Source organism: Candidatus Margulisiibacteriota bacterium, assembly GCA_041661965.1.
In the GTDB taxonomy this organism is placed as follows: domain Bacteria; phylum Margulisbacteria; class WOR-1; order O2-12-FULL-45-9; family XYB2-FULL-48-7; genus XYB2-FULL-45-9.
This window is the reverse complement of record JBAZTH010000001.1, coordinates 115,343-170,585: the sequence shown is the minus strand read 5'-3', so window position 1 is coordinate 170,585 and position 55,243 is coordinate 115,343. Positions and strand designations below refer to the sequence as shown.

Here is a 55,243-nt window from a genome sequence, read left to right as displayed (position 1 = left end):
CAAGCCTCCCCCTGATTAAGATCGACGAAGACAAGATTCACGAAGTTTTTATTAATCTCCTTTCCAACGCGATCAAGTTTTCCGACAAAGGGGGAAAGATTTTTATCTCCATCAGCCTGGTCGCGCTGGAGATGAATGTCGCCGTTCGGGACGAAGGCCTGGGGATCGAACAAAAAGACCTCACGCATATTTTCGATAAGTTCTATCGGGCGAGCAAAGAATCGGCCGAACGGAAAGGGACCGGACTGGGACTTGCCCTCTGCAAATCAATAGTCGAAGCGCACGGCGGCCGGATCTGGGTCGTTTCCGGCGGTCACGGCCAAGGGGCTGTTTTTAATTTTGCCCTTCCCATGCAGACTTGATATAATAAGTTCATGCAAATTGATGTCGAACACGTAGCAAAACTGGCCCGCTTAGGTTTAGCGGAAGAAGAAAAAAAACTCTTTGGCCCGCAGCTCTCGGCAATCCTTGGTTACGCGGAAAACCTCAATAAACTGGACACCAATAATATCCCGCCGACTTCCCACGCCATTCCGGTAAAAAACATTCTGCGTGACGATAAAGTCGTCCCCTGCTCGAACGTCGACGACATTCTGGCCAACGCGCCAGACGTTGCCGACCACATGTTCCGGGTCCCAAGGATCGTCGAATGAACAAAAAAACCGCGCATGAGCTTCACGCCCTGCTCTCCGGCAAACAAGTCAGCTCGCTGGAACTGACCGAAGCGGTTTTTGAACGGATCAATCGGGTCGAAGACAAAGTCAAAGCTTACGTTACGCTGACTAAAGAAGAAGCGATCCGGCAGGCCCGGACGGCGGACGCCCGCTTAAAATCAGGCGAGAATATCACGCCGCTGACCGGGATCCCGGTCGCGGTCAAAGATAATATGTGCACCCAAGGGGTCCTGACCACCTGCGGCTCCAAGATCCTCGGCAATTACCTCCCCCCCTACGACGCGACTATCGTCTCCCGGCTGAAAGCGGCGGGAGCGGTAATCATCGGCAAAGCGAACATGGACGAATTCGCCATGGGCTCCTCGACGGAAAACTCCGCTATTTATCCGACCCGCAACCCTTGGGATCTGGACACGGTCCCGGGCGGCTCTTCGGGCGGTTCCGCCGCCGCGGTCGCCGCTGATGAAGCGGTCCTCGCCCTCGGTTCCGACACCGGCGGTTCGATCCGCCAGCCCGCTTCTTTTTGCGGCGTGGTCGGCCTGAAGCCGACTTACGGTCGGGTTTCCCGTTACGGCCTGGTCGCCTTTGCTTCCTCGCTCGACCAAATCGGCCCGCTAACCAAAGACGTGACCGACAGCGCCCTCTTACTTAACGTCATCGCTGGCCGGGACGAAAAAGACGCGACCTCGGTTGACCGGCCGGTCCCCGACTACCGGCAAGCGCTGGTTGACGACGTCAAAGGGGTCAAGATCGGCCTGATCACCAATTTGCTCGGCGCGGGGATCGCGCCGGAAGTAAAACAAGCGGTCAAAGCGGCCGCCGACACTTTTGCTAACCTGGGGGCGGAGATCGTTGAAGTCGAGCTCCCCTCATTTGAATACGCGGTCTCAACTTATTACCTGTTAGCGCCGGCTGAAGCCAGCTCCAACCTTGCCCGTTTCGACGGGGTCAAATACGGCCAACGGGCCGCCGCCAAAGATCTCCTCTCGATGTATTGCGAGACCCGCCGCGCCGGGTTCGGTCCGGAGGTCAAACGCCGGATCATGATCGGCACTTACGCCCTCTCGGCCGGTTACTATGACGCTTATTACTTAAAAGCGCTAAAAGTCAGGACCTTGATCAAACAGGATTTTGACCGGGCGCTCGGCCAGTGCGACGTCCTGATCTCCCCGACCTCCCCGACCGTCGCCTTCAAAGTCGGGGAAAAGACCGCCGATCCGCTGGCCATGTACCTGTCGGACATCGCCACCATCCCGGTCAATTTGGCGGGACTCCCCGCCTTATCGCTCCCCTGCGGAATGAGCGGGAACCTGCCGATCGGCCTGCAGATCATTGGCCAGCCTTTCGCCGAAGAAACAATTTTAAGAGTCGCGTTCACCTACGAGCAAAACACCAAATGGCACACTCAAAAAGCAAAACTTTAATGGAAATCTGGAAACCGCGACGTTTAGTCGCAGGTTTCCTATTAGTACTGGCCCTTCTGACGGGAGCAGTTCTGGCCGCCCCGAGCGCAGAAGACATTAAGAAATTCCCGGCGATCTCCGGGGATGTTTCCGGCGTGGCGATCCCGGGATTAAAATCGATCTTTATCAACGACAAACAAATAAAAGTCCAACCGGACAATACTTTCGCCACCCGGGTCAATCTCAAAGCCGGCGAAAAATACCTGATCCTCAAGATCAACTACACCGGTTTGCGGGTGATCAAAAAATATCTTGTCCTCCGCTCGGAAAAGAGCAAACAATTCAAGGTTTTCGTTCCTAAAACCGAGATCGAGACCCCGCTTAAGGTCGCCAAGGCGATCAACAAACCGGGCAAGAAGAAACGGGTCAAGACCAGGGAAGAGATCGAACGGCTGAAGGCGGAGATCAAAGCAAAGGAACTGGCCGAAAAACTGGCCAAAGAAAAGAAGACGTATGACTTCTCCAAGGACGAGTTCGAACAGGGAACAGAAACTCTAAGAGCCCTATCGACCGCCATCGTCAACGACCAATATGGGATGAAACTAAAATCTCCCATCGGGACCCTAACCTATCTTAAAGAAATACTTCGAACCCCTAATTTCTACGACTATTGGAAAAAACGCTGGGGAGACAAGCCGGTCAGCGCCGAGATCTTGCATTTGGTGAACCTGACCCGGAACTACCGGAACAAACCGTTCGCCCAGCTGACCCCGGAACAACAGCTTAACATCCTGAAGCTCAATCGCTTGCTGTTGGAGCTGACCTATCCCGGACTTTGCCCGATCAGCGAACTTAAGCGGCTGGTCATAGACGAATCGTGGATGAGCGAAGTCCCGTTAAAGAACAACGGCTACATCTACGTCTGGGAGTTCAGCCACGGCAAACTTCTGGTCCTGAAAGTGGTCAGCCAGAAATTCTCGGCCGACATTTATATCCCGGCGACCGAAGAGTGGTTCAGCCTGCAGGACCTCTCCTACCAAGAGCTGAAAGAACTTATCGCTAAACCGATTTGGGAACTCGACGGTTTTTACACCGAGGATAAAAAATGAAGTATGAAATGGTCGCCGGGCTGGAGATCCACGCCCAAGCGCTGACTGAAAGTAAAATGTTTTGTTCCTGCTCGATCAAGTTCGGCTCGGAGCCGAACACCAACATCTGCCCAATCTGCACCGGCCAGCCCGGTTCCCTTCCGGTCGCGAATATTAAGGCGGTCGAGCTGGGGATCAAAGCGGCCCTCGCTTTGAACTGCAAGATCGAACCAAGCAGTATCTTTGCCCGGAAGAACTACTTCTACCCTGACCTGCCAAAAGGTTACCAGATCTCCCAATATGATAAACCGCTGGCGACCGGCGGTTACGTCGATATCGACGTCGACGGGGTCAAAAAGCGGATCGGGATCACCCGTCTCCACCTGGAAGAGGACGCCGGCAAACTGGTCCACGTCGGCGCCGCTCGGATCATGGGAGCCGAAGAATCGCTCGTCGATTACAACCGGGGCGGCACCCCGTTGATGGAGATCGTCAGCGAACCGGATTTCCGCTCGGCCAGAGAAGCGGCCGTTTACGTCGAGACCCTGGCCAACCTGCTTCGTTACATCGGAGTTTGCGACGCCAAGATGGAAGAAGGCTCGCTCCGCTGTGACGCTAACGTCTCGCTCCGGCCGGTCGGCCAAAAAGAGTTCGGGACCAAGACCGAGGTCAAGAACATGAACTCCTTCAAAGCGGTCGAAAAAGCGCTCCTCTCGGAGATCAAGCGCCACGAAGAGGTCTTAAGCGAAGGCGGGAAGATCGTGCAGGAGACCCGCTTCTACTCGGAAGAAACCAACACCACTTCCGGCATGCGGAACAAGGAAGAAGCTCATGATTACCGCTACTTCCCGGAACCGGACCTGCCGCCGATCGAACCGTCAGCCGAATGGATCGAAAAAATCAGGGAATCGCTAGGGGAACTCCCGCAGCAGCGCCATCAACGGCTGATCGATCAATTCGGCCTCAATGCTGAAACGGCCGCGATCCTGGTTTATGACAAACCGCTGGCCAACTTCTTTGAAGAAACGACTAAGCTCTACAAAAAAGGAACGGTCGTTGCCAACTGGCTGACCGGCGAAGTCACCGCCTACCTTAAAGAAAAAAAGCAGACGATCGAAGAGCTAAACTTCAAACCGCCGCAACTGGCGGAGCTGCTAAAATTGATCGACGAAGGGACCTTGAGCGGAAAACTAGCCAAAGGAGTGCTGGTCAAAGTTATTGAGACCGGTAAGCAAGTTAAAGATATCGTCGCCGAATCAGGGGCGCAGATCAGCGATCAGGGGGAATTGAGCAAGATCATCACCGACGTTATCGCGGGAAACGCGAAAGTGGTCGCCGACTACAAAGGCGGCAAAGAAACCGCCCTCACCTTCCTGGTCGGCCAGGTCATGAAGCTCTCCAAAGGGCGGGCCAACCCGGCCCTGGCGAATAAGCTCCTCAAAGAAGCCCTCAAGTAAATTTAAAGCTGATCGAATTTATCCAACAGTTCTTTATACCGACGAATATAGTTCTGCCAGGCGGAAACGGTCGTCACGCTGTCTTCTTTTCGGGTCTCATAAAAGAAGCCCAGCTGCAAAATATAGGAGGCGCCCTTCTTTAACTTCGCTCCTTTATCTTCGCGGGTCAGCGTCGGATCAGATAATTTGGGGAGCGCTTCCCGCAGTTTGTCGACTCGCCCCTTACATCTCGTCAGCCACGGTTCACGCATCTCATCCCGCAAAAAAGTCTTAAGGAAACCGTCAAGCTTAACTTCAATAAGGCCAAGCCAGCGGGCGTTGGTCAAGGCTCTTTTATCGGCCAGGTTATTAACGATTGAAACGGCAAAAGCCATCAAATGATCGATTATCTTTTTCTCCGCTTCCCGCTTAAGCTCCCCGATCCGTTTCGCCTGCTTCACTAAAACTTCCTGTCGTAAAGCGAGCGTCTCCTCCGCAACCCCCAGGAGATCCTGCGCTAACCGGACCGCTTGATCGGACCCGACCAGCGTGACATGCAGCGCCGCTTCCAACTCAACGCAAGCTTTGTCTTTATGCCAGGCAAAGAACGAAGTGAAGCGCTCATGGAGTTCCAACAATTCCGACCATTGACCGAGCGGATCGGACGCGATCATTCTGATCTTTTCCAAATAGGCTTTATTATCCTCTAGTTCCTGAGAGATCTTTTTTTGCTCATGGTCAATCATGCTCAATAGTTTAGCGGTCGAAACCAAGTGCGGGATCGATTCCCGGCGTAAAACACCGCTCGGGGTCAGCCGATAGCCGACCTGGTTGATGATCCAATTGCCTTTGTTTTCACCCTTTTCGATCAGCGAGAGCTTCCAATTTTGGGCCGGGCGGGTGGAACGTAAGCGCTTGACCATTAGTTCATCAAGTTGCTTGACCAAGCGACTGGTTAAATACTGCAAACTGGTATCGGCGGCGACATTGTTCCCTTTCTGCAAACAATCGACCGCTTTTTGCAGGCTTTCTTTGTCCCGCTCGACGCCAAACGGGAACTTGCCGATAAAATATGAGAGGACCTGGTGGATTTCTTGAAAAGGATCAGCCGCCGGCGGCCGCCCCTGCTTCTTACCGGCCGAACGTTCTTCCCCTACCTTATACAGTTCTACCCTGAACCGCAGGATCGCTTTGTAAAGGAACAAGGAGGCGTATTCCGGGTCGCGGGCGAAAGCCTTTTTCTCTTTTTCAAAGGAAGTTATCAAGTCCGCCAGCGGCTGGGGTTTGTAAGGAAGGACTTTTACGGTCCCGTTTTGGGCCGCTTCTTTCCCTAGACGAGCCACTCCTTCTTTAAACGAGAAAGCCAAAGCAGGCCCGGCTAAGCCAGATGGAACAACGATCTTTTCGATCCGTTCACCGCTTTTGCGCAATCCCTCGATCGCCTTTTCGATCTCCTGGGGATGTAATTGGGCCAGGTTTTCGAGATTCGCCCGCGACCGATCGGTAATTTTGGCGGTAGTCCATCGGACCAGGTTTCCGACCGCGGTCCAAGATTTAGGTTCCGCCATTCGTCTGTTTTCGATCCGCCGCAATTGAAAGTATCTCGTTCTTAAGGTCTCCAAGAGTTGTGTTTTCATGTTTATCTTTCGCCAGCTAAGCCGGGAAATTTCAGCTATGTTATAATTCTGTCATGCAGACAATCGCTTATCCGGTAGGGGAAAATCTCTATCTGAACATCACCAACCGCTGCACCAACGAGTGCGGCTTTTGCATCCGCAACAAAGCCAGGAAGTTCAACCAGGAGTATTCCCTCTGGCTCGACCGTGAACCGACCGCCGATGAAGTCATGGCGGCGATCGGCGACCCGAAAAAATACCCGCAGATCGTTTTTTGCGGGTATGGCGAACCGCTGGTCCGTCTCGACGTGGTCAAAGAGATCGCTAAAAAGATTAAAGCGGGCGGACCGACCCCCACTATCCGAATCGATACCAATGGGACCGGCAACCTCTTCTGGGGTAAAAATATCCTGCCGGAATTAAAGGGGCTTATCGACGCCATGTCGATCAGCCTTAACGCCCAGAACGCCGAGCTCTACAACCAAATCTGCCAACCAGCTTTGGGAGAAAAAAGTTACCAGGCGGTCCTTGATTTCATCAAAGAGGCCAAAACCTATATCCCGGAGATTGAAGTCTCGGTCCTCAACCTCCCCACCGTCGATGTTGAGGCCTGCCGGAAGATCGCGGCCGACCTGGGAGTAAAATTCCGGGTCCGCCCCTATTACGAGGAGAAATATGTCAAATAACTACGATTTGGTGGTTTTAGGCGGTGGTCCCGGCGGTTATGCCGCCGCGATCCGGGCCGCCCAGCTCGGGGCCAAAGTCGCCCTGATCGAACAAGACCAGGTCGGCGGGACCTGTCTAAACCGGGGGTGTATCCCGACCAAGTCGCTTATCGCCTGCACCAACTTTTACGAGAAAATGCAGAAGGCCGAGAGCCTCGGTCTCTCCGCTCAAAACATCGCCATTGATTTTGCCAAGGTCATTGCCCGCAAGAACGAAGTCGTCGCCAAATTGGTAAAAGGGCTGGCCAGGCTGATCGAAAAGAACGGGATTGAGCTGATCAAAGGGAAAGGGGAAGTCCAATCCGCAGGTTGGATCAAGGTCGGCAACCGCGACGTTCAGTCGCGGGCCATGATCCTCGCCACCGGCTCCCTCTCCGCTAATCTGCCGGGGGTCACCCATGACGGCAAGAAGGTCATCTGCAGTGACGAAGCTTTGGAACTAACTTCTCCTCCCCCCCGACTCGATATCGTCGGCGGCGGCGTCATCGGCCTTCACTTTGCCATGATCTACAGCGCGCTCGGGACCACGGTCACGATCTACGAAGCCCAGCCGGAAATTCTACCCGGGGTTGACGATGAAATCGTCGCGCTGGTCGGACGGCTCCTTAAACGGAGGAAAGTCGAAGTGAAAACCGGGACATTTTTTGACCCGCAAAAAACCGGCGGCGTTTCGCTGGTCTGCGTCGGCCGGGTGCCGAACCTGGTGGGGCTTGAAGGATTAAACTTGAAGCTGGACGGCAAACGGGTCTGGGTCAATGAAAAAATGGAAACCAGCCTCCCCGGGGTTTACGCCGTCGGCGACCTGGTCAGCTTGAAACAATTTGCTCACGTCGCTTACGAACAAGGGGTGATCGCCGCCGAGAATGCCCTGGGAAACAGCCGAACTTATAATTATGACTGCGTCCCCTATGGCATCTACACCCAACCGGAGATCGCCGGGGTCGGCCTTACCGAAAAAGAGGCTCGGGCGAAAAACCCCGATATCTTGACCGGTAAATTTCAGTTCGGGGCGCTCGGGATCGCCCGGGCGATGGGAGAGATCGAAGGCTTCATTAAGTTCGTCGCCGACGAAAAAGGGAAGATCCTCGGGGTCCACATCATCGGTCCGGAAGCAACCGCCCTGATCGGCATGGCGACGCTGGCAATCAAGAACAGCTTAACGATCGAGCAGTTTGGTTCAACTTTTCAAGCCCACCCCTCTTATCCCGAAGGGATGCAGGAAGCGGCCGAAGCGGTCCTCAAGCGGGCGCTGCATATTTAAGCCTAGTCCGTTGCCCCCTATGATTGTTTATTCATGTTGGCCATGTTAATATTTAGACATGAAGAAGTCAAAAAACAGAGAAATCATTGAAAATATCGCCTGGTTTAAAAAGTTTAATTTGGTTAAAAGGCTAACCTTATCTTTTTCTCAACAGGAAGCGGTCAAAATTTTACGAGGATTAAAAATTGAAGGATTTAAAAAATCTACCTGAACCGCTCCAATTTATCAAAGCCATTCACGATAAAGGAGTAAAATATCTTTTGATCGGCCGACAAGCGGTTATCGCTTACGGCGGTCCGGTTCAAAGTATGGATTACGATATTTACATTGACGGCTCGGAAGAAAACACCAGTTTATTGCTTAAAATCGCCGAGAGTTTCGGCTTATATCCAAACTTACCGGAAAAAGAGCTCAAAAAGACTTTCAAATTCAAGCTGGAAAACGATATAGCCGTCGATGTCTTTCGGGCTAAAGCCTTGTCTTCGGCTAAGACCGGAAAAATAATTTTCCAGGAGATCTACGATAGAAAAGTTGTCGCCAAAGACCCCGGCGGGTTAAAAATTAATCTCCCTTGCATTGACGATTTAATCCTCTTAAAAAAACTCCGTTCCGCACCAAAGGATCTACTCGATATTCAGTACCTCAAAGCACTCAAAAACAAATAAAGCTGGCGCTGCATATTTAAAAATCTTCATTCGTGAGGTATAATGTCTATATGTACAGACCAGAAATTAAGGTTCTCGACTGCACGATCCGCGACGGCGGGCTGATCAACGAACATCTTTTTGAAGACAAGTTCGTCCGCGCGACCTACAAAGCGCTGGCCGCTTCCGGCGTCGACTATATTGAGATCGGTTATAAAGCTTCCACTAAATACTTTTCGCCGGACAAGTACGGCAAGGCCAAGTTTTGCTCTGAAGATTTTCTCCGCCAGATAATCGAAGGAGTAGAGACCAAAGCCAAGATCTCGACGATGGTCGACATCGGCCGGGTCGAGCCGGTCGACATCCTCCCTAAAAAAGATAGCGTTATCGACATGATGCGGGTCGCCTGCTACGCCAAAGACGTTGACAAAGCGATCGACCTGGTCAAGCATTGCGCCGACAAAGGGTATGAGACTACGGTCAACATCATGGCGGTCTCCACCGCCCTTCTGCCCGACCTGGAAGAGGCGCTCGGCCAGCTTTCGGCCACTCCGGTCAAGGCGGTCTACTGCGTCGATAGCTACGGCTCCCTCTTTTCCGAACAGATCCATTTTTTCATCGAAAAATATGCCGCCTACCTGAAACCGAAAGGGATCGAGGTCGGCATCCACTGCCACAATAACCAACAGCTGGCGTTCGCCAATACTATAGAAGCGATCCGCAAAGGGGCGAATTTCCTCGACGCCACGATCTTCGGCATCGGCCGGGCGGCCGGTAATTGCCCGCTCGAGCTCCTGCTTGCTTTCCTTAAGAACCCTAAATTCCGGCTCGATCCGATCCTCGACGTGATCGAACAGGAATTTATCCCTCTGCGGGAAAAGCTCGAATGGGGCTACCTGATCCCCGATATGATCACCGGCGTCCTGAACCAGCACCCGCGCGCCGCCATCGAATATCGGGCTGGCAAGATCAAAAAGAGCTTCGGCGAGTTTTACCGCGCCCTGCAAAACGACGCCGTCATTAGTTAAATGATCCTCGGCATCATTCGCGGCGCCACCACCGATAACATCCTCCCCGTCATTGAAGCGGCTATGGCTGGCGGCATTAAAGAGCTGGAAATCACTCTCAATTCCCCAAACTCCCTGGAACAGATCGCCATGGCTACCAAACGTTTTCCGGTCGGAGCCGGCACCGTCCTCAATGTTAGGGACGCGAAAGCGGCGGTCGCCGCCGGAGCCAGCTTTATCGTCTCCCCCATTACCGACCCGGACACGATCGCCTTCTGCCGGAAAAAAGGGATCCCCGTCTATCCAGGTGCGCTAACGCCAAACGAAGTCTACTGCGCCTGGGAGTTGGGAGCGACCATGGTCAAAGTTTTCCCGATCAAAGCGGTTGGCGACCCCGATTACATCAAAGAACTCAAGGGGCCGTTTAACGATATTAAATTACTCGCCTGCGGCGGCGTGACTCCACAAAACATCAAACAATTTTTTGCCGCGGGGGCGGCGGCAGTGGCAATTGGGGCTTCAGTTTTTAACCACGAGCTGATGAATAACGGAAAATTCTCCGAAATTGAGAAGAAGATCAAAGAATTAATGGCCGCGCTCTAGTCTAACAGGCTTTTCGCCGTCATCACTTTGGGGATCGGCAGTCCCATCAGGTCGAGGACGGTGACGCCAACGTCGGGGATGATCCCCTGCTCTTTCAACTTCACTTCTTTCCCTAAGACCCAGCAAGGGACCGGATTGAGCGAATGCTGGGTGCTAACAACCTCTTTCCCTTTATTATCTATTTTCATCTCATCAGCATTGCCGTGATCGGCGGTAATGATAAAGATCCCGCCTTTCGCCAGCCAGGCGGGAACAAGTTTCTCCAGGCATTTAGAGAGGTCGGCAATCGCTTCGGTCGCCGCCGCCAAGTTGCCGGTATGGCCGACCATGTCGCAATTCTGGAAGTTGTGAACGATCAGCGAATAATTCTGCTCGGCGATCGCTTTGAGGGAGTAATCAGTCTCCAGGAAAGCGGTCATCTCCGGCACCCAGTCATAATGTTTCCCTTCTTCGGTCCGGGCCTTCAGGGTCATATCCTGGGCAAGATAGCGCTCTTCGCCAGGGAAAGGGTCGCTCCGGCGGCCGGAAAACCAGCCGGTCACATGAGCAAACTTTTCGGGACCGGCCAGACGGAGCTGGGTTAACCCGGCTTTGGAAACAACTTCCCCGACCGTTTCGGGAATCTCTTTTTCCGGAAAAGCGGTCAAAGCGTTAACCCCATGATAATACTCGGTCATGGCAACAAAGACCGACTGTTTCAGTTTAGCGCGCAAGGCCTGGATCTGGGCATAAGTCTCATCGTCGATCAGTTTGGTCCCCTTTTTGTAATTGAAAAACTTCTTATCGCTTTCGCAGAAACCGACCGTCAGTTGGATCGTCCGGTCCTGGCGAAAGTTGAAATAAATGATCGAATCGACCGGTCCCATCCCGGTATAGCCGCTAATTACCGTCGGCCGAATAAATTCGTCGGTTTCGCCTCGCGAGTAGGAGGAATCAATCGCTTCCCTAGCGGTCACCGCTTTAAACTCCCCAACCCCGTTCACCAGGCATTTCATCGCCAGCAAGGTCTTGTCCCAGGCGGTATCCCGGTCCATTGCCAGTTCACGCCCCATCACGGTCGCGATCTTAGCTACGGAGGTCAGCCCAAGCTCGGCGATCTTGTCTTCCAACATTTTGAGGTAGATCTCCCCGGCCGCTTTCGGGTTGGTATCGCGACCGTCAGTAAAGAGATGAATGTAGACCGTCCGCAGGGCTTCTTTTTTAGCTAGTTCCAAAAGGGCAAAGAGGTGTTTGATGCTGGCGTGGACCGTCCCGCTATGACCCTGCAGTAACCCCATCAAATGAAGGGCCCCGCCTTGTTGTTTAGCGTTAGTGACGGCCGCCATTAGTGCATCGTTGGTAAAAAAGGAACCGTCCTGGATCGCCACGTTGATCCGCTCGATCGACTGGTAAACTATCCGCCCCGCCCCCATGTTGAGGTGGTTAACTTCGGAGTTCCCCATCGTCCCGACCGGGAGGCCAACAGCCAGACCGGAACATTCCAATTTGGCATAAGGGTGTTTTTCGAACAGCTCTTTAATGAAAGGGGCCTTCCCCTGCTCAATAGCGTCGTAAATCGCGTTCTTGGCGCTTTTCTCGCCAAGGGCGAAGCCATCGAGGATGCATAAATAGACCGGGGTATTTTCCATGTTTTTAATTATATCATAATGTTTAACCGGCGAATTAATTCGCCGGTTAAACGGCTGTTTTGAATTTTATCACTTGATATGTTAAAATAGACTTGCTCAAACGGGCGGGAGTAGCTCAGTTGGTAGAGCACGACCTTGCCAAGGTCGGGGTCGCGAGTTCGAGCCTCGTCTCCCGCTCCATTTTTTTGCCAAATTTTATTCAGAAGGAGTTTATATCATGGTCAGACTAGCGGAAGAGTATTTTTTCATCGGTGAAAGAGCAAGTTCCAAAGCCAAGATCGAAAAGATCGTCGGACGGCAGATCATGGATTCCCGCGGGAACCCAACGGTCGAAGTCGACGTTATCCTCAAGGACGGAACCCTCGGCCGGGCGGCCGTCCCCTCCGGCGCTTCGACCGGCTCCAATGAAGCGCTCGAGCTCCGCGACAAAGACGACAAACGCTACGGCGGCAAAGGGGTCTACACCGCCGTCAAAAACGTCAACGAAAAGATCGCTCCGAAACTGCTCGGAATGCCGGTCCACCAACAGCTAAAGATCGATAACCTGATGCTCGAGCTCGACGGGACCGAATTCAAGAGCAACCTCGGCGCCAACGCCCTGCTCGGCGTCTCACTGGCGGTCGCCAGAGCCGCCGCCGCCTCTTACGGCGTGCCGCTCTTCCAATATATCGGCGGCGATAAAGCAACCATTCTCCCCGTTCCCAACATGAACGTCATGAACGGCGGCGCCCATGCCGGTTGGAACATTGAACTCCAGGAATTCATGATCTCCCCGGCCGGGGTCAGCTCGTTCTCCGATGCCCTCCGGGTCGGAGCTGAAGTTTACCAGAGCTTAAAGAAAGTCCTGAAAGATCGCGGCCTGGCGACGACCGTCGGCGACGAAGGGGGCTTTGCACCGAAACTGACCAAGAACGAAGAAGCCCTTCAAGTGATCATGGAAGCGATCGAAAAAGCCGGTTATGTCGCGGGTAAAGACGTTTATCTCTCGCTCGACCCCGCCTCCACCGAATTCTTTAAGGATGGCAAGTACCAGCTCAAGAGCGAAGGGCGCGCCCTCTCCTCCGAAGAGATGGTCAATATGTACGTTGAATGGTGCAACAAGTACCCGATCATCTCGATCGAAGACGGCTGTGCCGAAGCCGATTGGGACGGTTGGAAGCTCCTCACCGAAAAGCTCGGCGGCAAGATCCAACTGGTCGGCGACGATCTCTTCGTCACCAACCCGACCTTCCTCAAAAAAGGGATCAAGGCCAAAACCGCTAACTCGATCCTGATCAAGCTCAACCAGATCGGGACCCTCTCCGAGACTCTTTATACCATGGAGATCGCCAAGAACGCCGGTTACACCTACATGACCTCCCACCGGAGCGGCGAAACCGAAGATTCAACGATCGCCGACCTGGCAGTCGCGACTAACTCCGGTCAAATCAAGACCGGCGCCCCGGCCCGTTCTGAACGGGTCGCCAAGTACAATCAGTTGCTAAGGATTGAAGAAATTCTTGGAGATAAAGCGAAATTTATCGGGTTGGCGGGATTCAATCCAAAAAGATAGGGAAAGCTTTAAGCTTACAGCTTAAAGCTCTAAGATAAAAAAAAGAGGAAGGCTGGTTTGGCCAGCTTCCTCTTCTCTTATCTGATTATCTCTACTTGCTTACAGCTTTAAGCTGTAACTGTAAGCTATTCCTGTATCAGGTCGTACTTAACAATGCCGCGTTCGAGGATCTTCTTGGTGACGTTATTTTCGGGAATCTCGTAAACGATAACGGTTTCATCCTGGTAGAGGTTCATCGTCTTGCATTTCGGGCATTTGATCTCAACCCGGCTTCCATCCCCTACTTTGGCCAATAACCGATGGCAGAATTTACAACGAAAATCTTTTAACATAGCTCTTTCCTCCTCATAAAGGGTTTGTTTGGCTCCAAATGGTTATCGGGGGGCTTTCCTTGAAATTTCAGGGAATTTGCCTTGTTTTCTTTTCCCCGCCATTATATAATTCCTTCAGAAAGAAACAGGCGGTGTTATAGATGAGAAAAATAGCCGTTCTAATTATTAGCATTACTGTACTTTTTATTGGTTGCGCCCTAGCGGATCCTGGTCATTTTAGCCTCGAAACAAGTTACGGGATCATTAATAATTTTAAATATTGGAATAGCGCGTCCTCCGAATCAGGGACCGTTCTGAAAGTTAGTTACCAATACGATTTCACCGATTATTATACCGCCGCGCTGGAATTCGGTTTTATCGCCGATCAAAATGTTTTCAAAGAAGTGTTGGTCTCCACTCTAGTACAAACCGGCGCCTTTTTTAATGTGAGCCATCTTTTTTATCGTGATTATTTCGGGCCGGTCAAGCCCTATCTGCTTATCGGCACCGGCCTTTATGGTTCAAATTGTTTCTGGAAAAAAGGGACAACTTATTTCCAATTTGGGGGAAGCGATGTTTCAGCCGACTTAAACGCCGGTCTGGGAATGGATTTTAAGGTCCGTAATTTAAATTTAAATCTTGAGCTCACCATGCCGGCCTTGATCCACACCGCTTACTTGGGACATAATCCGGCCTACATTATCAGTTTGGGTGGCCAATTAAACTTTTAACCTTGCGCCCAGCCCCCTCCCCCCATATAATAAAGAGATGACAACCAAGCACATCATCCTAATCGATGGCAACTCCCTCGCCTACCGGGCTTTTTACGCCCTCCCTGACACGATGAGAACAGGGAGCGGGATCACGACCAACGCCATTTACGGTTTTACCACCATGCTGATCAAGGTTCTCGACGGTCAGCCCGATTTCGTCGCCATCGCTTTTGACCGGCCGGAACCGACCTTCCGGCACACTGAATATAAGGAATATAAAGCGACCCGCCAAAAAGCCCCGCCGACCCTGCATGAACAAATGCCCTACGTTAAAGAGGTCGCCGCGGCTTTCGGGATCCCCATTTACGAACTGGCCGGTTACGAAGGGGACGACATTATCGGGACCCTGGCGGTTGAAGCCGGCAAGGAAGGTTATGACGTCACGATCCTGACCGGGGACCTTGATCCTCTCCAATTGGTCAATGACAAGATCAAAGTCCTCGCTACTAGGAAAGGGATCACCGACACCCTCCTCTACGGACCAAAAGAGGTAGGCGAACGATATGACGGTTTAAAACCGGAACAGCTGATCGACTACAAAGCATTGAAAGGCGATACCTCGGACAATATCCCCGGCGTCCCCAAGGTTGGAGAAAAAACAGCCATCGAGTTATTAAAAGAATACGGAACTTTGGAAGGAGTTTACGAGAATCTCGAGAAGATAAAAAAGCCGGCCCTCAAAGAGAACCTCAAGAACAACCGCCACCTGGCCGACCTTAGCCGCCGATTGGGAACGATCGTCACTAACGCTCCGATCCAGATCGATTTCGAGCATAGCCGCCGCGCCCCGATCGATTGGACGAAGATCCTCCCGGTCTTCAAAAAGTTTGAATTTGGCAGTCTCTATAAAAAGTACAGCCAGGGCCTGATCGAATACCAGGAAAAGGCGATCGAACAAAAACGGGAAGAGATCGCCAAACTGAATTTCACCTGTGTCAAAGACGAGGCCGCGCTTGACCAAATGATCGGGGTTTTAGGCCGGGCCGAAGCTTTTGCTTTTGACGTCGAAACGACCAGTCTGGACACTTTTGAGGCGGAGCTGGTCGGAATCTCCTTCTCTTGCGAAAGCAAAAGCGCTTACTATGTCCCTCTCCAACACAAAAACCAAACCCAACTGCCGCTGCAGCCGACCCTGGAAAAGCTGAAAACACTTTTTTCGTCAGCGGCCTTAAAGATCGGCCATAATTTGAAATACGACATTGAGGTCATGAACAACCACGGAGTCGAAGTCGCCAATCCCCTCTTTGACACAATGGTCGCCGCTTATCTGATCGATCCGACCAGCGGCAAGTACGGGCTGAAAGCTTTGGCCAAACAGTTCCTCGGCCGGGAAATGATCGAACTACTGGAATTGATCGGCAAGGACGCCGGAAGCTTCAACGACGTGCCGATCGACCTGGCGACCGATTACGCCGCCAGCGATGCGGAAGCGACTTTCGGCCTCTACGAGATCTTTAAGCTCGCCCTTAAGGGACAACTGGAAAGCCTCTTTAATGAGGTGGAAATGCCCCTCCTCGCCATCCTGATCGAAATGGAAGAGACCGGGGTTAAAGTCGACACCAAACTTTTAGCCGAACAAGGCAAGGAAATCGATCTTGAGTTAAAAGATTTGGAACGTAATATTCACGCGATCGCCGGAGAAGTTTTTAACATAAACTCCACCAAACAGCTGGCCCAGATCCTCTTCACCAAGTTGCTGCTCCCGGTAATCAAGAAAGGGAAAACAGGGCCCTCAACCGACTTCGAAGTTTTAGAAGAGCTGGCCGCCCGCAAGTGCGAGATCGCCGAGAAACTGATCGACTTCCGCCAACTGACCAAATTGAAGAACACCTACATCGACGTTCTGCCAACCCTGATCAATGCCAAGACCGGCCGGATCCACAGCTCATTCAACCAGACGATCACCGCCACCGGACGGCTCTCCAGCTCTGAACCAAATCTCCAGAACATCCCGGCCCGCGGCGACTGGGGAAAAAGGCTCCGCTCCGTCTTCGTCCCGGAAAAAGCCGACCAGCTGATCCTGGCGGCCGACTATTCCCAGATCGAGCTTCGGGTCCTCGCCCACTTAAGCTCGGACCCGGTCCTGCTTGAAGCCTTCAACCAAGAGACCGATATCCACCAGCGGACGGCCGACGAGCTCGGCATCTCCCGCTCCGACGCCAAAACGGTCAACTTCGGCATTATTTACGGGATCTCCGATTTCGGCCTGGCCAAACAATTGAAGATTAAACGGACCGAAGCGGCGGCCATTATTGAACGTTACTTCGCTAAACACCAAGGGGTCAAAGCCTTTATCGATAAAACGATCAAAGAAGCCAGGGAGAACGGTTACGTCACCACCATGCTGGGGCGCAAGCGACCGGTCCAAGACATCAACAGCCCCAACGCCGGGCTCCGTTCGGCCACGGAACGGATGGCGATCAACACCCCGGTTCAGGGGAGCGCGGCTGATATGATCAAGCTGGCAATGGTCAAAGTAAATGAAAAATTAAAAATGCAAAATGTAAAATGCCGCATGATCATGCAAGTTCACGACGAATTGGTTTTTGAATGCGCCAAAGATGAAGTAGAACAAGCCGCCCGGATCGTGACCCGGGAAATGGAAAGCGCGGTTAAATTAGCAGTGCCGGTGAAGGTCGATGTCGGCAGCGGCAGGAATTGGGCGGAAGCTAAAAGTTAAACATTTCTCAAGGCCGTTTCAAGCTCTTCAATTTCCAACTCCCCCAACTGCACAAAACTAGTTATCCCGTCGGTAAAGCGAAGAATGGCCGCGATTTGCATCGTTTGGACTTTGCCGGCGTCGCCGCCGACCCCTTTCACGACTAAAGTAACGACCCCCATTTCTTGGCCGTTAATGATCTCTGTCCGGGAAAAACTGCAGGAAATATTCATTCCAAGAGAAAAAAGTTTACCGGTTATTTTCCCGATCAAACCGGGTTCATCCCGGCCGATGAGCTTGAAGCCGATCGGATCAAGCTTGGAAGAGTGGTCCCGGATCAAGGTCTGATACTCTGCCACAAAGTCGGCTAAAACTAAACCGCTGGTTTCGATCTCTCCCGAACCGACCCGGCGTAAATATTCCCGCCAGGAATGATAGCCGTTCCTGGCCAAGAAAACCCCGAAATAACTGGAAGAAACAAAGGCCTTGACCGGCAAGAAATAAGATTTAAGTTTCTCATGCAAATATTCCAGCGCTAAGCCCATCTTTTCCCTATCATTCAGCGCTTGGAAGTAACTCTTTATGCCCGCTTTGGCCGCCGGTGTTCTGACAAATTCCAGCCAGTTCAGGTTGGGACGCGCTTCCGGACTGGTTTCAATATAAACTCTGTCCCCGTCTTTTAACGAATCGGACAACGGCCGCTCTTTATGACCGTTGATCTCGGCGCTGACGGCCCGAAGCGCCCCCTCCGGCCTGAATTGCCAGGCAAAATCCACGGCGGTCGCCCCCTTGGGAAATTCGAATGGACGTCCCCGGTTCGGGGTGTAAACGGTGATCGGCGCGCTTTCGGCGGCAATAATCTTATATAGATCAGCTTCGTTTAAGCTGAATTCACGCCCCAGATGCTTCCGTAGCGCTTCCAGCCAGCGCCGGTTCAAACTGTGCCAGTCCCGGTCTTTCCGTACGCTCGCCAAGACCCCGCCGCGATATTCCCGGTACATCGTTCTCTCCCTGACTTGGATCAATAGCTGGCCTCCGGGAACTTGAACATAAGTGTGAAGAAAGCGATGTCCATTGGGACAAGCCTCGTAAACATGGTCCTCGATCTTTTGATTCTGCGCCGGACGATAATGCTGGTGGACCATTCCCTCCGCCAAATAACAATTGGAAAGTCCGGCTAACAGCGGCTCATCAGGCACAATAACGCAGACCCGCCAGATATCGTCGGCGGCGATATCGGTCAATTTCTTGCCGCGCAGGCCGAATCTTTGATAAAGTTCAAAAATCCCCCTGACCTCCCGTTTGATCCGTCCTTGGACCGGGGCCAGCTTCTCTTCCAAGTCAGCCAGTATACCGTTGATCTTAGCTTCACTTTCTTTGATGATCATGTCCCGGTGCTCTTTGATCGTTTGGTGAATTTTCGGCTCCAGATATTTAAAGGCCAAATCCTCAAAGTTCCGTTTCAAGGTCCACATCCCCAAAATATCGGCGATCCGGCTGTAAACATAAAGGGTCTCGGCCGCTTTTTTTCTGGCCGATTCGTTCTTTGTGTAAGCCAGCGTCCGCATGTTGTGCAGTCGATCGGCAAATTTGATGATCAAAACCGCCAGGTCAAGGGAAGCGGCATCAAGCAATTTACGCATGATATATTCCTTGGACGGTTTCTTACCGACATAGTCCGGCTCCTTCCCCAGTTCAGTAATGCCATCGACTAAATGAGCAACCCGCTCGCCTAAAAGACCGGCGACATATTCTTTATTGATTTTCCGGCCGTTTAACCAGCCGTCTTCGATCACGTCATGGCAAAGCGCCGCCGCAACCTCTTCCGCCCCCAACCCCCACCGCCGGACAATCTTGGCAGTTTCCATACCGTGGATAATATACGGCTCTCCGCTTTTACGGAATTGTCCGTAATGGGCCCGCCAAGCGAGATCAAAGGCCCGGTCGATCAAGGCCCTTTCGGTCTCCGTGCACTTTTCCTTCAATGATGAAGTGAGTTGGCTCCGGCAATGAGCGTAACATCGGTTCATTACCGCGAAGTCTTTTCCATCCAGGGTCGCAGTTAGCAGTTTAAACCAGTTCGGTAATTTCGCCGGCTTAACTGGCAGGCGTATAACCGGACCGTCACTTGACCCTTCGATCAAGCGCGGCCGAAAATAAGGGAGTATTAATTGGCTTGCCCTGACTGTTTTCATAATTAAGGGAATAAACCCCCTATTTCATCGCCGGGGGGAGGAAGAAATTTCAGGTTTGATATTTTTTGACCGCTTTTTCAATCTCATTGATCGGCAGTGCCAAGTTGGCAAAGATCAGCGCCGCTTTATTTCCGGCATTGTTCCTGATCAAATCAGACGAACGCCCCTCATTTTGGCGAAAATAAGTTTTGGCCGTTCCATAGCCCGACAAAAAGCCATGAAGGATAACGTCGTTTAACGTGAAAAAGCGCCCCTCTCTCTTAAATGAGTCGGGGGTAAAACGAGAAAACGCGTTCCAAAAACCGGCGAACCCCCGGTCAAACACCCGCTGGTCAAGCGAGGAAGAAAGATCGATATTTTGGCAAACGACCCTTTGTCCGTTCCTAACTTCGGCCGCCGTCGCCGATTCCAGCGTCGTAAAGTCAAACCTTATCCCGCCGAACCGATCTCTGGCGCCAATGATGTAAGCGTGCGCCAGCGCGATCCCGACGCCGAAAAATATTTTTTCGCGCAGCTCCGGTTGCTTTTCAATTTCGCCCAGCAAACCGTTTTCTTTGGCCGAAGCCAGATCAATGCCCGGCAGATAGCCGAAATATTCGTATTCTCTCCCTCTGGTCATGGAGTCGTAACTCGGCGCGCCGAGGGCCGACATTAACAGGGAGCCGGAGATTTCGTTGGCCGGATGGAGCGGCACCGGCCCTTCATCCTGCCAGAGGATGAACTGCTCGGGCGCGACTTTTTTAGCGACCAATAATTTCCCGGTTTGGTCGGCGATCAGATGCGGCGGATTGACGCGGAATTCTTCCTGCGCGAATTCTTTAGTATAGCGGGAGACGAGCGCTCCGGCCCGATCTCTTAAAACCCGGACCGCGCCGCTTGTGTCACGGGTGACAAATTCGGCAAATCTATTCGCTTCCGATCCCGCGAGATGTTTGATCGGGTCGGAAACGCAGCGGAGCGCCGCGCGAATGGCCTTAGGGTCCGGCGTTTTCGGCCGCAAAGCAGCGTTGATGATCCGCAAGCCCATTTTGTGCGATTCGATAATGCTCATCTCTTATCTTTATCGATAAAAACCGGCAATTATTTCACTAAAGTTTTCCAGGTAAGCTATAATAATTTATATGTATGAGATCGTAACCATTACCGCTTTTGACGAAAAAGGGAAAGGGCTCGGCCGGCGGGAAAATAAAACCTCGCTTCTGACCGTCCCGTTCGCTTATCCCGGCGACCGGCTGGCGGTCAACGTCACCAATCGAAGCAAAAAGCTGGCCGAGATCATCGAAGTCCTCGAACCCTCACCCGACCGGATCGAGCCCCCCTGTCCTTACGCCGGCTATTGCGGCGGCTGTCCCTGGCAGGGTTTGAGCTATCCCGCCCAGCTCAAGCACAAGGAAGCGTTGATCAAACAGCTTTTTGGGGAGAGCGAACCGATAATCCCCTCACCAAAACAGTTTTATTTCCGCAACCGGATGGATTTTGCCTTTGGCCCTAATTTCACCCTCGGCCTCCGTCGGGGAAAAAGCGAGGTCCTCGATCTCAAGGAGTGCCTTCTCCTCTCTGAAAAATGTAATCGGCTGATCGGCAAAATAAAAGAATTCACGGCCAAACACAAGCTACTGACCCACCCGGAGGGGCCGATGCGCCACGTCATTATCCGGGAAGGGAAAAAAGTCCCCAATACGATCTTGAACTTCCTGACCAATGAGAGCGGCCCTTTCCCGTTGGACAAGCTCTGGCCGGAATTGCAGGCTGAAGTTCAGGGGATCACCTGGAGCCTGAACCGCTCCCCGGCCGATCTTTCCGTCGGCGAGATCCAGGCGACGCGCGGCCAGGACCATTATTTCGACGAATTGAACGGCCTCCGCTTCAAGATCCCGGTCCAGTCGTTTTTTCAAACCAACCCGGAACAGGCGGAAAAGCTGATCTTGACCGTGGCGGAGTTCCTTGATTTACGAGGCGGGGAAACGCTGCTCGATCTATATTCGGGGACCGGCAGCATTGGGCTCTCTCTCGCTAAACAAGCCAAAACAGTGATCGGCTTTGAGGAAGACGCCGCCGCGACCGCCCTTTCGCTCGAGAACGCCCGCTTGAACGGGATCGGCAATTACTCGGCGACCGCCGGACGGGCGGAAGAGGTTCTCCCCTCTTTTGAAGGGCGAGTTGAAGCCGTGGTCGTTGATCCGCCAAGGCCGGGGCTGCACAAAAAGGTGATTAGGAAATTAGGTGAATTGAAACCGGAAAAATTGGTCTATGTTTCCTGCAACCCGCGGACGCAGAAAATCGACGTTGAGGCTTTCAAGGAGTTTGGTTATCGGATCAAACGCTGTCAGCCGCTCGATATGTTCCCCCACACCCCCCACCTGGAAAATATCCTGCTCCTTACGCCTTAGCCAGGTAACGCTCGCCGATGATCACCGCGGCAAAGTCATCGACCGGGACCGGCGGGAAACGCAAACTGACCGGGACCAGACGCCAGAAGCCGCGCGGCGGATTTTCCAGCCAGTATCGGGCCCTGGCTTCCCGGGTCGTGTTTTTTTCCGGGACCGCCGTCGTCACGATCCCCTTAAGGGTCAGCTCTTTTTGGAGGGCTTTGCCATTAGCGCTTTTCCCGATCACGACGGCGAAGGGAGCATCCTTCCGGTAAGCGGCAATAACCGCCTCAACGATCTCGCCCCGCGGCACCACCCGGCGTTCTTTAACCGCGCCGTCGTTGGCCATGACCGCCAGGCCGCATTTGTCTTTGCCCGGATCGATCGCCACGATCATTTGCCACCCGCCTTAATCTCGATCTCCAGCGGACCGATGGTATAAATATCTTTTTTCGCGACCACTTTCAGGACGACGTTCTTTTTGCCAACTTTGATCTTTTTCGCCAGCTCGAAGATCTGCGAATACGGGATACTGCCGATCGAACCGTTAGCGTCCGGCATGATCCCGGCGCTCCGGGCCGCGACATGGACAGTTTTCAGGAGGATCATGATCTCCTGCTGGGTCTGTTCATCGGTCAGATTGGCCGGGATCTCCCGCTGGCCGATCTCTTCGCCGGCGGAGTAAATCTTCCTGTTCAGTTCAAAATCAAAACCGGCCGGGACTTTCTCGCCCCAAAGAACATTCCGGCCGGCGATCAGTTTCACGATATAAAAATCAGTCTTACCGGCCAATTCGTCAACGGCGGCATCAAAATCATCGGACGCGACCGAGACTACTCCACCCGACGTTTTGATCCCCATCGCCCGCAGGCTTAGATCGGCGGAGGCAACAATCCGCTGCAATCCTTCAGTCAGCTTCTGCCGGTCGGAACCAGCCTGGATCAACGACAAACTGATGACATCCCCGTTCTTGAACAAGACCTGCCCCTGCCGCGTCGTCTTGATCTCCTTAGCCAGCTTCTCCCGCGCCAACTGCAAAGAAGCGGTCTCGTTCCTCGCCTTGGTCAGCTTCTCCTCCAGCACTTTCTGCTGTTCTTGCTTTTCTGCCAACTCTTTATTGAGCTGGACCAGCGCCTGGTTGGCGGTCTTGACCTCAACGTTTTTTTGATCGACCTGGGCTTTAAGCTTTTCCAGCCCCAGGATAGCGGTCCGGGCATCCTGGGAAATGGTGATCACGATCAGAAAAGTGACCAGCGCGATCAAGCTCCCGGAAACGACGGTGATCGCCATGGCGGTGTGGCGGGGACGGAGGTTGAAGATCGTCAAGCGGCGCTTGCCGATCGACTTGCCAACCAAGTTCCCGATGTAAGCGACCACCCCGCCGACTAAAACCAGCAAAATGATGATCTGCGCGATAAAGCTCATTATTTCTCCGAAGCTTTTTTCAGGATATACCAGGCGGCGCCGCCGGTCACGACGTTCGGCGCCCAGGCGGCAACCAGCGGCGTAAAGAGCTTCATCTCACCCAGCGACATGGAGAGAAAGGTCGCGATGTAGTAGAAAAAGATAACAATGATCGACAAGCCGAGACCGACCGAGCCGGAGGCCCGTCGGGGAGAGATGCCGAGCGGCGCGCCAAGCAAAGCGAAGACCAGCGAGGCAAAAGGGATCGACATCTTCATGTAAAGCTGGATCGTCAAGCTGGTGACGTCGGTCCCCATTTTCTGTTTCAAGCCGATATAATCCCTCATCTGGGCCATGGTCATGTCATCGGGGTTCCGCTCTTCGGTAAAAAAGTCGGCCGGCGTATATTTGATCGAGATCAGCTGTTCGTCGAACTTGATCAAATGCTTGTACTCTCCCCCTTCGAGCAGATAGACGGTCCCTTTTTTGAACAGCCACTGGCTTTTAGCCGCCTGCCACATTGCCTGGTCGGCATTGATCAGCTGGACCAGCTTGCCGCCGGAAAACTCCTGGACGATCACCCCCGCCATTGCCCCCCCCTGGATCGATTCGGCGTAGAAAATGCGGCGTAGTTCCCCCTTTTCCAATTCGGGGACAAAGACGTTCTTTTGGAACTTCGGCTTGGTCTGAACGGCGGTCGAAAGGACCAGGTTCTTGGCCGCTTTGTTCGCCTCCGGGACCACGATCTCGGAAAAAGCGATGTTGGTAAAAGCGACCAATAGCCCGAGCGCGGCGACCGGCACGATCAACCGGTAAAGAGAAACGCCCGACGCCCGGAAAGCGATGACTTCGGAATCGTGCGACAACCGGGAAAAAGCCAGGATCGCGCCGAGCAAGGTCGCCATCGGAAAAATGATGATAATGATGGCGGGCAATTTAAAAGCAAAAAGCTGAAGCGCGACGATCAGCGGCATTCCCTTCAGAACAACCGCTCTGACCAGATCGAAAAGAATCATGGAGGCCGAGAGGATCGCGGTAAAAGCGCCGAGCCCAAAAAAGAACGGCTCGAATAATTCCTTGAAAATATAACGGTCGATGATTTTGATCATGGGCCCTACAGTTTAAACTCGTCGCCGAGGTATAATTTTTTCGCCTCGGGATTGGCCGCTACCGCTTTGGAATTGCCGGAAACGAGGACTTCTCCTTTGTGGACGATATAGGCCCGGTCGGTGATCGCCAGGGTCTCGCGGACATTATGGTCGGTGATCAGAATCCCGATCCCTTTTTGTTTCAGCTTGTTGATGATCTCTTGTAAGTCGGTGATCGTTTTCGGGTCGATCCCAGTAAACGGCTCGTCGAGGAGTAAGAACTGCGGATTGGTCGAAAGGGCCCGGGCAATTTCCGCCCGGCGCTGCTCGCCGCCGGAAAGAGAATAGGCTTTCTGTTTGCGCAGGTGAGTGATCCCCAGTTCGTCCAAGAGCTGGACCAAGCGGGGTTCATATTCTTTCTTCGGGATCTCCGGCATCAGCTCCCAGAGGATAAAGATATTTTCTTCCACGGTTAGCTTGCGGAAAATCGACTGCTCCTGGGGCAAATAGCCGATCCCCATCTTGGAGCGCTGGTGCATCGGGTAATAGGTGATGTCGTGATCGCCAAGAAAGACCCGCCCATCGTTGGGCCGGACCAGCCCGACAACCATGTAAAAAGTGGTCGTTTTCCCTGCGCCGTTCGGCCCGAGCAGACCGACAACCTCGCCCTGATTGACTTCGATCGAGATCTGGTTGACCGCGATTTTCGCGCCGTATTTTTTGACTAGTTTTTCGGTTTTGAGGTGCATCTGCCACTCCATTACAACCGCGACAATATCGTCGCGGTTTCCTATCTGGTAAAATGAATTAACTGTTCCAACTTTTGTCTGGCCGCTCCGGAAGCGAGCGACTCGGCCGCTTTTTTACAACCCTCTTTCAGGTCTTTGGCCAGACCGCCGACGTAAATCGCCGCCCCGGCATTCAAAAGGACAACGTCTCGTTTCGCCCCTTTTTCTTCGTTGTTCAGGAGCCTGATAGCGATCTCGGCATTGGCCGCCGGGTCGCCGCCCCGCAGTTCTTCGCTCCCAACCCGCAGTATACCAAAATCTTCCGGCTTAATATAATAAGTTTTAAGCTCCCCGGCGTTGAGTTCGGTCACTCTGGTCTTTTCGCAGATCGAGATCTCGTCCAGGCCGTCATTACCATAGACGACCAGGGCGCGTTTGACGCCAAGGTTTTTTAGGACCGCCGCCATGATCTCGGTCAGCTCCTCGTGAAATACTCCCAGGAGCTGGGCTTGGGCGTTCGCCGGATTAGAGAGCGGGCCAAGGATATTAAAAACGGTGCTGATGCCGATCTCTTTGCGGGTCGGCGCGGCAAACCGCATCGCTTTGTGGAAATTGGGGGCAAAAATAAAACCGATGCCGACCTGGTTCACGCATTCTTCAACTTTTTTCGGGTCGAGATCAACCTTAACGCCAAGCGCTTCCAGCAGATCGGCCGAACCGCAGCGGCTGGTGATCGAGCGATTGCCGTGCTTGGCGATCGCCACCCCGGCCCCGGCCGCGATCAGGGCGGAAATGGTTGAAATGTTAAAGGTCCCGGCATGGTCGCCGCCGGTCCCGCAGGTATCGACTAAATTATGGGCGTGAGGAAAAATCTTCAGAGAATGCTCTCTCATCTTTTCGGCGAAACCGGTGATCTCGTCAATACTTTCTTTTTTGGTGTGGAGAGCGGTGATAAAAGCGGCGATCTGGGACGGGGTCGCGTCGCCCCTCATTATAGTGTCCATCGCTACCCCCGCTTCTTCGCGGGTCAGGTTATGGCCGGCAACAACTTTTTTGATCGCGTCGATCATTAGTGACACCCGCAACCGGAGGAACAACTGCCGGTCCCGCAGCTGCCGCAGGAACTGCCGTTCCCGGTCGCTAAAGCCGGCGCGCTGAAGACCCGCTCGGCCAGCCCTTTGCAATCCGGACAACGCGGGATGGACGCGTCGTTCATCCCTTTCTGGACCTCGAATTTTTTCCCGCAATTACCGCATTTGTAATCATAAAAAGGCATGTTATAATTGTATCGTGAAACAGCTCACTTTTCAAGAAATTATCGAAAATCTCAATAAATATTGGGCCGACCAGGGTTGTGTTATCCGCCAGCCGTACGATCTGGAAAAAGGGGCCGCGACCATGTCCCCCGCCACTTTTTTCGGCGTCCTGGGACCAAAAGAGTGGAAAGTCGCTTACATTGACCCGGTCCGCCGCCCGACCGACGGCCGTTACGGCGAAAACCCCAATCGTCTTTTCCATTACTTCCAATACCAGGTGATCATGAAACCGTCACCGCTTAATATCCAGGACCTGTACCTCGATTCTTTACGGGCGATCGGGGTCGAACCGGCCAAACACGATGTCCGCTTCGTCGAAGACAACTGGGAATCGCCGACCCTCGGCGCCTGGGGGACCGGCTGGGAAGTCTGGGCGGAAGGGATGGAAGTCTCCCAGTTCACCTATTTTCAGGAATGCGGCGGCTTCCCCTGCAAACCGGTCGCCAGCGAGATCACTTACGGGCTGGAACGGCTCGCCATGTTCATCCAAAAAGTGAACAGCGTTTACGACATCAAATGGAACGACACGGTTAAATACGGCGACATTTACCTCCCCCAGGAGAAACAGCAATCAAAATACAACTTCGAGGTCGCCAATATCGATGGTCTTCTGCAGTTGTTCCAGCTTTACGAAAAAGAAGCCTGGGCGATGATCGACCAGAAACTCTACATCCCGGCTTATGATTACGTCTTGAAATGTTCCCACGCCTTCAACCTGCTCGACGCCCGGGGAGCGATCTCGGTCAGCGAGCGAATGGGTTATATCCTGAAGATCAGGAAGATGGCGCGCAACTGCGCGAGGTTATATGTCGAAAAAGCTTAACTTACTGCTGGAGCTTGGTTGCGAAGAGGTCCCGGCCCGTTTCATGCCGGGCTTTTTGAGCGACCTGAAAACCAAAGCGGAAGAAAAACTCCGCCGGGAACGCCTCGCCTTCGGCCAGGTCATAACCCTCGGCACCAATCGCCGCCTCGTCCTGTACGTTGAAGCGCTGGCCGACGGCCAGGCCGATCTCGCCGAAGAGGTCAAAGGCCCGCCCGCCGACATTGCTTTCGACCAGGCGGGAAACCCCAGGCCAGCCGCGACCGGGTTTGCCAAAAGCCAGGGGGTCGAACTTAAAGATATCGTCGTCAAACCGGTCGGCAACAAAAACTACCTGTTCGCCAAGATCGAAAAGAAAGGGGAAAAGACCGCCAAGATCCTCCCCGCCCTCCTCCCGGAAATAATTACCGGCCTTTACCAGCCGCTGGCCATGCGCTGGGGAGATCTCGATTTTAAATTTATCCGCCCGATCCATTGGATCGTCGCACTCTACGGCCCCAAGGTCATCAAGTTCGAACTGGCCGGGATAAAGTCTGGAAACAAAACTATTGGTCATCGTTATGTAGGGACAGGGCTTGTCCCTGTCCGCACCAAAGGACAACCCTGCCTACCGGCAGGCAAGGCACAAGGGTTGTCCCTACATTCTTATAAACAGCAGCTAGCCAAACTCGGCGTGGCCGTCGACCAAAACGAACGCCGGCTCAAGATCAAAAAAGAGGTCGAGCTGGCAGCCGCCGCCAGCAAGCTGGAAGTCCTTATCGATGAAGCGCTTCTGTCGGAAGTTAACTTCCTCGTCGAGGACCCGATCGCTTACGTCGGCTCTTTTGACCCCAAATTCCTGGAGGTCCCGCAGGAAGTCCTGATCACCTCCATGAAAAAGAACCAAAAATATTTCCCGCTCCTGGATAACACCGGAAAACTGGCCGCTAAATTCATCGTCGTCACCAACGGCTGTAAAAACAAAGGGGTGGTCGAAGGGAACCAGAAGGTCCTGACCGCCAGATTATCGGACGCCCGCTTCTTCTTTGAGGAAGACAAAAAGCTCCCCTTGAAGTTAAGGATCCCCGACCTGGCCGGCGTCGCCTTCTTCGAAAAGCTCGGCTCGATCGCCGACAAGACGGAACGGCTGGAAAAACTGGCTGAACATCTCGGCCGCCATCTGGGGTTGAGGCCGGAAGCGCTCGCCAAGGTCAAACGGATCGCCCAGCTCTGCAAGGCCGACCTGACGACCAAAATGGTCTACGAATTTCCCGAACTGCAGGGGACGATGGGCAAAGTTTACGCCCTGATCGACGGCGAAGACAAGGTCGTCGCCCAGGGGATCTTTGAACACTACCTCCCCCGGTTTGCCGACGATCAGCTGCCGGCGACCATGGAAGGAGCGGTGGTGGCGCTGGCCGACCGGCTCGATTCTTTGGTCGGTTATTTTAGCGTCGGCGCGATCCCGACCGGCTCCGAAGATCCCTACGGCCTGCGCCGGGCGGCGTTGGGAATCATCCGGATCCTGCTGGAAAACAAACTAAGCCTGGCGCTCGATGAAGCGATCGAACAGGGCTATAAGCTTTACGAAAAGATCTTCCAGGAATATTTATTTTCTCAAGGCGAGATCGGCTATCAGGATTTTCCTAAGATCAAGAAACAGCTCCTTGAATTCATTTTCTCCCGCCTCCGGCCGACCCTGATCGACCAGGGGATCCGCTACGACGTGGCCGACGCGGTCCTGGCCGACTGCACCGACATGAGCGGCTGCTCCGCGATCGCCCAGGCGGTCATGAAAGCGGCCGGCGAGCCATGGTTTCTCGATATCGTCCGCTCCGCCGACCGGATCAGCCGGATCGCCAAAGATTCAAAACGGGATACGGTCATCGCCGAAGACCTGGTGGAAAAAGAAGAAAAAGAGCTCCACGACCTTCATCTTAAGATCAACTGGGAAGCGGCGGAAGCGGTCCGCGACGGTAAATGGGGAGGCGCTTTGCTGGCTCTCGCCAAACTGACCCCGGCGGTCGATCTCTTTTTTGACCAGATCCTGGTCATGCACCAGGATGAACGGATCAAGAGCAACCGGCTGGCCCTGCTCAAGTCACTGGCCAATACCTATCACCTGGTCGCTGATTTCGGCAAGATCGTTGTCGACGGCGAAAAAAAATGACCCGCCGGTTGGCGTTTTTCCTGCTCGGCGCCATCCTCCTCACCCTGCCGGCTTCAGCCCGTTACATCAGCCTGCAAACGGAACTCCGCCCGGTCCTAAAAAAACAACAGCTTTTTATCTCCGTTTCCTCTATAAATAAGGGGGATGAAAGCGCTTATAACGTCTGGGGTGAATTACGCGTCTTGGGAAAACGCCTTCCCCTTTGGAAAGCGGCGGTGGTCGAACCATCGGCTAAATACGAAGCGACTATCACCCTCCCGCTCGATCAAACCGTCGGCCCGCTCCTCCTGACCATGCACTACCAGGATGCCAACCACTATCCTTTCTCCGCCCTCTCGGCCACTCTCCTCGAAAACGAAAATAATCCGCCGCCGCTCTGGGGGGCGGCCCGTCCGGTCGCCCTAGTTGCGGCCGGCGAAATAACGCTTGCCCTCAAAAACCAGTTCGACCAGCCGCTCGACGTTAACCTTGAGCTTTTTTTACCGGCGGAGCTCACCGCCGATTTCAAGCCGACGAAGTTGAAACTCGCGCCGAACGCCAACCGAGCCATCAAGATCAAACTGACCAATTTTTCCGCTTTGCCCGGCAGCAGCTACCAGCTTTTCGCGATCGCGCGGACGGCGGAACAAACGATCATCATCCCCGGCACGGTCCGCATCGAAGCCGGTAACGCGATCTTTGGTTTCGATCGTTTTTGGTTGATCATCATTCTGGTTGGATTGGGGGCGTTTTTTCTTGCGGCTCAAATTTACAAAAGATAAAATCGCGCAATTAATTGCGCGGTTAAACTTAATCGACCTGGCTACATTTTGCTTAATTTATATTTTCCTCCTGGCGTTCTTTGACCCCCGGCTTCTTTTTTCGGCCACAATCACCGCCGGCGGCGACACCGGTTCTCATTATTACGCCGCCGTCTATTTACGGGACTACCTCCTGCCTCACGGCAAGATCATGGGTTGGCTCCCGGGCAACTATGCCGGTTTCCCCCTTTTCTACCATTACTTCCCATTCCCTTTTCTGCTGATCGTCCTGCTTGGTTATCTCGTAACTCTGCCAATCGCTTTTAAGCTGGTCACCGTTCTGGGGACCTTTCTGTTGCCGCTGGCCGTCTATTATTTTTTTCGCCGGCTAAAATATCCTTTCCCAATCCCGGTCTGCGGCGCGATCCTGACGCTCCCCTTTCTTTTTATGGAAGCGAACAGCATGTGGGGAGCCAATATCCCCAGCACGCTGGCCGGGGAATTTTCTTACAGCTTGGGAATCTCGCTCCTTTTCTTTTTTTTCGGCTCGCTTTACTCCGGGATCGAAAACAACAAGCGAATGGTCGTCAATGGTTGTCTGATCGCCCTGATGGCCCTTTGCCACGGCTACGCGGTGATCTTCTCCGTTATCATCGGCAGCTACTTTCTCTGGGACCGGACTAGCTTCCGCCGCAACCTCTGGTATCTTTTCCGGGTTTTTGGCCTCGGCCTCCTGCTAAGCGCGTTCTGGCTGGTCCCGTTCTTCTTTACTTTGCCGTACGTGACCGAATACGTCACCGCCTGGCAGATCAAATCGCCGCTGGAGGTTGTCCCGCCGGTCTTGTGGCCGGGACTAGCCTTAAGTTTGGCCGCCCTATTTTTCAATCGCCGCGACCGGCGGACCGCTTATTTCGCCTATTGCTTCGGAATTGGCCTCGTTTTCTACTTTTTAGGCCCCCGGATCGGACTGCTCGACATCAGATTCATACCAGTGTTGCAAATTCTGTTCGCGACTTTTGGCGCGACTTTGTTGTTGCCGCTTAAAGAACGGCTCAAACAGCCGGAACTCCTCCCGGCGATCGTCCTTCTGGCGACGATCATTTTTACCAGCGCCAACGTTACATATATAAAGGGGTGGATCGGCTGGAACTACTCCGGTTTTGAAGGAAAAAAGAGCTGGCCGCTCTTCCAGCAGATCAACGCCTATCTTCGGCAGAGCGGCCCGGGGCGGGTCGCGTACGAACACTCCCTTCTGCACAACGACTTCGGGACCGAAAGGGCTTTTGAATCGCTCCCCTTTTTCGCCGGCCGGGAAACGCTGGAAGGGCTCTATATGCAATCGTCGGTCAGTTCTCCGTTCATCTTTTATCTGCAATCTTTATATTCAAAAAACTGTTCCGCCCCCTTTCCGCAATACACTTACGGCCGGCTGAACCTGGCCGCCGCCCTCCCCCGGTTAGAACTTTTCAACGTCGTGGAATACCTAGCCAGAAGCCCGGAGGCCAAAGCTCAAGCGGCCAAGCTCAAAGAGCTCCGGCTGGAAAAAACTTTCGGCGATTACAACCTTTACCGGATCACGACCAGTTCCGGCCGTTACGTCGTACCGCTCGATGAGCAACCGCTGGCGATCCGACCCCGCCGTTGGAAACAAGCCTTCTTTGAATGGTTTATCTCCAGCGGGATCAACGGTCCGCTCCTCGCCCGGACCGCCTCGCTCGAAGGGGCCGGTCATTACCAGCCGCTAAAAAAAGTTATGATCACCGAAAAGTTCGCCCCGGAAGAGATTGTTTTCACGACCAGCCATCCGGGTTACCCCCACCTAATCAAAGTTTCTTATCATCCCAACTGGCAGGTCACTGGAGCGAAAAAGATCTACCTCGTCTCCCCTTCGTTCATGCTGGTCTACCCCGAACGACCAGAAGTCAAATTAACCTTTCGCCCGGGCTGGCCGGAATGGCTGGGGCTCCTGCTGACCCTAACCGGTATTTTCGCCGCGATCTTTGGTATAATTGCCGGCAATGGCAGAAATGACACTCTCAGTCATCCTCCCGGTCAATAACGAGGAGCAGAACCTCCCCGAATTACTGCCGCGTTTGAACCAAACCCTATCCCAACTGACCGATAAATACGAGATCATTTTTGTTGACGATGGGAGTGAGGACCGCTCGCTGGAACTGATCAAGCAGTTCGCCGCTTTGGACCGGCGGATAAAAAGCCTCGCTCTTTCCCGCAATTTCGGCCAGATGGCCGCCCTGTCCGCCGGGCTCGACTGCGCCTCCGGACAGGCGGTAATCATGATGGACGCCGATCTCCAGCACCCGCCGGAACTTATCCCCAAATTAGTCGAAAAATGGCGGGCCGGAGCCGAGATCGTCAACACGATCCGCCAGGATAACGCCAAAACCGGCCTCGGCAAAAAACTTACCGCCCGCTTTTTTTACTGGCTGATGAGCCGGACCACCGGCCTTGAACTGCGGACCGGGGCAGCCGACTTCCGTCTGCTTGACCGCCGCGTCGTCGAACCACTCAAAGAACTTAAAGAACGGGCCCGTTTTCTCCGGGGGTTAGTCAACTGGGTCGGCTTCCGCCGGGAATTTGTCGGCTATCAGGCCGACCAGCGCTTCGCCGGTCAAAGTAAATATACTTTTCGACGGATGGCCGCTTTCGCCCTGGACGGGATCACTTCTTTTTCCGCCCTGCCGCTTCGGCTCGCGACTTATCTCGGCCTGTTTGTCGCCGCGGGCAGTTTCTTCTATCTCCTCTACACCATTTACATCCGCTTTTTCACCAGCCGGGCGATCGAAGGGTGGGCCTCGGTCCTGGGGACCCTCCTCTTCCTCGGCGGGATCCAACTGATCTTTCTCGGCGTGATCGGCGAATATCTCGGCCGGATCTACGACGAAAGCAAGCAGCGCCCTCTCTACATCATTAGGGAAAAGATCAACCTATGAAGGTCATTGTCGTCATGCCGGCTTATAACGCCGAAAAAACGCTGGCCAAGACTTTTCAGGATATTCCCCACGGGTCCGTCTCCGAGGTCCTGCTGGGAGACGACTGCTCGACCGATAAGACGATCGAGATCGCCAACCGCCTCGGGATCGTCGTCCTGAAAACGCCGCGCAATCTCGGCTACGGCGGCAACCAGAAAATGCTTTACCGCGAGGCAATGGCCCGGGGAGCGGACGTCGTGATCATGCTCCATCCCGACTGGCAATACGACGCCGCCAAGATCCCGGCCATGGCCGCGCCGCTCTTGCGGGGAGAAAAAGAGATGATGATGGGTTCCCGCCTCCTGGATGGGAAAGACGGGACCCTGGCCGGCGGCATGCCTCTTTATAAGTACGTTTCCAACCGCTTTCTTTCTTTCGTCGAGGAACTGACCTTTCACCTCAAATTATCGGAATATCACTCCGGCTTTCGGGCCTTCAGCCGAAAGATCATTGAAACCCTCCCGCTGGAAAAATATTCCAACGATTTCGTTTTTGACACTGAAATCATCGCCGGGGTCGCCGCGCTCGGTTTGCGCGCGGGGGAGATCGCCGTCCCCTGCCGTTACTTTCCGGAAGCCTCCGAGATCAATTTTCAAAGAAGCCTGGTCTACGGTTTGGCCACCCTTTGGGTCTGTCTGAAATACCGGCTTTTTCCCGGCTTGTATCTGAAAAATCGAAGTGCTAAAATCTAGGCCAATGAAACCACAGCGCCCAGCGCGCGGCCTGTCGATGAAGCAGGGGTTTACGGCGATTGAAATGCTGATGGCAATGGTGGTCATCGGCTTTCTCGCGGCCTATGCTTTTCTTTCCCTCAATCCCTATCCCGGGATCAAACTTGAAGCGGCGGTCAAGAAAGTCGCCGGCGACTTGAACTACACTCGAAACCTGGCGCTGATCATGACCGAATGGTACGGGATCACGTTCGAAGCCGATCCGAACAACACCTACACCGTCTACAAAACCGATGGGGCGATTGATGCGACGATCACCGATCCGTCCGGCGGACTTTTCGCCGTCAATATCAACCAAGACTTTAATGGGGTCATCATCAGCGGGATCAACATCGCCGGAGGGAAAAAACTGGAATTCAATCCGCTCGGCGCCCCCTATATCGATAAAAACGGCGCGGCAGTCTCCGCCGAGGCGATCATCACCCTTAGCTTTCAGGGAGCGACGAAAACGATCCGGATCACCCCCAACACCGGGAGGATATTCACCCAATGAAGCGCGGTTTTACTCTGGTCGAATTGATCCTCTCGATCTCCCTGCTGGCGATCGTCATGTACTCGCTGATCTCGATCTACATCACGACCGGGCTGAAAGGTTCCAGCATCGAGATCTATGTTGTCGCTCAAACTCTGGCGGAAGGGAAAATGGAAGAGTGCCTGATCCGGTCGTTCGATCTGCTGATCGACCAGGCCCAAACGAATTACAGCGGCGATTTGAGCCAATATAGTTCCCAGATCACGATCACTTATGTCGCCTCCAGCGATTTGAACTCGAACGTCGCCGGACCGACCGATTACAAACGGGTCGCGGTCTTCATCCGTCATCCCAAGCTTGGCGATCCGGTGGAGTTCGATTCGATCAGGAGCAACTACTGATGAGAAAAGGGTTCACGCTCATTGAAAATATCATGGTAATCCTGCTGATCGGCATCCTTTTCGCCGGGGTTGCCGTCTATATTCAGGAAAGCATCGATTCCTGGGTCTTTATGAGCGAACAGAAAGAACTTTTGCTCGACGCCCGAAGCGCGATGGCCAGAATGACCAGGGAACTAAAAACGACCAACCGGAACGTCAACCTGACCGTCCATACTTCGACCGAGGTGACGTTCCGCAACATCCAGAACAACAGCATCACCTTCCGGCAGGACGGCTCCGCTTTAAAAAGAAACACCGAGATCCTGGCCGAAAATCTTTTAATTCCCCGCGGGCTTAATTTCCGTTATTTTGACGACGCCGGAAGTGAAACCAGCGGCAGCAATATGATCGAGTCGATTCGGATTCGCCTGACGATCGTCAGCGGCCAAAATAAGTTCGTGATCGAATCAAGCGTCGGGCTAAGGATAAAACAATTATGAAACGGAAAGGCGTGACCCTGATCGCGGTAATGTTCATTATCCTGGCCTTGACGATTTTTGTCGTCTCGCTCACTTCACTCTTCTTTGCCGGAAGCAACCTCGCGGTCCGCGGCTATTTTTCGCTGAAAACTTTTTTCATCGCCTGCGCGGGGCAGGAATATTATTTAAATCAACTTAGCCAAGATACCGATTGGACGACTCCCCCCCTGGCCGCGACCAGGGCGTTCAACGGCGGTTTTTTCCGGATCGCCATAACTGACGCGGCCAACAACCAGATTACCGTCACGGTCACCGGGGTCCTGACCGTCGAAGGGGTCTCTTATTCCCGGGTAATTCGCTCCGCTCTGAACCGTTCGGTCGGGGGATTCATTAATTATCCGCTCTACTTCGCCGGTTCACCCTCCGGCGACGGCACCACCAATATCGGCAACAACGTAATCATTAACGGCGACATTTTCTTCAACGCCAACGTCAGCCTCGGCGCCAACACCACCGTCAACGGCGATCTCTCTTCCAGCGGCAGCATCACCGGTTCGACAACTGAAGTTAACGGCACGGTCACCCCGAACACTCCGACCCCGGAAGGCTTTCCCCAGCTCGACACGACTTATTACGACATGGAAATTGCCACCGCCGAAAGCCAGACGCCGCAAAACCGGACCCTTTCGGGAACGATCTCGGGGACTTACTATGTTCACGGGAATTTAACGATCGGCAACAACGCGACCGTCAACGCCAACGCCAAACTCGTCGCCACCGGCTGGATCAACATTCAAAACAATGTCAAAATCAAGGACTATGTCGTGATAATTGGCGGGGGGGAAGTGACCATTGCAAACAATGTTGATATCGGCGAACAATGCGTGTTTTACTCCTCGATCGGTTTCACCATCAACAACAACCTTGAGGCCGGGACCGTCACGGTCGGCGGCGGCAGCGTCTTTTTGACCCCCGGGTTCGTCAATATCAACAACAACTGCGAGATCAACGGCTTTATCTATGCCGGCGGGGCGGTCAATATCAACAACAACGTTGAGTTTAACGGCAACATCGTCGGCGGCTTCCTAAACAGCCTGGGGAGCAACTGCACCATCACCCTCAACACGACGCTGGTCGACTATGACGCGATCATCGGTTTGGAAGGAGAAACCGGCGGCCATATCGACGTGACCAACTGGCTGGAAGTCTATTAAACCCGAATTGACAATCGCCCCTGTTCCGATATAATTAATCCAAATGCCATGGAACAGAGCAGCCTTAGGGATTGACCTCCGGGTCAGCTCGGTCAAGGTCGTTGAGATCGAGCCGAAAGATTCGGGCTTCGCCATAAAAAATTGGGGAGTAACCGAGGTCCCCATCCAACTGCTCGACAAGCATCCCCAACTGGAAGACGCCAAGGCCGACGCCCTCCGGAAATTAATCCACACTCACAATATTAAGACCAAGGAAGCGTTTGTCGTCACGGGCGGCGACAATTCTTACATCAAGCTCCTCCCCCTGGCCGGCATCTCCGAATCGGAACTAGTGGAAGCGATCAAATGGAAGTTCGCCCAAGACCTCCCCTTCCCGATCGAGGAAGCGCTGGTCGATTATTATTCGCTCCCCAAAGAATACTATGTCGCCGCCTGCATCAATCATAAGCATTATCTCGATATCCAGCGGATCGTCAACAAAGCGGGACTGGTTCTCTCCGGCATTACCGTCCTGCCGATCGCTCTGCAGGAACTTTATCAGGAAGAATTGAAAAAGGACCCGGACAAGCTGGTGGCGATAATTTATCTCGGCAAACGGAGCACCAACATCAGTATTTTCCGTAAAGGGCGATTCGAATTCAACCGCGAATTAACGGTTGGCGGCGATGCCATCACGCTCGCCATGTCCGGCATCCTGGTTTCTCCGGAAGGCAAAGTCGAGATCTCTCCGGAAGAAGCGGAAAAGATCAAATTGGAACACGGGGTCCCTCTGACCGCCGAAAATTATCCCAAAGTCAGGGATATTCCGATCACCCAGCTCCAGGCGATGGTCAGGCCGGCCCTGGAAAAAGTCCTCGGCGAAATTTCCCGGACCCTGGAATACTACAAAGGACAAAGCGGCGAAGCCAGCGTCGACAAGATCATCCTGACCGGCGGCAGTTCCCTGACCGTTAATCTGCGCGAGTTCCTGCAAACCGGCCTGGGGATCCCGGTCGAAACCCCGAAATTTAAAACCGATTTCAATCCCCGGCTTTCGGCCGCCATCGGCGCGGCCCGCAACGGCAAAGACAAGATCAATCTGCTGCCGGAAGAGGTCAAGAACCGCTGGAAACTGATTACCACCAAGCTGCTCCAGCCAACGGTGCTGGTTCCCGCCTTTATCGGCGTACTGGCGGCGGTCTATTTTTTATTTTGGTCGCAGGCCTACATGCTGCGGCAAGAGATCAATGCGATCAACAGCAAGCTCAATCTCTACAAACCCCGGCTCGCTCAATTCGATTTGATCGAGCGGGCCTCGGCTGAAGAAGAGAAACAACGCCTGATGATGACTTCCTTCAAAGAAAAACGGACCCAGATCCCCAAGGTTTTCGAGGAGCTTAGCCGGCTGATCCCGACCAGCGTCACGGTCAACAGCATCAACCTGACGATCGGCACCGTCCATCTCTGGGGAACGGCCTTCAAACAGAACGATTCGGCGGAAAACATCCTTTCCCGCTTCGTCCTCTCCCTTTCATCCTCGCCGCTTTTCGGCGACGTCCAGCTCGTCCAGGCGATCAAAAATTACGATTACAATGTTGAAGCGTTCAACTTCGAGATCGTCGGGATCATAAAGGAGCGTTAATGTTCTCACTAAAACTATCAACCAGAGAAAGGAACCTGCTGGTCTCCGCCCTGATCGTGCTGCTGGTCTATCTCTTTGACAGTTTCTTCTTCCGCCCGATCCTGACGGAGGTCAATTCGTCCAAAGACAAAGCCCGCACGCTAAGGCTGGAACTGCGGGTCGCCGAAGGGAAGATCAGGATCTTGGAAACCCTCCAGAAAAAGATCGGCATCTTGCACGACGAAACCGCGACTTCAAGGCAGGCACGAGCCCTGGAAGCGCTGGGAAACATCTCCCTGGCCACCACCAAATCCAAGCTCAATCTGATCACCGTCCGACCGGTCGTGGAAGCGGCCAAAGGAAGCTTGAAATTCGGCCTGGCCTGTACCGGGAAATATAAGAACTTGTATGACTTCATGGTTTTTCTCAACGAGTTGCCGATGTTGGTCATTATTGACAATTTAGACTGCACTTCCGACGGCACCAAAGACCCGGTCCTGGACATAAAAATGACCCTGACCGCTTATTATTAAAAAGGGAAAAGCTATGAGAACGGTAATATTAATTGTCGCTATGATCGCGTCGCTGGGATACGCGGCCTTAACGTATTGGCCGATATTTTTCCCAACCACTAATTTCGTCCCGCAGACCGGGTTTGAAGCCGCGGAGCAAGCGCCCCTAAAACCGGCCAACGCTCCGGCCGCCCCGACGGCGGAGACGAAAGCGCCGCTCGTCTTGCCGCCGCCGCCGGATATTAAACTGGTCGATCCTTTCGCTTTGCGGATCAACGTCCGGCGACCCGGCGACGAACCGGCGAAACCCGCCACCCCCACCGCTCCGGCCGGCGAGGAAAAACCGCTGATCCCCAAACTGGAAGGGATCTGGTGGGATGTCGATATGAAAGTCGCCTTCATCTCGGGACAAGCGGTCCCGGTCGGCGGCACGATCATGGGCTGGCAAGTCGTGGCCATCGCCAAAGACCATGTCACGATCAGAAAAGGCTCTTCGACCAAAGTCTTAAAAATGGAGGAAAAATAAATGAAAAATAAAATTAGGGCCGGGTTCATTCTGATTATTGGTTTGCTGCTGGTTTCCTCCGTCACCGCCGCACCCAAAGAGATGGAAAACATCACCATTTCCAAGGGAAAGGTCTTTCTCAACCTGAAAGACGCGGACGTCAAATCGGTCCTGCAGATCTTCGCCAAGGCGACCAAAGTCAACATCGTCGCCGCCGATGACGTCACCGGAAAAGTAACCGTCACTTTCTCCGGCATCGAGCCGAAAGAAGGCCTGGAAGCGGTCCTGCGGACCAAGGGGCTCGATTGGTTCGAAGAGTCGGGCACGATCTTTGTTTCGACCAAGAAGATCATGCGGACCTATTACCTCGGCAACGCCAAGCCGAGCGATCTGTCCGCCACCCTGACCGCCATTTTGCCGGCCGGCAGCACCGTGACCGCCGACGATTCTTACAACGCGCTGGTCATTCAAACCAGCTCCGACTACCTGCCTCGTATTGAACGACTGATCAAGGAACTGGACATCCCGCCGATCCAGGTGATGGTGGAGGCCCAGATCATCGAGATCCGCGTCAACTCCGGCGGCTCCCTCGGACTCGATGTTAAATATACCAAAGCCAATAACGCCAACGACGTCGTGCAAACGAAGAACCTGGCTGGCCGGCCGACCGATAACCCGGCGCAAGGGCTCTACGGCCAGGTCTTCAAGGCTTACACCGACGTTAATGTCGAGGGCTATCTTTCCGCCCTGGCCACCGGCACCAACTACAATGTCGTCGCCAGCCCCAAGATCACGACCATGAACAATAAAGAAGCGACGATCCTGATCGGCGCAAAGTACGGTTATAAAACCTCGGTCATTTCCGACACCACCACCACCCAGGTCGTTAATTTTCTGTCGGTCGGAACCTCGCTGGTCATGACGCCGAACGTCTCTAAAAACGGACTGATCAGAATGAAGGTCGCGCCGAAAGTCAGTGAAGGCTCGGTCGTCGGCGACCTGCCGCAGGAAAACACGACCGAAACCAAAAATGAAGTCGTGGTCCGCGACGGACAAACATTCGTTATCGGCGGTTTGATCAAGGAAAAAGACGTTCAAACCGATTTCGGGATCCCTTATTTAATGGACATCCCGCTGCTCGGCTCTTTATTCCGAAAGACCGTGACCAGCAAGGAAAAAAGCGAACTGCTGGTTTTTGTGACCCCGCATATCGTCACGCCGGAATTTATTGAGTCGATGAACAAGCCGAAAGAAGAGCTCGAAAAGAAAAGCGCCGGCCAGAAAGCGAGATTGATCCACTAATCATTCAGCGGTCGCGGCCCTGGTCATCAGCTCGGTGATCGCCGTATAAGGGGTCTTCCCCTGATAGAGGACATCATAAACCTGCTGGGCGATCGGCAGTTCGATCCGATACTGTTTGGCCAAAGCCAAAGCCGCGATGACGGTTGGGACCCCTTCGGCGACTTCTTTCATCCCCGCCATGATCGTGTTCAGGCTCTGGCCTTCAGCTAATTTCTCGCCGACCGAATGATTGCGGGATAAGCGGCTGGAACAGGTCGTGATCAGGTCCCCCATGCCGGTCAGCCCGGCAAAGGTCTCCCGGCTTCCCCCCATGGCGACGCCTAAGCGGGTGATCTCGGCGATCCCGCGGATCAGCATCGCCGCTTTGGCATTATCCCCCAGTTGCAACCCGTCGGCGATCCCGGCCGCGATCGCGACCACGTTCTTTAACGCGCCGCCCAATTGGGCGCCGATCACGTCATCGTTGGTATAGACCCGGAACCGCTTGGAAATCAGCGCTTGTTGCACGGCCAAAATTTTATTTTTGTCGCTGCCGGCCACGACCGCCGCCGCCGGCAACCCTTTGGCGATCTCTTTAGACAAGTTGGGACCGGATAGAACGCAAACCTGGTTTAGCCCCAGCTCCTGCTCAATGATTTCAGCCGGCAGTTTAAGGGTTTTTTCTTCTATCCCTTTGCCGGCCGAAACCACGATGGCGGTCGGGGAAAGCAACCCTTTGGCTCGGGCGGCAACGCGCCGCAGAAATTGGGTCGGGACGACAAAAATACAAAGTTCGGCGTTTTTCAGACAAGTTAGGTCAGTCGAAGCCTCAATTGAGGCGGGGAGCTGATAGCCGGGAAGAAATTGGCGATTCTCATGGAATTCATTGATCGAATTAACGACTTCAGGTTCATGCGCCCAGATAGTGACCGGGATCTTGTTCTCCGCCAGAAGGAGCGCGATCGTCGTTCCCCAGCCGCCGGCGCCAACAATAACTGCTCGCATTATTTGCTCCCCAAGCGGAGTTCAGTCCCGCTCCGCAACCGTTTTATGTTCGGTACATGTCGGACAAAGATAAAGACCGCGACAAGCAGAGTCATTAATAGATACGGGATAGGTTTCTGCCAATAATACATTAACGCCGCTACCAACCAGGGGGTTAAAATAGAAGCGACGGAAACATAACGGGTCAAGGCAATGATCGCCAAAGCGAAGATAAGGGCAAGAGCAAAGATCTCCGGAGCGATCCCGGCCAACACTCCCAATCCGGTCGCCGCTCCCTTCCCCCCCCTAAAACCAAGAAAAATGGGATAGGTATGGCCAATAATGACCGCCAACCCCAGGCTCAAAACAAAAATGGGGTCGCCACCGACCAAGAAGGCAAGATAGACCGCCAGCCACCCCTTAAGAAAATCCAACAGGAAGGCTAAAGCGCCCGGCCATGGCCCGACTGAACGCAGGACATTGGTCGCGCCGACATTCCCCGATCCGACCTGGCGCAGATCGACCCGCCACAGCCTGGCGATCAGGTAGCTAAAGGGGATCGAACCAAGCAGGTAACAAAGCGGAATCAGGAGAAAACTCATGTTTCAATTCTACTTTACTTGAAATTGACCGTCAAGCTTGGTATAATTTCATTTCCGTTATGTCATTATCTATTACTGAAGTCAGAGCCGGCGCGACCGTTGAAATAGACGGCAAGATCTACAAATGTCTGGAATACAACCACATCAAGTGGGCCCAGCAGGCGAGAGTGCGCGCCAAATTCAAGGACCTTAGGACCGGTTCGATCATCGAACGGACCTTTAACGTTGATGACAAGGTTGAACGGGCCCGGATTGAATACCAACCGATGCAATTTCTCTACTCCGACACCGAAGGCTTTCATTTCATGAACCAGGCGACCTTCGAACAGATTTGCGTCCCGGCTTCTAAAGTCGGCGACCAAAGCAAATACCTGAAAGAAGGCTTTGTCTGCAACGTTTCATTTTATGGCGATGAGGTCCTCGATATCGACCTGCCGGCGACCGTTGAATTAAAAGTCGAGGAAACCTCCCCCGGTTTCAAAGGTGATACAGTCTCCGGCGGCAAGCCGGCAACTCTGGAGACCGGCGCGGTCATTCAGGTCCCGTTCTTTATCAACATCGGCGAGATCCTGAAAGTCGATACCCGTGAAGGGAAATATCTCGGGAGGTCACAACAATGATTGATTGGGACGTTTTAAAAAAATTGATCCAACTGGTCAAAGATGAAGACATTAGCGGCTTATCCGTCGAGGAAAAAGGGGTCAAGTATGACGTTCGCCGCGAAGGCGGACGAGTCATTGCCTCCCCGGCGCCTATTGCCCACGCCATTCCCCAAGCCCCAGCCCAGATCGCGCCAATCCACGCCCCAACCGCCACCGAAGAAGAAGGCTTGATCGCCATTACTTCACCAATGGTCGGCACTTTTTACCGGACTCCCTCGCCTGAATCACCCGCCTTCGTTGAAGTTGGCGACAGCGTCCAACCAGGAAAAGTGGTCTGTATTATTGAAGCAATGAAACTTTTCAACGAGATCGAAGCCGAAGTCAGCGGCAAGATCGTAAAAGTTCTGGTTGAAAGCGGAAAACCGGTTGAGTATGGGCAGAAGCTGTTCTTAATAAAGAAAGCATGATCCCCCTTTTCCTATCTCTTAGACCGAACCAATGGACCAAGAATTTCTTTGTTTTCGCCGGCTTGATCTTCTCCCTGGAGTTCTTCCAGATCACCGCTTTATTTAAAGCCTTTGACGCTTTCCTCATTTTTTGCGCTATTTCCAGCGCCATGTACCTGATCAACGACCTCAAAGATTTGGCCGCCGACCAAAAACACCCAATTAAAAAGAACCGGCCGATCGCCAGCGGCCAAGTTCCGATCCTCCTGGCCTTCTATTTTGCCGCCCTCTTACTCTTGGTCTCAATCCCGCTCTCATTTTATTTTAGCACCCCATTCGGCTGGGTGGTTATTGCTTATGTTCTGCTAATGCTCTGCTACTCATTTTTTCTTAAGAATATGGTAATTTTAGACGTTTTCTCGATCGCCGCCGGGTTTGTTCTCCGGGCGATCGCCGGGGTTGTGGTAATCAATGTTGTCCTCTCTCCCTGGCTGGTCATCTGCACCATTCTGCTCGCTCTTTTTATCGCTTTAGGCAAACGACGGCATGAGCTTATGACCATTGACCTGGCGACCGAACACCGAAAGATCCTGGAAGAGTACAGCCCCCGCCTGTTGGACCAACTGATCTCGGCCGTTGCCGGCTCGACCGTGATCGCTTACGCCCTCTACACCCTGTGGCCGGAAACGATCGCCAAATTCGGCACCACCAGCCTGGTTTACAGCGTTCCTTTTGTGCTGTATGGGATATTCCGCTATCTGTATTTGATCTATAAAAAAGAAGAAGGGGGACAACCGGAAAAAACCCTGCTTTCCGACTGGCCGCTTTTGATCGACATCCTCCTCTGGATAGTCGCTTTGATGATTATTATCTACTGGCGACTCTAACTACCAAAAGATCAGCCGGAGCGAGATGGCCAAGAACATAATGCCGAATAGCTTGCGCAGCAGGTCGGGCGAGATCAAGTTCGCGTAATAGGCGCCGATCAAACCGCCGAAGACAAAACCGACGCAAAGAAGCATCGCCCAGGAGAAATTAACCTGTCCGTGCTTCCAGTAATGCCAGACCGCCAACAAACCGATCGGCGGGATCATCATCGCGAGAGTCGTCCCCTGCGCCAGGTGCTGACTGACCCCAAAACCAAGGACCAGGACCGGCACGACGATCGTCGCCCCGCCGATCCCAAAAAGTCCGCTGAAAATCCCGGCCAAAAGGCCGGTCAGGAGAAGTCCCCAGATCATTTTAAGCTTTCCCTCACGAACTGGCTGACCAATTTGCCGTCAATGCTCGGAAACTTGGCGGTAATCTCTTTCATGACTTTCCCCATATCTTTGATCGACGCCGCCCCAAGCTCGGCGATCGTTTCCTGGACCACTGCTTTGACCTCTTCGGCCGAGAGCTCTTGCGGCAGATACTCCTGAACAATGGTCAGTTCTTTGGCCGAACTACCCGCTTCAGTCGGCCGGTTAAGTTTTTTGAACTCTTCGATCGACTCTTTCAGCTCTTTGCCGTATTTATTCAGGATCTTGATGACTTCCGCGTCGGGGATCTCGCCGCGAGCATTGACATAAAGAACTTTACTTTTCATCATCCGGAGGACCGCCAGCCGGAATTCGTCCTTATTCTTCATCGCTTTCATCAAATCGCCATTAATTTTCTTTAATAATTCGCTTTGTTCCACGATTAGCCTCCCTGTTTGCCGTTCTGGCCCCAATTTTCTTTCGGAATCTCATCGATCACGACGATAACCGCCTCCGGCGGACACTTGGTAACGTCGCAAACCGTTTTAGTCACTTCCTGGATCAGTTTGGCTTTGGTCTCCTTGTCGCGGCCGGCCCACATCTCAACTCTAACGATCGGCATAATTATCCCCTCCTGGCGATTATTATAGCAATAATAACGACACAAGTTAATCAACCTAGGCTAAACGCCTCGGTTAACGATTAAACAAATGATACTCGTTATTTTGGAAGCCTGAGACCTGCCTACCGGCAGGCAGGCAATATCGTCTCGGCTTCCAATTAACCGCGCAATTAATTGCGCGGTTAAATTAAGCCAGGAAACCGCGGCGATATTGCCGCAGGTTTCCATGGATTCTAGATTTTTAGCAGTCAAACTATTTATAACCGCGACTGAACGTCGCGGTTGTCTTGCTATGTTATAATTCACCTAATGTCGAGATATTTCATTCTAGTAGTTCTATTTTGTCAGGTTTTTGCTCTGTCTGTCCGCGCCGACCTAACGCCGGACAAAGAACAAGCCCTCTATGACCGCTTCGTCAAACTCACGACCCCTTACGGGCAAAAAGTCGGGCTCGCCTTCATCGACCTTGGGACCGGCAAAGAACTGACGATCAACGGATCCCGGGAGTTCCCAACCGCCTCGGTCGGCAAGGTCCCAGTCATGGCGGCCGCTTACGCTTTGGCGGAGAATAGTCTGTTAAATCTTGACACCAAGGTCTGTTACCGACCGCAAGACCGACTGGGCGGATCCGGTATTTTACAGTGGACCCCGTGCGGGCGCTATTATTCTCTCCGTCGGTTGATCTCTTTGATGATCATGCACTCCGACAACACCGCAACCAAGATCGTCGTCGATAATCTGGGGCTCGACGCGATCAATGGCTATCTGCAAGCCCAGGGATTAAGCGAGATTGTTATTGCCGATCCCACCATGCTGCGGGAGCCGCCGCTCCCCAGGCGGAACCTGACTACACCATTGGCCATGGCCCACCTGGTCGCCAGGATCGAGCAACGGCAAGGGTTCAGCGAGAGCTCGGTCACGGAGATGCTCAAGTTCATGCGGAACCAAAAATACCGCTGGGGACTCTGGCGCGGCGTCCCGTCGGGAACCCCGATCGCCGATAAGACCGGGAATCTCACCGGAATATTAAATGATATTGGCGTGGTCTACACTCCAGCCGGTAATTATATCCTGGGGATCTTCACCAGTAATTTTAGCCAGAAGAAAAACGCCCGAAAACTAATCAACTCCCTCTCTCAAGCCGCCTATGAAGAGTACACCGGGAAAAAAGTCATCTTTCCAAAGCCGGTTATTAAGAAAAAACTAAAAAAACGTCGGCGGGTCAAACGAATTAAAAAGAAGGTTTATCGTAAGGTCGTCAAAAAACGGCTTTATAAAGCGGCAATAACCGCGTCGGCCATCTGTGAAGTTCCAACCGCTGACGGGTCGTTCCGGTCGTCCTTGAGGTCGTAAGTCACGTTCTTCTTCCCGGCAATCACTTTGGCTACCGCCGCGTCCAAGCGATTGGCCGCTTCTGTTTCACCAAGATAATTAAGCATTAAAACAGCGGACAGGATCATCGCCGTCGGATTAACTTTGTTTTGCCCCGCGTATTTAGGAGCCGAACCGTGGATCGCTTCAAACACCGCGATGTCTTCTCCCAGATTAGCCCCCGGAGCGAGCCCCAAACCGCCGATCAGGCCGGCGCAAAGGTCGGAAAGGATATCGCCGTAAAGGTTAGGCAAACATAACACGTCGTAAAGCTCCGGTTTTTGCACCAACTGCATGCACATATTGTCGATCAGCCGTTCTTCATATTCGATACCGGGATATTCCTTGGCAACTTCTTGGGCCGCCTTAAAGAAGAGCCCGTCGGTAAACTTCATAATGTTAGCCTTGGAAATGGCGGTCACTTTTTTACGGCCGTGTTTAACGGCGTACTCAAACGCGAATTTAACGATCCGTTTTGAGCCGAAGACCGAGATCGGCTTGATGGAAATGCCGGAATCCGGCCGGATCTTCTTTTTAGAGAGCTTTTCGATCTCGGAAATTAACGTTTTGGTCTCCGGCTTCCCTTCTTCAAACTCAATTCCGGCGTAAAGATCTTCCGTGTTTTCCCGGACAATGACCAGATCGATGTCCTCGTAACGCGACCTGACCCCTTTATATGACCTGGTCGGCCGCAGGCAGGCGTAAAGATCGAGTTCTTTACGGATCGCGACGTTAACGGAGCGGAAGCCGGTCCCGATGGGGGTCGTCAGCGGCCCCTTCAAAGCGATCTTATTCTTCCGGATCGAAGCGAGCGTAGAATCAGGAAGCGGCGTCCCATACTTCGCGATGACATCCGCTCCCGCCTCGGCGATCTCCCAATCGATCTTAACGCCGGTCGCGTCAACGCAGCGCCGGGCCGCGGTTGAAACTTCTGGCCCGATCCCGTCACCTGGTATTAAAGTTATTTTGTAAACCATGTGAAATTACTTGCTCCTTTTATCGATAATATTATAGCAAAACGTAGCTTGGCGGTAAAGGAGACATGATAATGTCCATGCAAATAAAAAGAATCGCTTCATTCGGCTCATTTTTTAGACGGTACGCGGCTCCAGTCTCAATTGCTTTAGCGGCGGCAAGCTGTTCCCCCTCAACTATCTCCAGGCCAGATTATCAACTAAAGACATTTGTCTCGGGCAGCGGCGTCGTTTTATCCGGTTCGCTGTCGCAGGTTTTTCGGCAAATGAGGGAGCGGCCAGGGGACTTCTTTCAAGACGGGATTATCACTAATGCTGGAAATGATAATTTCCTAAAGGGAAGATTGGTCCAAGATGTTACAATTATCAACAATAATAGGAGCGTAACCTTTAAGCACGGGACTGAAATAGGGATTGCCGATGGCGAGCTTATTCAAGGGACCTTGGGCCAGGACCTGTCGTTGACGATCGTCGGCAATACTTTTACTATAAAAGCCGGGGTTAACGTGACATGGCACATCAATAACGGAATTTCAGGCGGATACACCTTGCCTGAGGATACGGAATTCATATTAAACAACCACCAAGTAGCTTTTAAAAGAGGGACAGAATTCACTTTTAGTGATTCTAGCTTTCTCGGGACATTAGTTCGCGACACAGAACTTTTAATCGACGATCAGAGCGTGCTTTTTAAGGGCGGAACATATTTACGAGTAGCCGTTAGTAGCGCTGATAATAATTCTCGTTTTTTCGGGAGATTAGCTCGGGACACAGAACTTTTAATTGGCAATCAGAGCGTACTTTTTAAAGACGGAACATATTTAACGGTAACGTCTTCCGACTATCTCGGGACATTAGCGCGGGACACTGCTTTTCTTATAAACAACCAGCGCGTTTCATTTAGAAGCGGGCACTCTATTGGAATTTGGAATAATGGGGCTCCTAAATTGGGAACTCTTCTCTTGGCTCAACCTATTAATGAAGAAGGGGTCGCCTTAGGGCCAGGAGAAACCGTTTGTTACGATCCAGCCGGCAAATTAATAAATTGGCAGCGACTGCTTCCGGGCCAAGAATTGCTTGTCCCTTTACTTTGCACAGATCACGACCGGGGGCAAACCCAAGGCATCGTTATTAAAGAACTAATAATCCCAATGGCGGAAATATTTGCCTTAATTCCTGATTTTGCCAAGTCCCTCCCGGATCAGCCCGTTAAAGTGAGGCTGACCCTTCCACCCCATCATCGACCGATAACAACCACAATAAGCCTTCGAATCATCGCCCAGTCGCTTGCCAGACAAGCGGACTTGAAGATACCTCCCAACACAATTAAAATCACATTTGATAGAGTGGGGCTGCCGACTCAAGTACGTGTAATTGGCGATCTGAAAATAAACAATCAAATCACAATGTTAGGCGATGGCAACACGATCTTAAGCGTGCCATTAGATTTGATTCCAGCCATTATTCGTGGCGTAATATTTTCAAAGGCGACCGAATCATTATTAAAAGCAAACCCGGCCTACAAAAGACTTCCGGAATAACCAATCTTTTGGAACAATCTCGTCGCCTGGTATTAAGGTTATTTTGTAAACCATCTTTATTGATTAAGCTTTTTTTCGGTGATAAAATCAATCTTGCCTGCCCGGAAGGCAGGTCTTATGAAAAACCTCAAGAAAAAGAAGATCGCTGTCCTCTGCGGCGGGCGTTCCCGCGAACGGGAAGTCTCGCTCCGCTCCGGCAAACGGGTCTATGAATCGCTGAAAAGCCAAGGGTTCAACGTTATCAAAATTGATCTGACCGACAATTTAATCGCCGACCTCAAGAAAAAGAAGATCGACCTGGTTTATATCATCTTGCACGGCCAATACGGCGAAGACGGCGCGGTCCAAGGGCTGCTGGAAGTTGCCGGGATCCCTTATACCGGATCAAAAGTGCTCGCTTCGGCCTTGGCCATGAACAAATTGGCCGCCAAACGGATCTTTGACGCCGCCAACATCCCGACCCCGCGCTACCTGCCGATCGACCGGAACGCCGAACTCCAGGCCGAAGCCGACAAGATCCGCCGGATCTTCCCCTTTCCACTGGTCGTGAAACCAACTTCGGAGGGCTCAAGCTTTGGGGTCTCGATCCTCAAGTCCGGCGAAAAGCTGGAAAGCGTCCTGGAAAAAGGGCTTAAAGAATACAAAGAACTCTTCGTTGAAGAGTTTATTAAAGGGAAAGAGATCACCATCGGCGTGATCGGGACCGGAACCGACCTTCAGGCCCTGCCGATCCTGGAATTGGTCCCCAAAAACGAGTTCTATGATTTCGCGGCCAAATATACGACCGGCATGACCGAGTTTATTATCCCGGCCCGGCTCCCCGCTCCGCTCTATAAACGGGCGCAAGCTCTCGCCCTGGCCGCCCATCAAGCGCTCGGTTGTTACGGCGTCTCCCGGGTCGACATGATCGTTTCGCACGACCATATCCCCTATGTCACCGAGGTCAATTCCCTCCCCGGAATGACCGAGCATTCCGATCTGCCGGCGGAGGCGGCGAATGCCGGCATCTCTTTTGACCAGCTGGTAGTTAAAATCCTTGAAAGCGCGTTCTAAGAAAAAGCGAAATCGTTTCCGGTTAGTAGTGATGCTGTTTTCCATCGCCGTGCTGGCCGGCATTGGTTACTATTTTCTTTCCCTTTCGATCTGGAACATCCAGGAGATCGCCGTCGAAGGGACAAAAATGCTCAGCCCGCAGGAGCTCCGCGAGTACAGCGGTCTCCCCCTCGGCCAAAACCTTTTTTTCACCAGCTTCCGGCCCGCCCACAAAAAACTCGACCGAATCGGCGTCATTAAAAAGCACCGGATCCGTCGTCTGCCGCCAGCCACCGTCTTGATCGTGGTGGAAGAACGGCAACCGATCGCGATCCTGGTCATTAACAACCGCTTTACGATCGTCGACCGGGACGGCTTTATCCTCAATAACGTTCCGGCGCTCAATCTCCATCTTGATAACATTACCGACCTGCCGGTTATCTCCGGCCTGGGGACGAATGAACTGATCTCCAATGCCCAGATCTCACCTAAGCTGGCGCTCCTAATCAACGAAACTGTCGTGGAACTATCACAACTGCTCGGCTCGCGCCGGATCAACCTATCGATCGGCAGTTATCGGCGGATCAACATCATGCTCGACGACGTCCTGCGGATCGATCTCGGCCAGGACGAACGGATCAAGACCAAGATCGCCGTCGTCAAACGGCTTCTCCCCCGGATCACCGGCCGCTGGAATGAAGTTGAGTACATTGACGTTCGCTTCCCGGAAACACCGGTCATCAAGTTCAAATAATAAGTGCTCCCGTTGCAATTTTAGCGCCTTGTGTTAAAATTGCACCACATTCCCTGACAAGGAGATTATCAAAATGGGTGGCCAAGGTTTTGCGACGATCAAAGTCTTTGGGGTCGGAGGTGGCGGGACCAATGCCGTTAACCGGATGATCAGCAGCGGCGTGGTCGGAGTCGAATTCTGGGCCGCCAACACCGATCTGCAAGCTCTTAGCGTCTCCCTCGCCGACCACAAACTTCAGCTGGGCGCGAAACTGACCCGCGGTTTGGGTGCCGGCGCCAATCCCGAGATCGGACAAAAAGCGGCCGAAGAAAGCCGCGACGACGTCAAGCTTGCCCTGCAGGGAGCGGACATGGTCTTCTTAAGCGCCGGAATGGGTGGCGGGACAGGGACCGGAGCCTCTCCAATCATCGCCGAAGTCGCCAAAGAACTTGGCTGTTTGACCATCGGGGTCGTGACCCGGCCTTTCCGTTTCGAAGGGCCTGTTCGCAATTCCCAGGCCGAATCTGGAATCTCCCTGCTCAAGGAAAAAGTTGACGCCCTGATCGTTATTCCCAACGACAAACTCCTCCAGGTAGTGGAGAAAAAAGTCTCGATCATCGAAGCCTTCAAAGTCGCCGACGATGTCCTCCGCCAAGGGGTCAAGGGTATTTCCGACCTGATTACCGTCCCCGGCCTCATTAACCTCGACTTCGCCGACGTCCGGACGATCATGTTCGAGGCGGGTTCGGCCATGATGGGGATCGGCAATGGGACCGGCGAGAACCGGGCCGTTGAAGCGGCTGAAAAAGCGATCGCCTCCCCACTGCTGGAAGAAACGATCACCGGCGCCAAGGGAATTATTTTCAACGTCACCGGCGGGTCCGACCTGACCCTTTACGAGGTCAACGAAGCGGCCGAAGTTATTTATAACGCCGGCGATCCAGACGCCAACATCATTTTCGGCGCCACAATTGACGAGAAACTCCAAGGGGAGGTCATCGTAACCGTCATCGCCACCGGCTTCAAATCGGTCCAGAACCGGGAAAAAGAAAGCATGTCGTTCATTAGGCCGCGGACGACCCAGACGGCCCAACTGGCGAAACCATCGGCCGACAGCCATAAGGACGACATTGAATTGCCCCCTTTCATGCGCTAAATTATGGAGCTTTTTCTTTTTCCATTTTTAAAATCGCTGATCGCCCTCTTTATCATCACCGATTCGCCGGGGAATCTCCCCTTCTTTATGGGGTTGACCGAAGGGCTTAGCCTAAAAGAAAAGCGCTCGATCTTTGCCACCTCAATCATGACCGGTTTTATCACCCTGATCGCTTTTATGCTGGCCGGGAAAGCGGTCTTTGACCTGTTCGGCATCACCCTGGATGACTTCAGAATTGCGGGCGGAATTCTCCTCTTCTGGATCGCCATTGAAATAATGCTGCGTGGGAGGGTAAACTTCGAACATAAGGAAGACGTGGGGGTCGTGCCGCTCGGCTGCCCCCTGCTGGTCGGACCAGGGGCGATCACCGCTTCGCTGGTCATGCTGCAGACGTACGGCTACGCCATAACTTTAAGCGCGATTGGCGCCTGTTTTTTCCTGATCTGGCTGGTCTTGCATTTCGCCGACGACATTTACCGCTTCCTGGGAAAGAACGGCTCACTGATCCTGGCAAAAATCTCCGCCATCCTGATCGCCGCGATCGCCATCCAGTTCATCCGCGAAGGGTTGTTCGGGGTCTTCAGGCTTCACTAGAAATACGCTTTAAATTCCTGGTAATCGGCCGCCTTGGGCGAGATAAATAGAATTAAATTACGGTAATCCGGTTTATTTTTCAAACCACCAAGCAGTCCGGCATGACTGCCGCCATTAACCACCGCCTGCCAGGCTTCCACCGTCGAGTAGCCGGCCTCTTCGATCAAATAGCGGGCAATAACCGCTCCGGTCCGATCCGCTCCCCAACGGCAATGGATGTAGACCGGTTGCTTCATCAATTCTTTGATCTTCGCCCATTCCGCCGCGGTTGGGACTTTAGCGTTGTTCATTGGAACATGGAGACGCGTCAGCCCCGCTTGTTCCAACAGTCGGGCGTATCTTTTTTGGACCGCGCTGGAATTTTCCAAGTCGATGATATTTTCTACCCCTTCTTCTTTTAAAAACTTAAAAATCGCCGCGACTTGTTGATCGGTATTTTCAAATTTCCTGGGGTTCAAGGGATGACCGCCGGCCAAGATATGGCCATCGATCAAGCGGCAATTATAAGGGATAGGGCCTTGGCCGGTAACTTTAGCGGCTGGGAATTTTTGACAAATTGAGGTCTCGGCAAATACGACAGTACCACTAACTATGAGGATAACAAATGCGGCTAGGAAAAGAGCCGTTTTTCTCATAAAAATCAACTTTTTACCAGAATCTGGAACTAAATTGGGCAGACTTCAAATTGTTGATTTAATAATACCTTAAATATTCTAAAAACGCTACTGTTTCAGCAAGCTTAAATCAGGCGACCGGCTATCAGGGCTAGGCCAAAATTAGCGCCGCTCTCCGCGTATTTTCTGTCCGGGGTCAGGACAGAAACAGCGGCCTTGCCTTTTAAATCATGGTTGATCCGTTCGGCAACAATCTCCGCCGGCGGGCCACTAATATGGGAACCGACTAAGGCAACGTTATTGATTGAATAATCGTTCTCTCTCAGCTCTCTGACGTATTGAGCCGCGTATGCTCCTATCCTGGCGTAGACTTGCCGGGCAATTCCTTTTTGTGATTCATCCCCCTGGCCAAGCCATGCCGGCAGGCGTTTGGGCATGTCTTTGTCGGCCAGCTCCGGAAACATTCGCTCGACGCCAAGTGCCTTAGCGATATAAATTATCCCGGAAAAAGAAAGATATTTGCCCGCCCTTCCCCAGTAATAAGGGTCACCGGAGCTATCGCCCGGGTCAATAATCACCTTATTAAGCTCATTAAAACCTTCGACTGGCCAGCCCTGGCCGTCGGTCACTGAAGCGCAAAGCGTTGTTCCAAAGCGCAGGAGCAAAAGACTTCCCGCCTTCAGTAAGGCCCGGGCATAAAATGTCGCTTGGGCCGCGCCATCGTTTTCTATCACGCTTGGCACTGCGCCGAACATCGAAGACAAAACGTTTGGCATCATTCCCCACAGCATCATTTCGACTTCATCAAAATCACGGACAACACCCAAGGGAATGTTAATGAATTGATGCGCCTTTGTCCGCGCGGCAACACTGACCCCCACTCCGTCAACCCGGCCAGGAAATTGGTCAGCCAGATATTTCGCGCTCCAAACCATCTGAGACAACGGGGCGGAAACATTGCCTCCTCCCGGCAGGTTGTAAGCGAGGTAGGTTGGTTCATCGATCAAGGGACTGACTATTTCCGGCAATTGCCCCTCGGCTAGTCGGACAATGCCGGCCCGAAACCTGGTTTGGCCGACATTCAGGGTCAGGATATGCGCTGGTTCGCGACCCAGTCTGGGTTCAAGCGCACGATCAGGCATTAAAGAAGGCTGGTAATTATGATATCGCCGCAGCATGTCCCCAACGGAAACCCGCCCATTGGTCTGCCCCTGATAATTCAGGTAGGAATTGATATTGTAGCTAAAAACTTGTTTTACTAGTTCAGCCAGAGCTGGCGGCTCAATCTCGTAATTCTTGCAGCCCGAAGTTACCAACCTGTTGTTGGTAATAACCGCAATATATCTGGCATATTCCTTCAGCATCGCTTCGTCCGCCTGGCCAGGGATAAAGAATTGTTCGATAGCAGATCGTCCGTCGCCTTGATCGAAGGCCAGCTTGACCTCCACCCTTGGCAAATTTTGTCGTTCCAACCCTTCAGATATCCTTCTGACCGTTCGACGCCAACCATTAATACTCCTGAACTGGAACCTCGCTATTCTTGACGCCAATTGGGATGGCCTGGCTGTTTGTTTAATGGTTGTCATAGTATCGTTTTCTTCCCGCAAGCATAAAATATTGTCGGTCAATGAAGAAGTTAATTTCAACGTAATTGAGGCGGGAACCAAAAAAGAATCGGGGCGAGAGGATTTGAACCTCCGACCTTCCCGATCGGATCGGGACGCTCTACCAAGTTACAAATCCAATGAGCTTACAATTAAAGAATCGGGGCGAGAGGATTTGAACCTCCGACCTTCCCGATCGGATCGGGACGCTCTACCAAGTTACAAATCCAATGAGCTTACAATTAAAGAATCGGGGCGAGAGGATTTGAACCTCCGACCTCACGGTCCCGAACCGTGCGCTCTACCAAGCTAAGCTACGCCCCGATAATAAACAAACTTTCCAGAAACTTACGACTCTTTTGCTCTTTAAGAAAGGATTCTCGATCCCGCGCTTCAGTTAAGGTCTTATACTCTTCTTGATAAACCAATTCGAACGGCCTAAAATACCTATTCCCTTTGGTTTCTCCGGTATTATGCTCTGTTAATCTATTAAGAAGATTTGTCGTATAACCAATATAATATCGATTATTTTTCAAACTTCTTAAAATATAAACGTAATAAACACTCTCCACTGTCATCCCCACCCATACCCCATTTGAGCCTCGACCTGCCTACCGCGGTAGACAGGTCCGATCGGGACTAAGCTACGCCCCGATGGCAACTGCTCATTCTATCATTTTTTCCGTAACTTTTTCAACGCTTCGCCGATTGTCGGTTCTTTCCCGTCAAAATACCGCTGGAGATCGAAGCGATGAGCATAGACCGCCAGCAGGG

The 55,243-nt window shown here is 52.9% G+C and carries 59 protein-coding genes and 2 tRNA genes (2 of these 61 cut by a window edge); 39 read left to right on the top strand and 22 right to left on the bottom strand.

What is annotated here, in order from left to right; genetic code table 11:
• The 5 genes in view from WC772_00645 to gatB are tightly spaced (at most 12 nt apart) and all read left to right on the top strand, a layout consistent with a single transcriptional unit that may run on beyond the window.
• Positions 1 to 362, top strand: the end of a protein-coding gene (locus WC772_00645; GenBank protein MFA6169266.1) for a HAMP domain-containing sensor histidine kinase. It extends 919 nt beyond the left edge of the window; 362 of the gene's 1,281 nt are visible here — the last part of the coding sequence; its start codon lies beyond the left edge, outside the window; it ends in the stop codon at positions 360 to 362.
• A 12-nt stretch (positions 363 to 374) separates the two neighbouring features.
• Complete coding sequence (gatC, locus tag WC772_00640; GenBank protein ID MFA6169265.1) at positions 375 to 653, top strand: Asp-tRNA(Asn)/Glu-tRNA(Gln) amidotransferase subunit GatC; 279 nt, start codon at positions 375 to 377, stop codon at positions 651 to 653.
• Positions 650 to 2,098, top strand: coding sequence for an Asp-tRNA(Asn)/Glu-tRNA(Gln) amidotransferase subunit GatA (gatA, locus tag WC772_00635; protein MFA6169264.1), 1,449 nt, complete (start codon positions 650 to 652; stop codon positions 2,096 to 2,098). The genes gatC and gatA overlap by 4 nt, the downstream gene beginning before the upstream one ends.
• Positions 2,098 to 3,186, top strand: coding sequence for a hypothetical protein (locus WC772_00630; protein MFA6169263.1), 1,089 nt, complete (start codon positions 2,098 to 2,100; stop codon positions 3,184 to 3,186). The genes gatA and WC772_00630 overlap by 1 nt, the downstream gene beginning before the upstream one ends.
• Positions 3,183 to 4,622, top strand: a complete 1,440-nt coding sequence (gene gatB / locus WC772_00625; protein MFA6169262.1) for an Asp-tRNA(Asn)/Glu-tRNA(Gln) amidotransferase subunit GatB — start codon at positions 3,183 to 3,185, stop codon at positions 4,620 to 4,622. Before WC772_00630 ends, gatB begins: the two co-directional genes overlap by 4 nt.
• Positions 4,623 to 4,624: 2 nt before the next feature.
• On the opposite strand, the gene WC772_00620 is transcribed toward gatB, so the two are convergent.
• On the bottom strand, positions 4,625 to 6,238 hold the full coding sequence (locus tag WC772_00620) for a hypothetical protein (GenBank protein ID MFA6169261.1): 1,614 nt from the start codon (positions 6,236 to 6,238) through the stop codon (positions 4,625 to 4,627).
• Positions 6,239 to 6,291: 53 nt separating this feature from the next.
• Here WC772_00620 and WC772_00615 point away from each other — a divergent pair, with 53 nt between their 5' ends.
• Genes WC772_00615 through eda form a run of 6 tightly spaced genes read left to right on the top strand, consistent with a single transcriptional unit; the run spans position 6,292 to position 10,457 of the window.
• A complete protein-coding gene (locus WC772_00615; protein ID MFA6169260.1) occupies positions 6,292 to 6,903 on the top strand; it encodes a TatD family nuclease-associated radical SAM protein in 612 nt (203 codons plus the stop codon).
• On the top strand, positions 6,893 to 8,203 hold the full coding sequence (gene lpdA, locus WC772_00610) for a dihydrolipoyl dehydrogenase (protein ID MFA6169259.1): 1,311 nt from the start codon (positions 6,893 to 6,895) through the stop codon (positions 8,201 to 8,203). The genes WC772_00615 and lpdA overlap by 11 nt, the downstream gene beginning before the upstream one ends.
• Positions 8,204 to 8,261: 58 nt before the next feature.
• On the top strand, positions 8,262 to 8,414 hold the full coding sequence (locus WC772_00605) for a hypothetical protein (protein ID MFA6169258.1): 153 nt from the start codon (positions 8,262 to 8,264) through the stop codon (positions 8,412 to 8,414).
• Entirely contained in the window at positions 8,389 to 8,868 is a 480-nt protein-coding gene (locus WC772_00600; protein MFA6169257.1) for a hypothetical protein, read from the top strand. Before WC772_00605 ends, WC772_00600 begins: the two co-directional genes overlap by 26 nt.
• Positions 8,869 to 8,918: 50 nt before the next feature.
• Positions 8,919 to 9,875 (top strand): aldolase catalytic domain-containing protein, encoded by a 957-nt coding sequence (locus tag WC772_00595; GenBank protein ID MFA6169256.1) that lies wholly within the window; start codon positions 8,919 to 8,921, stop codon positions 9,873 to 9,875.
• Positions 9,876 to 10,457, top strand: coding sequence for a bifunctional 4-hydroxy-2-oxoglutarate aldolase/2-dehydro-3-deoxy-phosphogluconate aldolase (gene eda / locus WC772_00590; protein MFA6169255.1), 582 nt, complete (start codon positions 9,876 to 9,878; stop codon positions 10,455 to 10,457).
• Here eda and gpmI read toward each other — a convergent pair.
• Positions 10,454 to 12,085 carry a 2,3-bisphosphoglycerate-independent phosphoglycerate mutase gene (gpmI, locus tag WC772_00585; protein MFA6169254.1) on the bottom strand — a complete coding sequence of 544 codons (1,632 nt, stop codon included), beginning with the start codon at positions 12,083 to 12,085 and terminating at the stop codon, positions 10,454 to 10,456. The genes eda and gpmI overlap by 4 nt on opposite strands.
• A 104-nt stretch (positions 12,086 to 12,189) precedes the next feature.
• Here gpmI and WC772_00580 point away from each other — a divergent pair.
• Both WC772_00580 and eno read left to right on the top strand, forming a co-directional pair.
• A tRNA-Gly gene (locus tag WC772_00580) sits at positions 12,190 to 12,265 on the top strand.
• Between the two features lie 37 nt (positions 12,266 to 12,302).
• The gene (eno, locus tag WC772_00575) at positions 12,303 to 13,637 is read left to right on the top strand and encodes a phosphopyruvate hydratase (protein MFA6169253.1); all 1,335 of its coding nucleotides are present in this window, start codon (positions 12,303 to 12,305) and stop codon (positions 13,635 to 13,637) included.
• Between the two features lie 125 nt (positions 13,638 to 13,762).
• On the opposite strand, the gene WC772_00570 is transcribed toward eno, so the two are convergent.
• Positions 13,763 to 13,969, bottom strand: a complete 207-nt coding sequence (locus WC772_00570) for a Com family DNA-binding transcriptional regulator (protein MFA6169252.1) — start codon at positions 13,967 to 13,969, stop codon at positions 13,763 to 13,765.
• A gap of 140 nt (positions 13,970 to 14,109) precedes the next feature.
• Between WC772_00570 and WC772_00565 the strand changes: the two genes are divergently transcribed.
• Together WC772_00565 and polA are read left to right on the top strand one after the other, a co-directional pair.
• Positions 14,110 to 14,679, top strand: coding sequence for a hypothetical protein (locus WC772_00565; GenBank protein ID MFA6169251.1), 570 nt, complete (start codon positions 14,110 to 14,112; stop codon positions 14,677 to 14,679).
• A gap of 37 nt (positions 14,680 to 14,716) precedes the next feature.
• Entirely contained in the window at positions 14,717 to 17,401 is a 2,685-nt protein-coding gene (gene polA / locus WC772_00560) for a DNA polymerase I (protein MFA6169250.1), read from the top strand.
• Here polA and WC772_00555 read toward each other — a convergent pair.
• Both WC772_00555 and WC772_00550 read right to left on the bottom strand, forming a co-directional pair.
• Positions 17,398 to 19,575, bottom strand: coding sequence for an HD domain-containing protein (locus WC772_00555; protein MFA6169249.1), 2,178 nt, complete (start codon positions 19,573 to 19,575; stop codon positions 17,398 to 17,400). The two genes, polA and WC772_00555, sit on opposite strands and share 4 nt — an antisense overlap.
• Before the next feature lie 49 nt (positions 19,576 to 19,624).
• A complete protein-coding gene (locus WC772_00550; protein ID MFA6169248.1) occupies positions 19,625 to 20,626 on the bottom strand; it encodes a hypothetical protein in 1,002 nt (333 codons plus the stop codon).
• A 70-nt stretch (positions 20,627 to 20,696) separates the two neighbouring features.
• Between WC772_00550 and rlmD the strand changes: the two genes are divergently transcribed.
• Positions 20,697 to 21,965, top strand: a complete 1,269-nt coding sequence (gene rlmD, locus WC772_00545) for a 23S rRNA (uracil(1939)-C(5))-methyltransferase RlmD (protein ID MFA6169247.1) — start codon at positions 20,697 to 20,699, stop codon at positions 21,963 to 21,965.
• Here rlmD and WC772_00540 read toward each other — a convergent pair.
• From WC772_00540 to WC772_00515, 6 genes are read right to left on the bottom strand one after another with little or no spacing between them, the layout of a single operon-like run.
• Positions 21,955 to 22,341, bottom strand: a complete 387-nt coding sequence (locus tag WC772_00540) for a pre-16S rRNA-processing nuclease YqgF (GenBank protein MFA6169246.1) — start codon at positions 22,339 to 22,341, stop codon at positions 21,955 to 21,957. The two genes, rlmD and WC772_00540, sit on opposite strands and share 11 nt — an antisense overlap.
• Positions 22,338 to 23,369 carry a DUF3084 domain-containing protein gene (locus WC772_00535; GenBank protein ID MFA6169245.1) on the bottom strand — a complete coding sequence of 344 codons (1,032 nt, stop codon included), beginning with the start codon at positions 23,367 to 23,369 and terminating at the stop codon, positions 22,338 to 22,340. The genes WC772_00540 and WC772_00535 overlap by 4 nt, the downstream gene beginning before the upstream one ends.
• Positions 23,369 to 24,457, bottom strand: coding sequence for an LptF/LptG family permease (locus tag WC772_00530; GenBank protein MFA6169244.1), 1,089 nt, complete (start codon positions 24,455 to 24,457; stop codon positions 23,369 to 23,371). The genes WC772_00535 and WC772_00530 overlap by 1 nt, the downstream gene beginning before the upstream one ends.
• Before the next feature lie 5 nt (positions 24,458 to 24,462).
• Positions 24,463 to 25,185, bottom strand: coding sequence for an LPS export ABC transporter ATP-binding protein (gene lptB / locus WC772_00525; GenBank protein MFA6169243.1), 723 nt, complete (start codon positions 25,183 to 25,185; stop codon positions 24,463 to 24,465).
• A 41-nt stretch (positions 25,186 to 25,226) separates the two neighbouring features.
• Entirely contained in the window at positions 25,227 to 26,234 is a 1,008-nt protein-coding gene (gene trpD / locus WC772_00520) for an anthranilate phosphoribosyltransferase (GenBank protein ID MFA6169242.1), read from the bottom strand.
• Entirely contained in the window at positions 26,234 to 26,440 is a 207-nt protein-coding gene (locus WC772_00515) for a zinc ribbon domain-containing protein (GenBank protein MFA6169241.1), read from the bottom strand. The genes trpD and WC772_00515 overlap by 1 nt, the downstream gene beginning before the upstream one ends.
• Before the next feature lie 14 nt (positions 26,441 to 26,454).
• Here WC772_00515 and WC772_00510 point away from each other — a divergent pair, with 14 nt between their 5' ends.
• The 14 genes from WC772_00510 to WC772_00445 are packed head-to-tail and all read left to right on the top strand — an operon-like array spanning position 26,455 to position 40,374.
• Positions 26,455 to 27,303 (top strand): glycine--tRNA ligase subunit alpha, encoded by an 849-nt coding sequence (locus WC772_00510; protein MFA6169240.1) that lies wholly within the window; start codon positions 26,455 to 26,457, stop codon positions 27,301 to 27,303.
• A complete protein-coding gene (gene glyS, locus WC772_00505) occupies positions 27,287 to 29,449 on the top strand; it encodes a glycine--tRNA ligase subunit beta (protein MFA6169239.1) in 2,163 nt (720 codons plus the stop codon). Before WC772_00510 ends, glyS begins: the two co-directional genes overlap by 17 nt.
• Complete coding sequence (locus WC772_00500) at positions 29,446 to 30,210, top strand: hypothetical protein (protein ID MFA6169238.1); 765 nt, start codon at positions 29,446 to 29,448, stop codon at positions 30,208 to 30,210. The genes glyS and WC772_00500 overlap by 4 nt, the downstream gene beginning before the upstream one ends.
• A complete protein-coding gene (locus WC772_00495; GenBank protein ID MFA6169237.1) occupies positions 30,185 to 32,248 on the top strand; it encodes a 6-pyruvoyl-tetrahydropterin synthase-related protein in 2,064 nt (687 codons plus the stop codon). The genes WC772_00500 and WC772_00495 overlap by 26 nt, the downstream gene beginning before the upstream one ends.
• Positions 32,217 to 33,140, top strand: coding sequence for a glycosyltransferase family 2 protein (locus tag WC772_00490; GenBank protein ID MFA6169236.1), 924 nt, complete (start codon positions 32,217 to 32,219; stop codon positions 33,138 to 33,140). The genes WC772_00495 and WC772_00490 overlap by 32 nt, the downstream gene beginning before the upstream one ends.
• Positions 33,137 to 33,871, top strand: coding sequence for a glycosyltransferase family 2 protein (locus tag WC772_00485; GenBank protein ID MFA6169235.1), 735 nt, complete (start codon positions 33,137 to 33,139; stop codon positions 33,869 to 33,871). The genes WC772_00490 and WC772_00485 overlap by 4 nt, the downstream gene beginning before the upstream one ends.
• A gap of 4 nt (positions 33,872 to 33,875) precedes the next feature.
• A complete protein-coding gene (locus WC772_00480; protein ID MFA6169234.1) occupies positions 33,876 to 34,403 on the top strand; it encodes a prepilin-type N-terminal cleavage/methylation domain-containing protein in 528 nt (175 codons plus the stop codon).
• The gene (locus WC772_00475) at positions 34,400 to 34,783 is read left to right on the top strand and encodes a prepilin-type N-terminal cleavage/methylation domain-containing protein (protein MFA6169233.1); all 384 of its coding nucleotides are present in this window, start codon (positions 34,400 to 34,402) and stop codon (positions 34,781 to 34,783) included. Before WC772_00480 ends, WC772_00475 begins: the two co-directional genes overlap by 4 nt.
• Positions 34,783 to 35,262, top strand: a complete 480-nt coding sequence (locus WC772_00470; GenBank protein ID MFA6169232.1) for a type II secretion system protein — start codon at positions 34,783 to 34,785, stop codon at positions 35,260 to 35,262. The genes WC772_00475 and WC772_00470 overlap by 1 nt, the downstream gene beginning before the upstream one ends.
• Positions 35,259 to 36,455, top strand: a complete 1,197-nt coding sequence (locus WC772_00465; protein ID MFA6169231.1) for a hypothetical protein — start codon at positions 35,259 to 35,261, stop codon at positions 36,453 to 36,455. Before WC772_00470 ends, WC772_00465 begins: the two co-directional genes overlap by 4 nt.
• A gap of 43 nt (positions 36,456 to 36,498) precedes the next feature.
• Complete coding sequence (gene pilM / locus WC772_00460; protein MFA6169230.1) at positions 36,499 to 38,076, top strand: pilus assembly protein PilM; 1,578 nt, start codon at positions 36,499 to 36,501, stop codon at positions 38,074 to 38,076.
• On the top strand, positions 38,076 to 38,588 hold the full coding sequence (locus WC772_00455; GenBank protein MFA6169229.1) for a hypothetical protein: 513 nt from the start codon (positions 38,076 to 38,078) through the stop codon (positions 38,586 to 38,588). The genes pilM and WC772_00455 overlap by 1 nt, the downstream gene beginning before the upstream one ends.
• A gap of 13 nt (positions 38,589 to 38,601) precedes the next feature.
• A complete protein-coding gene (locus WC772_00450) occupies positions 38,602 to 39,093 on the top strand; it encodes a hypothetical protein (protein ID MFA6169228.1) in 492 nt (163 codons plus the stop codon).
• On the top strand, positions 39,094 to 40,374 hold the full coding sequence (locus tag WC772_00445; protein ID MFA6169227.1) for a secretin N-terminal domain-containing protein: 1,281 nt from the start codon (positions 39,094 to 39,096) through the stop codon (positions 40,372 to 40,374).
• On the opposite strand, the gene WC772_00440 is transcribed toward WC772_00445, so the two are convergent.
• Together WC772_00440 and plsY (WC772_00435) are read right to left on the bottom strand one after the other, a co-directional pair.
• Entirely contained in the window at positions 40,375 to 41,358 is a 984-nt protein-coding gene (locus tag WC772_00440) for an NAD(P)H-dependent glycerol-3-phosphate dehydrogenase (GenBank protein ID MFA6169226.1), read from the bottom strand.
• Positions 41,358 to 41,939, bottom strand: a complete 582-nt coding sequence (gene plsY, locus WC772_00435) for a glycerol-3-phosphate 1-O-acyltransferase PlsY (GenBank protein MFA6169225.1) — start codon at positions 41,937 to 41,939, stop codon at positions 41,358 to 41,360. The genes WC772_00440 and plsY (WC772_00435) overlap by 1 nt, the downstream gene beginning before the upstream one ends.
• A 59-nt stretch (positions 41,940 to 41,998) precedes the next feature.
• Between plsY (WC772_00435) and efp the strand changes: the two genes are divergently transcribed.
• From efp to WC772_00420, 3 genes are read left to right on the top strand one after another with little or no spacing between them, the layout of a single operon-like run.
• On the top strand, positions 41,999 to 42,559 hold the full coding sequence (gene efp, locus WC772_00430) for an elongation factor P (GenBank protein ID MFA6169224.1): 561 nt from the start codon (positions 41,999 to 42,001) through the stop codon (positions 42,557 to 42,559).
• Positions 42,556 to 43,008 carry an acetyl-CoA carboxylase biotin carboxyl carrier protein gene (gene accB, locus WC772_00425; GenBank protein MFA6169223.1) on the top strand — a complete coding sequence of 151 codons (453 nt, stop codon included), beginning with the start codon at positions 42,556 to 42,558 and terminating at the stop codon, positions 43,006 to 43,008. Before efp ends, accB begins: the two co-directional genes overlap by 4 nt.
• Positions 43,005 to 43,874, top strand: a complete 870-nt coding sequence (locus WC772_00420; GenBank protein MFA6169222.1) for a decaprenyl-phosphate phosphoribosyltransferase — start codon at positions 43,005 to 43,007, stop codon at positions 43,872 to 43,874. The genes accB and WC772_00420 overlap by 4 nt, the downstream gene beginning before the upstream one ends.
• Here WC772_00420 and WC772_00415 read toward each other — a convergent pair whose 3' ends face one another.
• Genes WC772_00415 through WC772_00405 form a run of 3 tightly spaced genes read right to left on the bottom strand, consistent with a single transcriptional unit; the run spans position 43,875 to position 44,850 of the window.
• Complete coding sequence (locus WC772_00415; protein ID MFA6169221.1) at positions 43,875 to 44,228, bottom strand: sulfite exporter TauE/SafE family protein; 354 nt, start codon at positions 44,226 to 44,228, stop codon at positions 43,875 to 43,877.
• Positions 44,225 to 44,668: a GatB/YqeY domain-containing protein gene (locus WC772_00410; protein ID MFA6169220.1), complete on the bottom strand. Its 444-nt coding sequence runs from the start codon at positions 44,666 to 44,668 to the stop codon at positions 44,225 to 44,227. The genes WC772_00415 and WC772_00410 overlap by 4 nt, the downstream gene beginning before the upstream one ends.
• Positions 44,669 to 44,670: 2 nt before the next feature.
• A complete protein-coding gene (locus WC772_00405; protein MFA6169219.1) occupies positions 44,671 to 44,850 on the bottom strand; it encodes a tautomerase family protein in 180 nt (59 codons plus the stop codon).
• A gap of 309 nt (positions 44,851 to 45,159) precedes the next feature.
• Between WC772_00405 and WC772_00400 the strand changes: the two genes are divergently transcribed.
• Positions 45,160 to 46,203, top strand: a complete 1,044-nt coding sequence (locus tag WC772_00400; GenBank protein MFA6169218.1) for a serine hydrolase — start codon at positions 45,160 to 45,162, stop codon at positions 46,201 to 46,203.
• On the opposite strand, the gene WC772_00395 is transcribed toward WC772_00400, so the two are convergent.
• Positions 46,122 to 47,198 (bottom strand): isocitrate/isopropylmalate dehydrogenase family protein, encoded by a 1,077-nt coding sequence (locus WC772_00395; GenBank protein MFA6169217.1) that lies wholly within the window; start codon positions 47,196 to 47,198, stop codon positions 46,122 to 46,124. The two genes, WC772_00400 and WC772_00395, sit on opposite strands and share 82 nt — an antisense overlap.
• A gap of 71 nt (positions 47,199 to 47,269) precedes the next feature.
• On the opposite strand from WC772_00395, the gene WC772_00390 reads away from it, so the two are divergent.
• The 5 genes from WC772_00390 to WC772_00370 all read left to right on the top strand — a co-directional run bounded on the left by WC772_00390 (position 47,270) and on the right by WC772_00370 (position 52,251).
• Positions 47,270 to 48,736 carry a hypothetical protein gene (locus WC772_00390; GenBank protein MFA6169216.1) on the top strand — a complete coding sequence of 489 codons (1,467 nt, stop codon included), beginning with the start codon at positions 47,270 to 47,272 and terminating at the stop codon, positions 48,734 to 48,736.
• A 117-nt stretch (positions 48,737 to 48,853) separates the two neighbouring features.
• Positions 48,854 to 49,789 carry a D-alanine--D-alanine ligase gene (locus WC772_00385; GenBank protein MFA6169215.1) on the top strand — a complete coding sequence of 312 codons (936 nt, stop codon included), beginning with the start codon at positions 48,854 to 48,856 and terminating at the stop codon, positions 49,787 to 49,789.
• 31 nt (positions 49,790 to 49,820) lie between these two features.
• A complete protein-coding gene (locus WC772_00380; GenBank protein MFA6169214.1) occupies positions 49,821 to 50,522 on the top strand; it encodes an FtsQ-type POTRA domain-containing protein in 702 nt (233 codons plus the stop codon).
• Positions 50,523 to 50,595: 73 nt separating this feature from the next.
• Positions 50,596 to 51,657 (top strand): cell division protein FtsZ, encoded by a 1,062-nt coding sequence (gene ftsZ, locus WC772_00375; protein MFA6169213.1) that lies wholly within the window; start codon positions 50,596 to 50,598, stop codon positions 51,655 to 51,657.
• Positions 51,658 to 51,660: 3 nt separating this feature from the next.
• On the top strand, positions 51,661 to 52,251 hold the full coding sequence (locus WC772_00370) for a MarC family protein (GenBank protein MFA6169212.1): 591 nt from the start codon (positions 51,661 to 51,663) through the stop codon (positions 52,249 to 52,251).
• Here WC772_00370 and WC772_00365 read toward each other — a convergent pair.
• The 5 genes from WC772_00365 to plsY (WC772_00345) form a co-directional block, all read right to left on the bottom strand.
• The gene (locus WC772_00365) at positions 52,248 to 52,886 is read right to left on the bottom strand and encodes a hypothetical protein (GenBank protein ID MFA6169211.1); all 639 of its coding nucleotides are present in this window, start codon (positions 52,884 to 52,886) and stop codon (positions 52,248 to 52,250) included. The two genes, WC772_00370 and WC772_00365, sit on opposite strands and share 4 nt — an antisense overlap.
• Before the next feature lie 104 nt (positions 52,887 to 52,990).
• Positions 52,991 to 54,337, bottom strand: a complete 1,347-nt coding sequence (locus WC772_00360) for a hypothetical protein (GenBank protein ID MFA6169210.1) — start codon at positions 54,335 to 54,337, stop codon at positions 52,991 to 52,993.
• Positions 54,338 to 54,719: 382 nt separating this feature from the next.
• Positions 54,720 to 54,793: transfer RNA gene (locus tag WC772_00355), tRNA-Pro, on the bottom strand.
• Positions 54,784 to 55,047: a GIY-YIG nuclease family protein gene (locus WC772_00350; GenBank protein ID MFA6169209.1), complete on the bottom strand. Its 264-nt coding sequence runs from the start codon at positions 55,045 to 55,047 to the stop codon at positions 54,784 to 54,786. The genes WC772_00355 and WC772_00350 overlap by 10 nt, the downstream gene beginning before the upstream one ends.
• Before the next feature lie 95 nt (positions 55,048 to 55,142).
• A protein-coding gene (plsY, locus tag WC772_00345; GenBank protein ID MFA6169208.1) for a glycerol-3-phosphate 1-O-acyltransferase PlsY crosses the window boundary here: on the bottom strand, positions 55,143 to 55,243 show its final stretch. 517 nt of this gene lie beyond the right edge of the window; only the last 101 of its 618 coding nucleotides appear in the window; the start codon falls outside the window, past its right edge — the gene reads right to left on this strand; the stop codon is at positions 55,143 to 55,145.

What these genes read in the sequence shown, in the direction of transcription:
- gatC (MFA6169265.1), top strand. Translation starts at nt 375, where the DNA reads ATGCAAATTGATGTCGAACACGTAGCAAAACTGGCCCGCTTAGGTTTA.
- gatA (MFA6169264.1), top strand. Translation starts at nt 650, where the DNA reads ATGAACAAAAAAACCGCGCATGAGCTTCACGCCCTGCTCTCCGGCAAA.
- WC772_00630 (MFA6169263.1), top strand. Translation starts at nt 2,098, where the DNA reads ATGGAAATCTGGAAACCGCGACGTTTAGTCGCAGGTTTCCTATTAGTA.
- gatB (MFA6169262.1), top strand. Translation starts at nt 3,183, where the DNA reads ATGAAGTATGAAATGGTCGCCGGGCTGGAGATCCACGCCCAAGCGCTG.
- WC772_00620 (MFA6169261.1), bottom strand. Translation starts at nt 6,238, where the DNA reads ATGAAAACACAACTCTTGGAGACCTTAAGAACGAGATACTTTCAATTG.
- WC772_00615 (MFA6169260.1), top strand. Translation starts at nt 6,292, where the DNA reads ATGCAGACAATCGCTTATCCGGTAGGGGAAAATCTCTATCTGAACATC.
- lpdA (MFA6169259.1), top strand. Translation starts at nt 6,893, where the DNA reads ATGTCAAATAACTACGATTTGGTGGTTTTAGGCGGTGGTCCCGGCGGT.
- WC772_00605 (MFA6169258.1), top strand. Translation starts at nt 8,262, where the DNA reads ATGAAGAAGTCAAAAAACAGAGAAATCATTGAAAATATCGCCTGGTTT.
- WC772_00595 (MFA6169256.1), top strand. Translation starts at nt 8,919, where the DNA reads ATGTACAGACCAGAAATTAAGGTTCTCGACTGCACGATCCGCGACGGC.
- eda (MFA6169255.1), top strand. Translation starts at nt 9,876, where the DNA reads ATGATCCTCGGCATCATTCGCGGCGCCACCACCGATAACATCCTCCCC.
- gpmI (MFA6169254.1), bottom strand. Translation starts at nt 12,085, where the DNA reads ATGGAAAATACCCCGGTCTATTTATGCATCCTCGATGGCTTCGCCCTT.
- eno (MFA6169253.1), top strand. Translation starts at nt 12,303, where the DNA reads ATGGTCAGACTAGCGGAAGAGTATTTTTTCATCGGTGAAAGAGCAAGT.
- WC772_00570 (MFA6169252.1), bottom strand. Translation starts at nt 13,969, where the DNA reads ATGTTAAAAGATTTTCGTTGTAAATTCTGCCATCGGTTATTGGCCAAA.
- WC772_00565 (MFA6169251.1), top strand. Translation starts at nt 14,110, where the DNA reads ATGAGAAAAATAGCCGTTCTAATTATTAGCATTACTGTACTTTTTATT.
- polA (MFA6169250.1), top strand. Translation starts at nt 14,717, where the DNA reads ATGACAACCAAGCACATCATCCTAATCGATGGCAACTCCCTCGCCTAC.
- WC772_00555 (MFA6169249.1), bottom strand. Translation starts at nt 19,575, where the DNA reads ATGAAAACAGTCAGGGCAAGCCAATTAATACTCCCTTATTTTCGGCCG.
- WC772_00550 (MFA6169248.1), bottom strand. Translation starts at nt 20,626, where the DNA reads ATGAGCATTATCGAATCGCACAAAATGGGCTTGCGGATCATCAACGCT.
- rlmD (MFA6169247.1), top strand. Translation starts at nt 20,697, where the DNA reads ATGTATGAGATCGTAACCATTACCGCTTTTGACGAAAAAGGGAAAGGG.
- WC772_00540 (MFA6169246.1), bottom strand. Translation starts at nt 22,341, where the DNA reads ATGATCGTGGCGATCGATCCGGGCAAAGACAAATGCGGCCTGGCGGTC.
- WC772_00535 (MFA6169245.1), bottom strand. Translation starts at nt 23,369, where the DNA reads ATGAGCTTTATCGCGCAGATCATCATTTTGCTGGTTTTAGTCGGCGGG.
- WC772_00530 (MFA6169244.1), bottom strand. Translation starts at nt 24,457, where the DNA reads ATGATCAAAATCATCGACCGTTATATTTTCAAGGAATTATTCGAGCCG.
- lptB (MFA6169243.1), bottom strand. Translation starts at nt 25,185, where the DNA reads ATGCACCTCAAAACCGAAAAACTAGTCAAAAAATACGGCGCGAAAATC.
- trpD (MFA6169242.1), bottom strand. Translation starts at nt 26,234, where the DNA reads ATGATCGACGCGATCAAAAAAGTTGTTGCCGGCCATAACCTGACCCGC.
- WC772_00515 (MFA6169241.1), bottom strand. Translation starts at nt 26,440, where the DNA reads ATGCCTTTTTATGATTACAAATGCGGTAATTGCGGGAAAAAATTCGAG.
- glyS (MFA6169239.1), top strand. Translation starts at nt 27,287, where the DNA reads ATGTCGAAAAAGCTTAACTTACTGCTGGAGCTTGGTTGCGAAGAGGTC.
- WC772_00500 (MFA6169238.1), top strand. Translation starts at nt 29,446, where the DNA reads ATGACCCGCCGGTTGGCGTTTTTCCTGCTCGGCGCCATCCTCCTCACC.
- WC772_00490 (MFA6169236.1), top strand. Translation starts at nt 32,217, where the DNA reads ATGACACTCTCAGTCATCCTCCCGGTCAATAACGAGGAGCAGAACCTC.
- WC772_00485 (MFA6169235.1), top strand. Translation starts at nt 33,137, where the DNA reads ATGAAGGTCATTGTCGTCATGCCGGCTTATAACGCCGAAAAAACGCTG.
- WC772_00480 (MFA6169234.1), top strand. Translation starts at nt 33,876, where the DNA reads ATGAAACCACAGCGCCCAGCGCGCGGCCTGTCGATGAAGCAGGGGTTT.
- WC772_00475 (MFA6169233.1), top strand. Translation starts at nt 34,400, where the DNA reads ATGAAGCGCGGTTTTACTCTGGTCGAATTGATCCTCTCGATCTCCCTG.
- WC772_00470 (MFA6169232.1), top strand. Translation starts at nt 34,783, where the DNA reads ATGAGAAAAGGGTTCACGCTCATTGAAAATATCATGGTAATCCTGCTG.
- WC772_00465 (MFA6169231.1), top strand. Translation starts at nt 35,259, where the DNA reads ATGAAACGGAAAGGCGTGACCCTGATCGCGGTAATGTTCATTATCCTG.
- pilM (MFA6169230.1), top strand. Translation starts at nt 36,499, where the DNA reads ATGCCATGGAACAGAGCAGCCTTAGGGATTGACCTCCGGGTCAGCTCG.
- WC772_00455 (MFA6169229.1), top strand. Translation starts at nt 38,076, where the DNA reads ATGTTCTCACTAAAACTATCAACCAGAGAAAGGAACCTGCTGGTCTCC.
- WC772_00450 (MFA6169228.1), top strand. Translation starts at nt 38,602, where the DNA reads ATGAGAACGGTAATATTAATTGTCGCTATGATCGCGTCGCTGGGATAC.
- WC772_00445 (MFA6169227.1), top strand. Translation starts at nt 39,094, where the DNA reads ATGAAAAATAAAATTAGGGCCGGGTTCATTCTGATTATTGGTTTGCTG.
- WC772_00440 (MFA6169226.1), bottom strand. Translation starts at nt 41,358, where the DNA reads ATGCGAGCAGTTATTGTTGGCGCCGGCGGCTGGGGAACGACGATCGCG.
- plsY (MFA6169225.1), bottom strand. Translation starts at nt 41,939, where the DNA reads ATGAGTTTTCTCCTGATTCCGCTTTGTTACCTGCTTGGTTCGATCCCC.
- efp (MFA6169224.1), top strand. Translation starts at nt 41,999, where the DNA reads ATGTCATTATCTATTACTGAAGTCAGAGCCGGCGCGACCGTTGAAATA.
- accB (MFA6169223.1), top strand. Translation starts at nt 42,556, where the DNA reads ATGATTGATTGGGACGTTTTAAAAAAATTGATCCAACTGGTCAAAGAT.
- WC772_00420 (MFA6169222.1), top strand. Translation starts at nt 43,005, where the DNA reads ATGATCCCCCTTTTCCTATCTCTTAGACCGAACCAATGGACCAAGAAT.
- WC772_00415 (MFA6169221.1), bottom strand. Translation starts at nt 44,228, where the DNA reads ATGATCTGGGGACTTCTCCTGACCGGCCTTTTGGCCGGGATTTTCAGC.
- WC772_00405 (MFA6169219.1), bottom strand. Translation starts at nt 44,850, where the DNA reads ATGCCGATCGTTAGAGTTGAGATGTGGGCCGGCCGCGACAAGGAGACC.
- WC772_00400 (MFA6169218.1), top strand. Translation starts at nt 45,160, where the DNA reads ATGTCGAGATATTTCATTCTAGTAGTTCTATTTTGTCAGGTTTTTGCT.
- WC772_00395 (MFA6169217.1), bottom strand. Translation starts at nt 47,198, where the DNA reads ATGGTTTACAAAATAACTTTAATACCAGGTGACGGGATCGGGCCAGAA.
- WC772_00390 (MFA6169216.1), top strand. Translation starts at nt 47,270, where the DNA reads ATGTCCATGCAAATAAAAAGAATCGCTTCATTCGGCTCATTTTTTAGA.
- WC772_00385 (MFA6169215.1), top strand. Translation starts at nt 48,854, where the DNA reads ATGAAAAACCTCAAGAAAAAGAAGATCGCTGTCCTCTGCGGCGGGCGT.
- WC772_00380 (MFA6169214.1), top strand. Translation starts at nt 49,821, where the DNA reads ATGCTGTTTTCCATCGCCGTGCTGGCCGGCATTGGTTACTATTTTCTT.
- ftsZ (MFA6169213.1), top strand. Translation starts at nt 50,596, where the DNA reads ATGGGTGGCCAAGGTTTTGCGACGATCAAAGTCTTTGGGGTCGGAGGT.
- WC772_00370 (MFA6169212.1), top strand. Translation starts at nt 51,661, where the DNA reads ATGGAGCTTTTTCTTTTTCCATTTTTAAAATCGCTGATCGCCCTCTTT.
- WC772_00365 (MFA6169211.1), bottom strand. Translation starts at nt 52,886, where the DNA reads ATGAGAAAAACGGCTCTTTTCCTAGCCGCATTTGTTATCCTCATAGTT.
- WC772_00350 (MFA6169209.1), bottom strand. Translation starts at nt 55,047, where the DNA reads ATGACAGTGGAGAGTGTTTATTACGTTTATATTTTAAGAAGTTTGAAA.